46 protein-coding genes are annotated in these 44,853 nt (G+C 64.6%); 25 read left to right on the forward strand and 21 right to left on the reverse strand.

Going from position 1 to position 44,853, the window contains the following annotated elements:
• Nucleotides 1–25: 25 nt before the first annotated feature.
• Nucleotides 26–904: a MipA/OmpV family protein gene (locus K2W81_RS01885; RefSeq protein WP_294100787.1), complete on the reverse strand. Its 879-nt coding sequence runs from the start codon at nt 902–904 to the stop codon at nt 26–28.
• 123 nt (nt 905–1,027) lie between these two features.
• Between K2W81_RS01885 and ileS the strand changes: the two genes are divergently transcribed.
• From ileS to K2W81_RS01900, 3 genes are read left to right on the forward strand one after another with little or no spacing between them, the layout of a single operon-like run.
• Nucleotides 1,028–4,027: an isoleucine--tRNA ligase gene (ileS, locus tag K2W81_RS01890; RefSeq protein ID WP_294100788.1), complete on the forward strand. Its 3,000-nt coding sequence runs from the start codon at nt 1,028–1,030 to the stop codon at nt 4,025–4,027.
• Nucleotides 4,024–4,566, forward strand: a complete 543-nt coding sequence (gene lspA / locus K2W81_RS01895; protein WP_294100789.1) for a signal peptidase II — start codon at nt 4,024–4,026, stop codon at nt 4,564–4,566. Before ileS ends, lspA begins: the two co-directional genes overlap by 4 nt.
• Nucleotides 4,559–4,975, forward strand: coding sequence for a DUF3035 domain-containing protein (locus tag K2W81_RS01900; protein ID WP_294100790.1), 417 nt, complete (start codon nt 4,559–4,561; stop codon nt 4,973–4,975). Before lspA ends, K2W81_RS01900 begins: the two co-directional genes overlap by 8 nt.
• A gap of 49 nt (nt 4,976–5,024) precedes the next feature.
• On the opposite strand, the gene K2W81_RS01905 is transcribed toward K2W81_RS01900, so the two are convergent.
• The 3 genes from K2W81_RS01905 to sseA form a co-directional block, all read right to left on the reverse strand.
• Nucleotides 5,025–5,849, reverse strand: a complete 825-nt coding sequence (locus K2W81_RS01905) for a TorF family putative porin (protein WP_294100792.1) — start codon at nt 5,847–5,849, stop codon at nt 5,025–5,027.
• Between the two features lie 165 nt (nt 5,850–6,014).
• Nucleotides 6,015–7,268, reverse strand: a complete 1,254-nt coding sequence (gene metC, locus K2W81_RS01910) for a cystathionine beta-lyase (protein ID WP_294100794.1) — start codon at nt 7,266–7,268, stop codon at nt 6,015–6,017.
• Nucleotides 7,223–8,059, reverse strand: a complete 837-nt coding sequence (sseA, locus tag K2W81_RS01915; protein WP_294100796.1) for a 3-mercaptopyruvate sulfurtransferase — start codon at nt 8,057–8,059, stop codon at nt 7,223–7,225. The genes metC and sseA overlap by 46 nt, the downstream gene beginning before the upstream one ends.
• Before the next feature lie 120 nt (nt 8,060–8,179).
• Here sseA and queF point away from each other — a divergent pair, with 120 nt between their 5' ends.
• The 4 genes from queF (at nt 8,180) to K2W81_RS01935 (ending at nt 12,996) form a co-directional block, all read left to right on the forward strand.
• Nucleotides 8,180–8,626, forward strand: a complete 447-nt coding sequence (queF, locus tag K2W81_RS01920) for a preQ(1) synthase (protein WP_294100871.1) — start codon at nt 8,180–8,182, stop codon at nt 8,624–8,626.
• 149 nt (nt 8,627–8,775) lie between these two features.
• Nucleotides 8,776–11,049, forward strand: a complete 2,274-nt coding sequence (locus K2W81_RS01925; RefSeq protein ID WP_294100797.1) for a glycosyltransferase family 4 protein — start codon at nt 8,776–8,778, stop codon at nt 11,047–11,049.
• A gap of 51 nt (nt 11,050–11,100) precedes the next feature.
• A complete protein-coding gene (locus tag K2W81_RS01930; RefSeq protein ID WP_294100799.1) occupies nt 11,101–12,384 on the forward strand; it encodes a glycoside hydrolase family 130 protein in 1,284 nt (427 codons plus the stop codon).
• Between the two features lie 75 nt (nt 12,385–12,459).
• Complete coding sequence (locus K2W81_RS01935; RefSeq protein ID WP_294100800.1) at nt 12,460–12,996, forward strand: glycine zipper 2TM domain-containing protein; 537 nt, start codon at nt 12,460–12,462, stop codon at nt 12,994–12,996.
• 108 nt (nt 12,997–13,104) lie between these two features.
• Here the strand turns inward: K2W81_RS01935 and K2W81_RS01940 are convergent, their stop codons facing one another.
• The 5 genes from K2W81_RS01940 to K2W81_RS01960 all read right to left on the reverse strand — a co-directional run bounded on the left by K2W81_RS01940 (nt 13,105) and on the right by K2W81_RS01960 (nt 18,589).
• Nucleotides 13,105–14,733, reverse strand: a complete 1,629-nt coding sequence (locus tag K2W81_RS01940; RefSeq protein WP_294100801.1) for a helicase HerA-like domain-containing protein — start codon at nt 14,731–14,733, stop codon at nt 13,105–13,107.
• A 42-nt stretch (nt 14,734–14,775) separates the two neighbouring features.
• Nucleotides 14,776–14,916, reverse strand: coding sequence for a hypothetical protein (locus K2W81_RS01945; RefSeq protein ID WP_294100802.1), 141 nt, complete (start codon nt 14,914–14,916; stop codon nt 14,776–14,778).
• 90 nt (nt 14,917–15,006) lie between these two features.
• The gene (locus tag K2W81_RS01950) at nt 15,007–16,551 is read right to left on the reverse strand and encodes a Do family serine endopeptidase (RefSeq protein ID WP_294100804.1); all 1,545 of its coding nucleotides are present in this window, start codon (nt 16,549–16,551) and stop codon (nt 15,007–15,009) included.
• Nucleotides 16,552–16,640: 89 nt separating this feature from the next.
• Nucleotides 16,641–17,516: a protease modulator HflC gene (locus K2W81_RS01955; protein WP_294100806.1), complete on the reverse strand. Its 876-nt coding sequence runs from the start codon at nt 17,514–17,516 to the stop codon at nt 16,641–16,643.
• A complete protein-coding gene (locus K2W81_RS01960) occupies nt 17,516–18,589 on the reverse strand; it encodes a protease modulator HflK (RefSeq protein ID WP_294100808.1) in 1,074 nt (357 codons plus the stop codon). The genes K2W81_RS01955 and K2W81_RS01960 overlap by 1 nt, the downstream gene beginning before the upstream one ends.
• Before the next feature lie 114 nt (nt 18,590–18,703).
• Here K2W81_RS01960 and K2W81_RS01965 point away from each other — a divergent pair, with 114 nt between their 5' ends.
• The 3 genes from K2W81_RS01965 to K2W81_RS01975 are packed head-to-tail and all read left to right on the forward strand — an operon-like array spanning nt 18,704 to nt 20,585.
• Nucleotides 18,704–19,663: an Mrp/NBP35 family ATP-binding protein gene (locus K2W81_RS01965; RefSeq protein ID WP_294100810.1), complete on the forward strand. Its 960-nt coding sequence runs from the start codon at nt 18,704–18,706 to the stop codon at nt 19,661–19,663.
• A 12-nt stretch (nt 19,664–19,675) separates the two neighbouring features.
• Nucleotides 19,676–20,104, forward strand: coding sequence for a CoA-binding protein (locus K2W81_RS01970; RefSeq protein WP_294100811.1), 429 nt, complete (start codon nt 19,676–19,678; stop codon nt 20,102–20,104).
• Between the two features lie 40 nt (nt 20,105–20,144).
• Complete coding sequence (locus K2W81_RS01975; protein ID WP_294100813.1) at nt 20,145–20,585, forward strand: hypothetical protein; 441 nt, start codon at nt 20,145–20,147, stop codon at nt 20,583–20,585.
• Between the two features lie 115 nt (nt 20,586–20,700).
• Here the strand turns inward: K2W81_RS01975 and hemW are convergent, their stop codons facing one another.
• Nucleotides 20,701–21,846: a radical SAM family heme chaperone HemW gene (gene hemW / locus K2W81_RS01980; protein ID WP_294100815.1), complete on the reverse strand. Its 1,146-nt coding sequence runs from the start codon at nt 21,844–21,846 to the stop codon at nt 20,701–20,703.
• 24 nt (nt 21,847–21,870) lie between these two features.
• Here hemW and K2W81_RS01985 point away from each other — a divergent pair, with 24 nt between their 5' ends.
• Nucleotides 21,871–22,428 (forward strand): CAP domain-containing protein, encoded by a 558-nt coding sequence (locus K2W81_RS01985; protein ID WP_294100817.1) that lies wholly within the window; start codon nt 21,871–21,873, stop codon nt 22,426–22,428.
• Between the two features lie 9 nt (nt 22,429–22,437).
• Here K2W81_RS01985 and K2W81_RS01990 read toward each other — a convergent pair whose 3' ends face one another.
• Nucleotides 22,438–23,253 (reverse strand): hypothetical protein, encoded by an 816-nt coding sequence (locus K2W81_RS01990; RefSeq protein WP_294100819.1) that lies wholly within the window; start codon nt 23,251–23,253, stop codon nt 22,438–22,440.
• A gap of 88 nt (nt 23,254–23,341) precedes the next feature.
• On the opposite strand from K2W81_RS01990, the gene K2W81_RS01995 reads away from it, so the two are divergent.
• The gene (locus K2W81_RS01995; RefSeq protein ID WP_294100821.1) at nt 23,342–23,587 is read left to right on the forward strand and encodes a hypothetical protein; all 246 of its coding nucleotides are present in this window, start codon (nt 23,342–23,344) and stop codon (nt 23,585–23,587) included.
• A 44-nt stretch (nt 23,588–23,631) separates the two neighbouring features.
• On the opposite strand, the gene rdgB is transcribed toward K2W81_RS01995, so the two are convergent.
• Nucleotides 23,632–24,264, reverse strand: coding sequence for an RdgB/HAM1 family non-canonical purine NTP pyrophosphatase (rdgB, locus tag K2W81_RS02000; protein ID WP_294100822.1), 633 nt, complete (start codon nt 24,262–24,264; stop codon nt 23,632–23,634).
• A complete protein-coding gene (gene rph, locus K2W81_RS02005) occupies nt 24,261–24,974 on the reverse strand; it encodes a ribonuclease PH (RefSeq protein WP_294100825.1) in 714 nt (237 codons plus the stop codon). The genes rdgB and rph overlap by 4 nt, the downstream gene beginning before the upstream one ends.
• A 95-nt stretch (nt 24,975–25,069) precedes the next feature.
• Between rph and hrcA the strand changes: the two genes are divergently transcribed.
• The 4 genes from hrcA (at nt 25,070) to K2W81_RS02025 (ending at nt 28,183) form a co-directional block, all read left to right on the forward strand.
• Nucleotides 25,070–26,110: a heat-inducible transcriptional repressor HrcA gene (gene hrcA, locus K2W81_RS02010; RefSeq protein WP_294100827.1), complete on the forward strand. Its 1,041-nt coding sequence runs from the start codon at nt 25,070–25,072 to the stop codon at nt 26,108–26,110.
• 16 nt (nt 26,111–26,126) lie between these two features.
• Nucleotides 26,127–26,675: a nucleotide exchange factor GrpE gene (gene grpE, locus K2W81_RS02015; protein ID WP_294100829.1), complete on the forward strand. Its 549-nt coding sequence runs from the start codon at nt 26,127–26,129 to the stop codon at nt 26,673–26,675.
• 119 nt (nt 26,676–26,794) lie between these two features.
• A complete protein-coding gene (locus tag K2W81_RS02020; protein ID WP_294100830.1) occupies nt 26,795–26,941 on the forward strand; it encodes a hypothetical protein in 147 nt (48 codons plus the stop codon).
• An 18-nt stretch (nt 26,942–26,959) separates the two neighbouring features.
• A complete protein-coding gene (locus K2W81_RS02025; RefSeq protein WP_294100833.1) occupies nt 26,960–28,183 on the forward strand; it encodes a threonine synthase in 1,224 nt (407 codons plus the stop codon).
• Between the two features lie 123 nt (nt 28,184–28,306).
• On the opposite strand, the gene K2W81_RS02030 is transcribed toward K2W81_RS02025, so the two are convergent.
• The 3 genes from K2W81_RS02030 to K2W81_RS02040 form a co-directional block, all read right to left on the reverse strand.
• Entirely contained in the window at nt 28,307–29,989 is a 1,683-nt protein-coding gene (locus tag K2W81_RS02030) for a long-chain fatty acid--CoA ligase (protein WP_294100835.1), read from the reverse strand.
• 42 nt (nt 29,990–30,031) lie between these two features.
• Nucleotides 30,032–30,226 (reverse strand): hypothetical protein, encoded by a 195-nt coding sequence (locus tag K2W81_RS02035; protein ID WP_294100837.1) that lies wholly within the window; start codon nt 30,224–30,226, stop codon nt 30,032–30,034.
• Between the two features lie 72 nt (nt 30,227–30,298).
• Nucleotides 30,299–31,975, reverse strand: coding sequence for a diguanylate cyclase (locus K2W81_RS02040; protein ID WP_294100839.1), 1,677 nt, complete (start codon nt 31,973–31,975; stop codon nt 30,299–30,301).
• Between the two features lie 483 nt (nt 31,976–32,458).
• On the opposite strand from K2W81_RS02040, the gene K2W81_RS02045 reads away from it, so the two are divergent.
• Both K2W81_RS02045 and K2W81_RS02050 read left to right on the forward strand, forming a co-directional pair.
• The gene (locus K2W81_RS02045) at nt 32,459–33,232 is read left to right on the forward strand and encodes a hypothetical protein (RefSeq protein WP_294100841.1); all 774 of its coding nucleotides are present in this window, start codon (nt 32,459–32,461) and stop codon (nt 33,230–33,232) included.
• Between the two features lie 24 nt (nt 33,233–33,256).
• Nucleotides 33,257–33,463: a hypothetical protein gene (locus tag K2W81_RS02050; protein WP_294100842.1), complete on the forward strand. Its 207-nt coding sequence runs from the start codon at nt 33,257–33,259 to the stop codon at nt 33,461–33,463.
• A 39-nt stretch (nt 33,464–33,502) separates the two neighbouring features.
• Here K2W81_RS02050 and clpA read toward each other — a convergent pair whose 3' ends face one another.
• Together clpA and K2W81_RS02060 are read right to left on the reverse strand one after the other, a co-directional pair.
• Nucleotides 33,503–35,815 carry an ATP-dependent Clp protease ATP-binding subunit ClpA gene (gene clpA / locus K2W81_RS02055; protein WP_294100843.1) on the reverse strand — a complete coding sequence of 771 codons (2,313 nt, stop codon included), beginning with the start codon at nt 35,813–35,815 and terminating at the stop codon, nt 33,503–33,505.
• A 123-nt stretch (nt 35,816–35,938) separates the two neighbouring features.
• Nucleotides 35,939–36,139, reverse strand: coding sequence for a DUF1192 domain-containing protein (locus K2W81_RS02060; protein ID WP_294100845.1), 201 nt, complete (start codon nt 36,137–36,139; stop codon nt 35,939–35,941).
• Nucleotides 36,140–36,300: 161 nt separating this feature from the next.
• Here K2W81_RS02060 and K2W81_RS02065 point away from each other — a divergent pair, with 161 nt between their 5' ends.
• From K2W81_RS02065 to K2W81_RS02075, 3 genes are all read left to right on the forward strand, one after another.
• A complete protein-coding gene (locus K2W81_RS02065; protein WP_294100846.1) occupies nt 36,301–37,302 on the forward strand; it encodes an NAD(P)H-quinone oxidoreductase in 1,002 nt (333 codons plus the stop codon).
• A 97-nt stretch (nt 37,303–37,399) separates the two neighbouring features.
• Nucleotides 37,400–38,029: a YqiJ family protein gene (locus K2W81_RS02070; RefSeq protein WP_294100847.1), complete on the forward strand. Its 630-nt coding sequence runs from the start codon at nt 37,400–37,402 to the stop codon at nt 38,027–38,029.
• A gap of 6 nt (nt 38,030–38,035) precedes the next feature.
• Entirely contained in the window at nt 38,036–39,718 is a 1,683-nt protein-coding gene (locus K2W81_RS02075) for a flotillin domain-containing protein (protein WP_294100849.1), read from the forward strand.
• 124 nt (nt 39,719–39,842) lie between these two features.
• Here the strand turns inward: K2W81_RS02075 and K2W81_RS02080 are convergent, their stop codons facing one another.
• A complete protein-coding gene (locus K2W81_RS02080) occupies nt 39,843–40,271 on the reverse strand; it encodes an RES family NAD+ phosphorylase (RefSeq protein ID WP_294100852.1) in 429 nt (142 codons plus the stop codon).
• Nucleotides 40,272–40,276: 5 nt separating this feature from the next.
• The gene (locus K2W81_RS02085; RefSeq protein ID WP_294100854.1) at nt 40,277–40,684 is read right to left on the reverse strand and encodes an antitoxin Xre/MbcA/ParS toxin-binding domain-containing protein; all 408 of its coding nucleotides are present in this window, start codon (nt 40,682–40,684) and stop codon (nt 40,277–40,279) included.
• Between the two features lie 46 nt (nt 40,685–40,730).
• Between K2W81_RS02085 and K2W81_RS02090 the strand changes: the two genes are divergently transcribed.
• The 4 genes from K2W81_RS02090 (at nt 40,731) to K2W81_RS02105 (ending at nt 44,202) form a co-directional block, all read left to right on the forward strand.
• A complete protein-coding gene (locus tag K2W81_RS02090; protein WP_294100855.1) occupies nt 40,731–41,351 on the forward strand; it encodes a glutathione S-transferase family protein in 621 nt (206 codons plus the stop codon).
• Between the two features lie 90 nt (nt 41,352–41,441).
• A complete protein-coding gene (locus K2W81_RS02095) occupies nt 41,442–42,338 on the forward strand; it encodes a UDP-2,3-diacylglucosamine diphosphatase (RefSeq protein WP_294100856.1) in 897 nt (298 codons plus the stop codon).
• Nucleotides 42,338–43,378 (forward strand): glycosyltransferase family 1 protein, encoded by a 1,041-nt coding sequence (locus K2W81_RS02100; RefSeq protein WP_294100857.1) that lies wholly within the window; start codon nt 42,338–42,340, stop codon nt 43,376–43,378. The genes K2W81_RS02095 and K2W81_RS02100 overlap by 1 nt, the downstream gene beginning before the upstream one ends.
• On the forward strand, nt 43,375–44,202 hold the full coding sequence (locus K2W81_RS02105; protein WP_294100859.1) for a metallophosphoesterase: 828 nt from the start codon (nt 43,375–43,377) through the stop codon (nt 44,200–44,202). The genes K2W81_RS02100 and K2W81_RS02105 overlap by 4 nt, the downstream gene beginning before the upstream one ends.
• A 53-nt stretch (nt 44,203–44,255) precedes the next feature.
• Here K2W81_RS02105 and K2W81_RS02110 read toward each other — a convergent pair whose 3' ends face one another.
• On the reverse strand, nt 44,256–44,681 hold the full coding sequence (locus tag K2W81_RS02110; protein WP_294100861.1) for a hypothetical protein: 426 nt from the start codon (nt 44,679–44,681) through the stop codon (nt 44,256–44,258).
• Between the last annotated feature and the right edge of the window lie 172 nt (nt 44,682–44,853).

The following is a 44,853-nucleotide window of genomic DNA, read 5'->3' on the forward strand; positions in this document are numbered from 1 at the left end:
CTTCTTCTTCTGACCCCCGCGCGCCTCAGTTGAAGCGGAAGCGATAGCTCAGCGCAGCGCCGATCGACACCTGGTTGCGGCTGCCGAAGCGGCTGGTGGTGATTGGTGAACTCGCGGCCTGATCGATCAACCGGCTGTAGCTCGCAAAGACGGTGCCGTTCCATTTGCCGCCCAGCCGCCGCGACACGAAGCCCGATACGCCGACATCGTTCAGCCCCGCGCCCGGTTGATAGACCCGCAGTCCGCTGGTCAGCGCAGCGGCAGGCGTGACGCCATAATAATTGCGGAAATAGGTCGCGTCGGCGAAGCGGATGCGCCCGCCATAGCCGAGCGTCCATTTGCCCTTCAGCGCGATCTTGCGCAGCGACAGATCGGCGAGCGTGCCGTTGTGGCCGCTCACTGCCTTGCGCACTTCGAGCTGGAGCGTGGTGAAGAGCGACGGCTGGTAGGCCACGAAGCCGCCTGCTTCGACCGTGAAGTTGATCCGCCGCAGCCCCGGAAACACCGCGATGTCGCGCGTCGTGCGGCCGAATTCGGGGCGCAGGATCGGCCCTGCCCGCAGATGCCGCGTGTTGATCAGATTATAGCCGATGCCCTGCTGCACCGAGGCGAAGAATTGATTCTTGTAGCGGATGTCGAGCTGCGGAATCGGCAGGATGCGCAAGCCCTTGCTGCCCGGAAATTCGGGGACGGCAAGCAGGCCGGGGCCGAAATCAATCTGCCAGCCGGGCGGATAGGGGCCGAAGCTGAGCGGCGCGGGTTTGCGCGGCGGCTGGGGTGGCGGCGGCGCGGGCTGGTCCTGCGCCTCGATTGTCGCTTCGGCGATCACGGTTGCGGGCGGCGCCTCCTCGACCGGTGCCGGTGCGCCAAGGGCCAGTGCCGCCAAAATCAGTCCACCCGTCATATCGTCCCCGCTTGTTGGATCTTGCCACCCCCTACATTGCTTTTCCCCAATCTCAAGCCGGATGACGCACCGCAACGCGATAGGCGTGACGAACGCTTTGCGACGCGGTAAGGCCTGCCCCCCATGAGCGACACACAGACTACGCCGAAGGACTGGCGCGACACCGTCTTCCTGCCGAAGACCGATTTTCCGATGAAGGCGGGCCTCCCCCAGAAGGAGCCCGGCATTCTGGCGACGTGGCAGGAAGCCAAGCTCTACGATCGCCTGCGCGATGCCCGCCGCGGCCGCGAGAAGTTCATTTTCCACGACGGCCCGCCCTATGCCAATGGCGACATGCACATCGGCCATGCGCTCAACCATATCCTGAAGGACATGGTGGTCCGCACGCAGACCCTGCTCGGCAAGGATGCGCCCTATGTGCCCGGCTGGGATTGTCACGGCCTGCCGATCGAATGGAAGGTCGAGGAGGAATATCGCAAGCGCAAGCGCAACAAGGACGAAGTCGACCCCGACGAGTTCCGCGCCGAATGTCGGGCCTATGCGCAGAAATGGGTCGACATCCAGCGCGAGCAGCTAAAGCGGCTCGGCATCAATGCCGATTGGGATCACCCCTATCTGACGATGGATTTCCAGGCCGAAGCGACGATCGTATCGGAACTGATGAAATTCGCCGAGAGCGACCAGCTCTATCGCGGGGCCAAGCCGGTGATGTGGTCGCCGGTCGAAAAGACCGCGCTGGCGGAGGCCGAGATCGAATATGAGGATATCACGTCGACGCAGATCGACGTGGCGTTCGAGATTGTCGAGGCGCCCAACGCACCCGAACTGGTCGGCGCGCATGCGGTGATCTGGACGACGACGCCGTGGACGATCCCGGTGAACCAGGCTTTGGCTTACGGGCCGGAGATTTGGTATAATACCATCGTGTTGCAAAAAGCGACTTGGGACGGTCAACCTTATAGTCTTCCCCGAGCACAAGTCACCGATGGGCTGGGAATCAAAGTCGTCATTGCTGAGGACTTAGCGCTCGCCTTTCGGGATCGAATTGATCCCCGAAGGAATGGCGGTAGAGGGTATGTGGCTGGCCAATACGGAACTCGATTCCAAGGCTCCGACCTCGTTGGTGCCACCGCCCGGCACCCGATGCATGAACTCGGCGGGTTCTTCGCGAACCCCCGCCCCTTCCTGCCCGGCTATTTCGTCACCACCGACGCGGGCACCGGGCTCGTTCACATGGCGCCCGACCACGGCGAGGACGATTTCGCGCTGTGCAAGGTTTATGGCATCGACCCCGTGTTCGTCGTTGGTGCCGATGGCCGGTATCGCGAAAATTGGCCGTGGCTCGGTGGCGAGCCGCTGTCGGTCATCAACAACAAGCTCAACGCGCCCGACGGGCCGATCTGTAATGCACTTCGCGAGGCGAATGCTCTCCTTTCCGCGCGCAACGATGAGAGCACGAGGCACAGCTATCCGCATTCGTGGCGGTCGAAGGCCAAGGTGATCTATCGCTGCACGCCGCAGTGGTTTGTGTCGATGGATAAACTTCTGAGCGGTGGGGAGGAGGCCCGTGTCTCGACTTCGCTCGACACTAACGGTGTGGAAAACATTGCCACCCAACCCCCGTTCGTCCCGAGCAACGTCGAGGGACAGGCCCCAAGCGATACGCTGCGCCACCGCGCCATGACCGCCATCGCCAACACCAAATTCATCCCCGAAAAGGGCCGCAACCGGCTCGGGTCGATGGTCGAGGGGCGGCCCGATTGGGTGTTGTCGCGCCAGCGCGCCTGGGGCGTGCCGATCACCTTGTTCGTCGATCGCAAGACCGGCAAATATCTCTGCGACGCGTCCGTCAACGCGCGGATCATCGCGGCGGTGCGCGAAGGCGGCGTTGATGCGTGGTCGGAGCGCAATGCATTCTTCTTCTTGAATGGCTTTGAAGAGAACGACGATCCAAGCTTCATGAGGGCGCTTCATACAGACAATCTCAGGAAGATTGACGATTATGAGCGCGTCACCGACATTCTCGACGTGTGGTTCGACAGCGGCTGCACCCATGCCTTCGTGCTCGAATCCGGCCGCTGGCCCGACCTGCAATGGCCCGCCGACCTCTATCTCGAAGGCAGCGACCAGCATCGCGGCTGGTTCCAGTCATCGCTGCTCGAGTCGTGCGGCACGCGCGGGCGGGCGCCCTACAAGACCGTGCTGACGCACGGCTTCACGATGGACCAAAAGGGCATGAAAATGTCCAAGTCGCTCGGCAACACGATCAATCCGCTCGATCTGATGCGCGATTATGGCGCCGACATCCTGCGGCTGTGGGCGTTGTCGGTCGATTTCACCGAGGATCACCGCATCGGCGACGAAATCCTGAAAGGGGTCGCCGACCAGTATCGCAAGCTGCGCAACAGCTTCCGCTATCTGCTCGGCGCGCTGGAGGGTTTTGACGAGGCCGAGCGGGTGGCGGTGGCGGAAATGCCCGAGCTGGAGCGCTACATGCTCCATCTGCTGGCGGAGCTCGACGCCAAGCTGCGTACGGCGGTGAGCGACTTTGACTTCAACAGCTACACGCGGCTGCTGAGCGATTTCGCCAACAATGATCTGTCGGCCTTCTACTTCGATATCCGCAAGGATTCGCTTTATTGCGATGCGCCGGGGAGCCTCAAGCGCCGCGCGTGCCGCACCGTGTTCGACACGATGTTCCACGCGCTGGTGCGTTATGCGGCGCCGGTGCTGGTCTTTACGGCGGAAGAAGTATGGCAGACGCGCTATCCCGACAGCGAGAGCGTGCATCTGCTCGAGTGGCCGGTGCTTGAAGTGGCGCAAGCCGACGCGACGGTGTGGGCCGAAGTCCGCGCACTGCGCACGCAGGTGAACGAGGCGATCGAGCCGTTGCGCCGCGACAAATTGGTGCGCACCAGCATGGACGCCGAAGTCACCGTGCCCGCGCTGCCGCTGCCCGCCGATCTGCTCGCCGAGCTGTTCATCGTGGCGAGCGTCACGCAAGGGACCGCGGTCATTGTCACGCCGACCGCCTTCCACAAATGCGGCCGCTGCTGGCGGTTGCTGCCCGAAGTCGTTGAGGATGGCGATCTCTGCAACCGCTGCACTGAGGTGGTGGCATGAAGCTCCCCGGCATTGGCTTGGCGACGGCGGGTGCCGCGTTCGGCCTCGATCAGCTCCTCAAATGGATCATGACCGGGCCGATGCAGCTCAACACGCTGGCCGCGCCCGTCGTCGATTTGCTGCCGATTTTCCGCGTGCGCTTCGTCGCCAATGACGGCGTGTCGCTCGGGCTGCTGCGGGCAGGCTCTGACGAAACGCGCTGGGCGCTGGTGGCGATGACGGGCGCGATTGCGATTGGCGTGCTGGTGTGGCTGTGGCGCGAGCCCAAGCGTTGGGATCAGGCCGCGCTTGGTCTCGTGCTCGGCGGGGCGCTCGGCAATATCCTCGACCGGGTGCGACTGGGCTATGTCGTCGACTTCGCCGATCTGCACTTCGGCGACTGGAGCCCGTTTTTGGTCTTCAATCTGGGGGACGCGGCGATTACGGTGGGGGTACTCATCCTGCTGGCGCGCGCGCTGTTAATGCGCGACAAGGCGCCGGTGGGAGCACCGCAGGCGACTGCGGTGGAAAATGGATCGGTGGAGAATGACAATGCGTAAATTTGTGCCGGTCGCGGTGATGGTCGGCCTGTCGGTCGCGCTCGCCGGTTGCGGCGGTGGCAGCGGGCTGAAGCGCGCCAAGCCCGATGAATATGCCGTCGCGCGCCAGGCGCCGCTCGTCATTCCGCCCGATTATGCGCTGGTGCCACCGCGCCCCGGTGCCGCGCGCCCGCAGGAAAACAACCCGAGCACGCTCGCGCTTGAAGCGCTGTTCGGTGGCGCGGCCGCGCGGAGCGTGGGCGAGCAGGCCGTGCTTAACAATGCCGGCGGCGACACGATTGCGCCGGGTGTGCGCTCCGAAGTCGGCGATCCCGAAACCAATGTCGTCGACAAGGGCGCGACGACGCGCGACATCGTCGCCGCCCCCGAAGGCGACGGCCAGAACGCAACGACGAAGACGCCGAAGTAAGGTTATCCCGGAGGCGGGCCGCACCGGCTGGTGCAGCCCGCCTGCGCGATTAAAAGGCTGCGGTCAGTCCGACCACCACGGTGCCGTTCGCGATCGAGCCACGATTGGCCTGCCCGCGCGTGAACTGCGGAAACAGATAGGCCGAGCCGCGCGTGGTGATGTCGGTGTCGATGTACGACACGTTGAACGTCAGGTTCTTGTAAGTGACATCGCTGCCGAGCGACCAGTCGAGGTACGTTCCCGTCGGCGCCACGCTGGTGCCGTTCGGCCCCAGACCGGGATTGCCCCAGCTATGGCCGATATGCGCCTTCAGCGTGAACGGTGTCTTGGGAATGCCGACGGCGGCGTCGCCCGCGGCATAGATATTGTCCTCGCGATCACCAACGCGGCTCTGCGGCGTGTTGGTGACGTTGCCCAGCGCGAGCTGCGGCGGCGCGTAATAGGCGCTACCGGTGAGGGACACCGGGCCGATCTGACCGGTGTATTTGCCGTAGAATTCGACATAATCGGTCAGCGTCGCGCCGCCCGGATAATTATACCAGGTCAGCCCGACATCGGCCGTGCCCGGCCCGAGCTTTCGCTTGTAGCCGCCGATCACGTCGAGTTCGAGGTTGGGACCGCCGAAGGTGCCCCAGCCAGCGAGGTTCGACGCGAACAGGCCGACATAAAGCCCGCTCTTGTGGCTGACGGTGAGCGTGGCCTGCAACGTCGGCTTGGTATCGGATTGCGAGACACCGCGCAGACGATAATCGCTGGCGAGCGTGACGCTGCCGTTGATCGTGACCGGCGGTGGTGGATCGGTTTCGTCGGCAAGCGCCGGCGTGGCGGTAGCGGCGAGCACAAGCACGCCGAGAGTGGAGAGAGTGAAGCGCATCGGATCCCCCGAAATTGAGATGACGATGTCCCCGCCTGCTAGAGCCGCAGCCACATCTGTCAGGGACAAGTCCCTCGCGTAGCTTGACGACCTTAACGAGAGACTGCCAATCGATGCTGCAATGCACAAGAAAAATCGGTCGCGGTGCCCGATTTGGGTAAGATGCTATGGTGTCAGGGCAACAGTTTGGCCCGCCCGAAAGCGCGCCAGTCCCGCGTCGAGATCGGCGATCAAGTCGTCGGGGTCTTCCAATCCGATCGACAAGCGCACCAGCGGTCCGGCGAAATCAGGCGTGGTCGCAGTGCGATAGCGCGCCGGATCGACCGGGATTGCGAGGCTTTCGAAGCCGCCCCAGCTATAGCCGAGGCCGAACAGTTCGAGCCCGTCGAGCAGCGCCGCGCGCGCGGCATCGCTGCCGCCGTTCAGCACGAAACCGAACAGCCCCGAGCTGCCCTTGAAGTCGCGGACGAAATGGTCGTGGCCGGGGCACGAGGGGAGCGCCGGGTGGAGCACCTGCGCGACTTCGGGGCGGGTACTCAGCCACTGGGCGATCTTCAGCGCGCTCGCCTGATGCTGTGCGAGGCGGATCGCCATTGTCCGTAGGCCCCGCGATCCGAGCCAGCACTCATCGGCGCTGGCAACCTGGCCGAGCTGAAAGCTGGTGTCGCGCAGCTTGGCGAAATGGCCGGGACCGGCGGTAACGCTGCCCAGCATCACATCCGAATGGCCTGCGACATATTTGGTGCAGGCGAGGATCGACAGATCAATGCCCTTTTCGATCGCCGGAAACAGCAAAGGCGTCGCCCAGGTATTGTCGAGCAAGGTCACGAGTCCGTGCGCCTTGGCGACGCCGACGATCGCGGGCACGTCCATCACCTCGAACGTCAGGCTGCCGGGGCTTTCGAGCAGGATCGCGCGCGTCGCCGGGCCGATGAGGTCGGCAATGCCTGCCCCGATCAATGGATCGTAAAAGCGCGTCGCGATGCCGAAGCGATTGAGCAGCCCGGTCGCCATGCTGCGCGTCGGATCATAGCTGCTGTCGGTGATCAGCACTTCGTCGCCGGGGACCAGCACTGATAGCAGAGCCGCCGCGATTGCCGCGACGCCCGAGCAATAAAGGAATGTTCCTTCGGCGCCCGGCTCAAGCTCGGTCAGCGCATCGGCCAGACTCCACTGCGTCGGGGTGCCGCGCCGCCCGTAGAAGAGGCGGTGGTGCGTGTTGGCGCCGGCCGCGCGCATCTCGGCGACCGACTCGTACAGGATCGTCGAGGCGCGCCAGACGGGGACGTTGACGATGCCCCGCGTCCATTCCTCGCGTCGCCCGGCGGTGACGACGCGCGTCTTGTCGCGCCGTCCCCCGTGCCCGCCTTCGCTCACGCGGCGCCCATGGCCTTTGGCGTGGTGCGGTCGGCGCCCCATTCGGACCAGCTGCCGTCATAAAGCGCGGCGTCATTGCCGAGCAGGTGGGCGGCGAACACCAGCACGCCCGCCGTGATCCCTGAACCGCAGGTCGCGACGACGGGCTTCGACAGGTCGATGCCGGCGGCATCGAAAGCCGCCTTCAGGTCGTCGGGCGATTTCCACGTGCCATCGGCGTTGAAAAGCGTGGCGTAGTGGAGGTTCTTCGAGCCGGGGATGTGCCCGGCGTGCGTCGCGGGGCGCGGATCGGGCTCTTCGCCGGTGAAGCGCGCGGCGCTGCGGGCGTCGACGACTTGCTCGGCGGCCGAATCGAGATTGGCCTTCATCTGATCGAGCGTGCGCACGCCCTTGTCATCGGCCCAGACGGTGAAGTGGCGGTGGCGCAGCGATTCCTTGCCGGTCGCCAGCGCGCGCCCTTCGGCCTTCCACTTGGCGATGCCGCCGTCGAGAATCGCGACGTCATGCGCGCCAAAGGTCCGCAGCATCCACCACGCCCGCGCCGAGGTGTGCAGCGGCGAATCGTCGTACAGCACAATGCGGCTGCCATCGCCGAGGCCGAGCGACTGCATGCGACTCGCGAATTTTTCCGGGCTGGGGAGCATCGAGGGGAGCGGGTTCGACAGATCGGCAATCTCGCCCAAATCCATGAACACCGCGCCCGGGATGTGGCCGGCCTCATATTCCGCTGCGGCATCCCGGCTCGCATCGCTGAAATAGCTGGCATCGACCACACGCAGGTCGGTTGCGGTAAGTTCGTTCGCCAGCCATTCGGTCGTCACCAACGCGTCCATTGCCATCTCCTGATATCGTTACGCTTTCCCTAGCCGCGCCGCGCGGCGCCGTCGAGCATATCGCGCAAGCGTGCGCCATCGCCGCTTCACTTTGGCGCGCGAGCGATTAAGTCGGTGGCCATGACACCCAAATACCTAGGCCAGACCAGCGCGCTGCCAACGTCGCCTGACGATGCCGTGCTCGATTACGTCCCCAATCCGCGGCTGGGGCAGCGCTATATGGTGCGCTTCGTCTCGCCCGAATTCACCTCACTGTGCCCGGTGACCGCGCAGCCCGATTTCGCGCATCTGGTAATCGACTATGTCCCCGATGCGACGATCGTCGAATCGAAATCGCTCAAGCTGTTCCTCGGGTCGTTCCGCAACCATCAGGCGTTTCACGAGGATTGCACCGTCGGCATCGGCGTGCGGCTGTTTGACGAAATGAAGCCGCTCTGGCTGCGGATCGGCGGCTATTGGTATCCGCGCGGCGGCATCCCCATCGACGTCTTCTGGCAAAGCGGTCCGCCGCCCGAAGGGGTGTGGGTGCCTGCGCAGGACGTGCCGGGCTATCGCGGACGCGGTTGACCGCGCTTTCCGCGCGCATTGTAACAAAAGGCTTTGACTTGCACGCGTTGCAGTGCAGCATGGTCGCAACCATATTCCTGTCTATCGGTTAGGAGTCCATCGTTCATCAGGACCGGTGCCCGCGCGCCGTTCCGCGAAAGGATCATTCTATGACGCCAGCCCCCCGGAGCGAGATTGCTGTCACGCATATCGCCCTCATCGGCAACTTCCTGCCACGCAAGTGCGGGCTGGCGACGTTCACCACCGATACCTACAATGCGCTGAGCGAGTCCTTCCCCGACCTTCGGGTCGATGTCTATGCGATGGATGATCATCCGGGGCGCTATGCCTATCCGCCGCAGGTAACGGGCGCGATCCCGCAGGATGATCTGGCTGCCTATCTCGCGACCGCGCGCGCGATCGAGAATTCGGGCGCGCAAGCGCTGTGGCTCCAGCATGAATATGGCATTTTCGGCGGGGCAGCGGGCGAGCATATCCTGACGTTGCTCGACCGGATCACGCTGCCGGTGATCGTCACGCTCCACACCATTCTCGAAAAGCCCAACGCCGATGAGCGGCGGGTGATGGAGGGCTTGCTGCGCCGCGCCGCGCGCGTTGTCGTCATGGCCGATCGTGGGCGCGAGATTCTGACGCGCGTCTATGGCGCCGCCAATCGCCAGATTCTGACGATCCCGCACGGCGTGCCCGACCGCACCTTTGCCGATACCGCGCTCTTCAAGCCGCGCTTCGGGTGGCAGGGCAAGCAGGTGATCTTCACCTTCGGGCTGCTCGCGCCCAACAAGGGCATTGAGACGATGATCGAGGCGATGCTCGCGATCGTCGCCGCGCATCCCAAGGCGCATTATATGGTGCTCGGCGCCACCCATCCGAATCTCGTTGCGCATGAGGGCGAAGCCTATCGCGACCGGTTGAAAGCCCTCGCGGTCGATCGCGGCGTTGCCGATCACGTCACTTTCATCGATTTCTTCGTCGAGCATGAGGAATTGATCGACTTCCTGCAGGCCGCCGACATCTATGCGACGCCTTACGTCAATCCGGCGCAGATCACCTCGGGCACGCTCTCGTACGCGGTAGGCGTCGGCAAGGCGGTGGTGTCGACACCTTATGTCCATGCGACCGAAATCCTCGCCGACGGGCACGGCATTCTGGTCGATTTTGCCGACAGCGCGGCGTTTGCCCGCGCCATCATTGCGCTGCTCGATTCGGACAGCGAGCGCGAAGCCCTGTCGGCGCGGGCCTATGCGCGCGGGCGGACGATGCTGTGGCCGTGCCTTGCGACCAAGGCCGTCGCCGTAATCGCGTCGATGCTCGATCAGGCGCCGCGTCGGCTCGCCAAGCCACCCGCTGCGCTGCCACTGCTCAAGGCCGATTTTGCGGCGGTTGAGCGCATGAGCGATGCGACCGGCATGCTCCAGCACGCAATCTACTCGGTGCCCGATCGTCGCCACGGCTATTGCATCGACGACAATGCCCGCGCGCTGATGCTGATCGCCAAGATAGACGATCTGCCCGAGGTGACCGTCGACAAATGGATGACGATCTACGCCGCGTTTGTGCAGCATGCGTGGAATCCGCACGCGCGCCGCTTCCGCAACTTCATGCGTTTCGACCGCGAATGGTGTGAGGATGTAGGGTCGGAGGATTCGAACGGCCGCACTTTGTGGGCCATCGGCACAGTGGTGCGCCATGCCAAGCTCCACAAGCATCGCGACTGGGCGATGGCGATGTTCGATTATACCGCGTCGCTGGCGCTCGACCTCGGCAGCCCGCGCGCACAGGCCTTTGCGATGCTCGGTGCGTGCGAAATCCTGGCCTGCGTGCCGGGGCATGCGCTGGCGATGAAAATCCTCGAACGCTTTTCGGCCGAGCATCTCGCGCTGCTCGCCGAGGCGCGCCGCCCCGAATGGGAGTGGTTCGAAATCGTGCTGGCCTATGATAATGCCCGGCTGCCCGAAGCGATGATCCGCGCGGGCGTGGCGCTGGGGCGCGCCGATCTGGTCGATACCGGTATCGCGACGCTCGACTGGATCATGGCGCAGCAGACCTCGCCCGAGGGTCGTTTTCGCGCGGTCGGCACCGAAAGCTTTGGCCGCGCCTATGAAGCGCCACTCCAGTTCGACCAGCAGCCGCTCGAAGCGCAGGCGACGGTCGAGGCTTGCGCGGCGGCGTTCGAGGCGACGGGCGACGCGCGCTGGATCGACGAAGCGATGCGTGCCTATCGCTGGTTCCTCGGCGCCAATGATCTCGATCTGGCGCTCACGTCGAGCAATGACGGCGGCTGTTTCGATGGGCTGACGCCCAATGGACTCAATCGCAATCAGGGTGCTGAGTCGATTCTGGCACTGCAATTGGCATCCTGCGCGATTTCGACGCTTTCAAAGCGGCGCGAATCCGTGGCAGGGGACAGCCGGGCAGTGGCTTGATCGAGATTAGGCGCCGCCCCAGAGTGACCTAAAGCGGGGCGGTAGTTGCCAGTGCTCGACATTTTCAATCATCCGTTGCGTCTTTATGCCGATCCGTCGCGGGTCGTGGTGCGGCCCTTCCACCTCGCCTGGCAATCGAACGGCGGCGCGCCGAGCCGGACCGAGCGGCTCGTGCGCGAAGTGCTTGAGATGAATCCCCATCAGGCGCACGCGCAGCTCGAGTTGGTGCTGAAGGATTTCGAGGCGCGCCACTGGATGACGCGGCGCGTTTTCATGACGCGCTATGATGACATTGCGGCTCAGCTCGGGCTCGATGGCGCCGCCATCGGCGACGAGAAGCGTCAGCTGATCGGCGCCTATTTCTGCCACGAATATAGCTATGCCGCCGCCGCGCTGATGAACCCCAGCGTCGTCCCGCATTTCGACCAGACCGGCATGCCCGAAGGATCGATGCGCATCCTGATGTCGATGCGCGCGGTGGGTGAGGGGCACATCAGCTCGGTTGCCTTTCGCGAAGGCATCATCACCGATCGCAACGAGCTGAAGCTCGCGCCCGAACCGCCCTTTGCGACGGCCACCGATGCGGCCGGCGCCGATGGCCGTGCGCTGCCGTCGGGCGCCGTGACGGTGTTCCGCCACCGCGATTCGACGCTGTCGGGCACCGTGATCTTCCCGATCACCACGGCGCAGTCGAAGGGGCTGGAGGATTTGCGGCTGGTCCACTTCACCCATGACGATGGCCGCGTCGAATGGGTGGGTACCTACACCGCCTATAATGGCTCGGCGATCCAGTCGGAGATGCTGCGCACCACCGATTTCCGCGCCTTCGATCTGGTGCCGATGACCGGATCGGCCGCGCGCAACAAGGGCATGGCGCTGTTCCCGCGCAAGGTCGGCGGCGAATATCTGATGATCGGGCGGCAGGACGGCGAAAATCTGTTCCTGATCCGCTCAGACAACATGACGCATTGGGATGAAGGCGCGATGCTGCTGACGCCCGAATATCCGTGGGAGCTGGTGCAGATCGGCAATTGCGGTGCGCCGATCGAGCTCGACGAAGGCTGGCTGTTGCTGACCCACGGCGTCGGCGCGATGCGCAAATATTCGATCGGTGCGGTGTTGCTCGACAAGGATGATCCGTCGAAAGTGCTCGGCCGCACGCGCGAACCGATCCTGGCGGCGGCCGATCAGGACCGCGAAGGCTATGTCCCCAATGTCGTTTATAGCTGCGGCGGCATCCGCCACGGCGACTGCATCTTCCTGCCCTATGGCGTGGCCGACAGTTCGATCGCCTTCGCGTTCGTGCCGATTTCGGCGTTGCTCGGTGCAATGTAGCACCGCAGCGGGTCGTTCAGGCAACGTTTAGGCGCCATCGGGTGTTGTGTCGCTATCGAAACAGGAGACCAATCGATGAAACGCATGACTTCGATGCTCGCGCTCGCCGCCGCCACGCTGGCGTTCGCGACCCCCGCGATGGCGCAGACCAGCCCGGAAGAGGCGCGCTATGCGCAGGCCCAGGCGCGTTTCCAGCAGGAACTGCGCGTGTTCCAGCAGGAATTTGATCGCTATCAGGCATGGCAATCGAGCCGCCCGCGCTTTGATGACCGGCGCTACGATGATCGCCGCGATCCCCGCTATGACCCGCGTGTCGATGACCGCGACGAGGGTGGCTATGATCCCTCACGCTATTATCGCAACGGGCCGAACTATAACGAGCGCGTGCTCTCGGCTGACGACCGCGTCTATCGCGGCAACGATGGCCGCTATTATTGCAAGCGCAACGACGGCACCACTGGCCTGATCATCGGCGCGGTCGGTGGCGGTATCTTGGGCAATGTGATCGACGGCGGCCGCTCGCGCGCGGTGGGCACACTGCTCGGCGGCGGGCTCGGCGCGATCCTGGGCAAGTCGATCGACCAGAACAGCCAGCAAATTCGCTGCCGGTGAGGAAGTAGATCCCCGACCGTTCGTGTCGAGCGCAGTCGAGACACCACGCGCATGGCTCGTGGCCTGTCCCTCGACGTTGCTCGGGACGAACGGGGTGGGAGGTGAAACCTACCCCTTGAACAGCCCCCCCAACACACCGCGTACGAGCTGACCAACCAGACCGCCGCTTGATGATCCGCGCCGTGACCCGGTGCCGAATACCGATTTGGCGACTTCATTGGCGACGGTGCGGGTGATCGTGGTCGTCGCGGTGCGCGTGGCGGCGGTCGCGATCTTGTTCCACGGTGAGGCAGCGGCGGCCTTGGCCTCTGCCTTTTCGGCGGCGATGCGCGCGCGTTCGGCTTCCTTGGCGGCGCGGGCGTCTTCCTTCGCCTGAAGCGCCGCCGTCTTGTCGGCCTCGCTCGCGGCCTTGGCTTCAGCAGCGGCAGCGGCGGCTTCCTGCGCCTTGGCGCCGAGCAATTCCTCGGCCGATTCCTTGTCGATCAGCGTGTCATATTTGTCACCGATCGCGTCGGTTGAAATCATCGTCGCGCGCTCGACCGGCGTCACCGGGCCGACGCGCGTCGCGGGCGGCTTGATCAGCGCGCGCTCGACCGGGGCGGGCGCGCCATCGGGCTGGAGCAGCGAGACGAGCGCTTCGCCGATCTTGAGCTCGGTGATCACGGTCGCGACATCGACATCGGCATTGGCGCGGAAGGTCGTCGCGGCGGCGCGCACGGCGGCCTGATCGCGCGGGGTGAAGGCGTTCAACTTGTGCTGGATGCGGTTGTTGAGCTGCCCCGCGACGGTATCGGGAATGTCGATCGGGTTCTGGGTGATGAAATAGACGCCGACGCCTTTTGAGCGGATCAGCCGCACGACCTGTTCGATCTTTTCGAGCAGCGCCTTGGGCACATCGTTGAACAGCAGATGCGCTTCGTCGAAGAAGAAGCAGAGCTTGGGCTGATCGGGATCGCCGACTTCGGGGAGATTTTCGAACAGCTCGCTCAGCAACCAGAGCAGGAAGGTGGAGTAAAGCTTGGGGCTCGCCATCAGCTTGTCGGCGGCGAGGATGTTGACGATGCCGCGGCCCTTGTCGTCGACGCCCATGAAATCCTTCAGATCGAGCGCGGGCTCGCCGAAGAAATGCTCGCCGCCCTGGCTCCGCAGCTGGAGCAGCGCGCGCTGGATCGTGCCGACCGATTGCTTGCTGACATTGCCGTAAGTGGTCGTCAGCTCGGCAGCCTGTTCGCCGCAATAGCTGAGCATCGCTTGCAGATCGTCGAGGTCGAGCAGCAGCAGCCCTTCCTTGTCGGCGACGTGGAATGCGATCGTCAGCACGCCTTCCTGGACTTCATTGAGGTCCATCAGCCGCGCGAGCAGCAACGGCCCCATTTCGGAAATGGTGGTGCGGATCGGGTGGCCCTGATCGCCGAACAAGTCCCAGAATTGCACCGGCGTGTCCTGATAGGCCCAGCCTTCGAAGCCGATTTCCTTGGCGCGCGCGTCGAAAATGCCGTGCAGCTTGGCGTTGGTCGGCGATCCCGCCATTGCGAGGCCCGACAAATCGCCCTTCACATCGGCGACGAAGCACGACACGCCAACGGCGGAGAAACCCTCGATCAGGCCCTGCACCGTGACCGTTTTGCCGGTGCCGGTCGCGCCCGCGATCAGCCCGTGGCGGTTGGCGCGCTTGAGTTCGAGCGCCTGTGGCTTGGCCCCGCCTTCGCCCGCGCCAATGAAGATCGTCCCCGCCATATTGCCTCCCGCTGACCGCCCCGATCGAGCGTCCGATTGAAATTAGACCCCGGCCCTCACCCCGTTTGCCCTGAGCTTGTCGAAGGGCTGCCCTTCTTCTGCCGGAACATCGCGAAAGAAGAACGGTGCTTCGACAAGCTCAGCACGAACGGGGTTAGGTTGTTCGACTATCTTGTCGGTCATCGCTATCGCGCGTTTTTGCCCCAAGCAGCAAGACACGAAAACGCCGCCCGGTCGCAGGACCGGACGGCGTTTCGAATCGATTGGCGCGGATTATTTGTTGAAGCGGATCGAGATGAACTGCCCCGGCTGGCGCGCACGCTGGACATAGAGCAGCACGGCCTCGCGCCCGGCTGCCTTCGCCTGACTGATGACGCGTGCCATGTCGGCGGTATTGGCCACCGGCGTACGGTTGACCGATACGATCAGGTCGCCGCGCTGGAGACCCTTTTGCGCGGCATCGCTCGACGGATCGGCCGAGACGATGACGACGCCGGTCGCGGTCGCGTCGAGCTGGAGCGCGCGGCGGATGTCGGCATTGAGTTCGGTGACGCTCAGGCCGAGCGTCGAACTCATCATCGCGTCATTCTGGCCCTTGCCGCCGCTTTCGGGCACGGCATTGTCGTCGCCACCGCCGTTGACCGAAGCGGCCAGCGCGTCCTCCGACGGGCGCGTGCCTGCGACGGCGTTGAGCGTTATGTTCTTGCCGTCGCGATTGACGTCAAGCTTGATCGCGCCGCCCGGCTTCACATTGGCGACGAGATAGCTGAGCGTCTGATCGACCGTCACGTCCTGGCCATTGACCCTCAAAACAATGTCGCCGGTCTTGACGCCGCCCTTGTCGGCGGGGCCGTCGGGTTCGACCCGGTTGATAATCTCGCCGCGCCCCTTGGGCAGGCCGAGCGCGGCGCCGTCATCCTCGCGCAGCGGCTGGATGCCGACGCCGAGATAGCCGCGCTGGACGCTGGCGCCCTTCATGAGGGTTTCGATGATCGGCTTGGCTTCTTCGGCAGGGATCGCGAAGCCGATGCCAATATTGCCGCCGCTCTGCGAGAAGATCTGCGAATTGATGCCGATCACATTGCCAGAAAGGTCGAACATCGGCCCGCCCGAATTGCCCTGGTTGATCGCGGCATCGGTCTGAATGAAGCGATCATAGGCGCCGCCAGCGCCGGTGGAGCGGTGCAGCGCCGAAATAATCCCCGCCGTCACGGTCGAGCCAATCCCGAACGGATTGCCGATCGCGATGATCCAGTCGCCGACGCGCGCCTTGGTCGAATCGCCGAACTTAACGAAGGGCAGGTTGGTCGCATCGATCTTGAGCAGTGCGAGATCGGACGCCGGGTCGCGGCCGATCAGCTTGGCCTTATATTCCTTGCGATCGGGCAAGATGACGGTGATCGAATCGACTGTCGCGCCCTTGGCGCCCGGCGCCACGACGTGGTTGTTGGTGACGACATAGCCGTCGGGCGAGATCAGGAACCCCGAGCCGAGCGACTGCGCCTGACGGGTCACCGGCGGGGCATTGGGTTCCTGCCCGCCGCCGCCGCCAAAGAAATCCTGGAACGGCGTACCCTGAAACGGATTGGCCTGCGGCTGAACCTTGATGCTCTGCTTGGTCGAGATGTTGACGACGGCGGGCTGGAGCCGCGCGACAAGGTCGGCAAAGCTCGCGGGTGCCCCGGCGCGCGGCGCGAGCGCGGCCATCGCTGTCGGTTCATTCTGCGCGGTCTGCGCACCGGCCGGCGGCTGCAGCGCCAGCGTCGCGGCGGCACCGCCGACTAGGAGAGCACCCGAAATGGCATAGGCGTAGCGCACGTTATGGTATTCCTCTCTGGTCGAACGACGGACTGTCGGGCGGCGTTATGCCCGGTCAGCCTGAACGGTAATTGAATATGAACCGATTGTCAGCGGGGCCGCCCCCGACCGGTGAACTGGCGCAGATAATCGTCATTGGGCGACAGGATGATCTGCGTCTCGCCCTGGTTCGGCCCGTCCTGCGCAAAGGTATATTTGTACGACTGCATCGCGCGGTAAAAATCGTAGAATTCCGGGTCCTTGTTGCCGGCATCGGCATAGATTTTGGACGCATTGGCGTCGGCCGTCGCGCGGATGATCTGCGCGGTCTTTTCGCCCTGCGCGCGAATCGTCGCGGCTTCCTGCTGGCGCGCGGTCTTCATCCGGTTGAGCGCGCTTTCGAGCGGGCTGCCTTCGGGCAAGTCGGCGTGGCGGATGCGGACATCGACGATTTGCGCACCATATTGGCGGGCGAGCTGCTGCAAGCCGGCCTGGATATTGTCCATCACCTTGCCGCGTTCAGGGCTGAGCAACGCAGCAAACTGGCGGCGGCCGAGTTCGTTGCGGACTGCGGTGCCGAGCAGCGGGCGGAGCTGATCGGCGACGCGTTCCTCGGTCGACGAGGTGCTGCCGGTCGAGACCACGGCCTTCAGCGGATCGACGATCCGGAAGCGCGCGAACGCATCGACTTCGAGCCGGAGCTGATCGGTCGACAGCACTTGCTGGTTGTTGAGATCGACATCGAGCACGCGCTTGTCGATCCACACGATCTTGTCGAAGAACGGGATTTTCACTGCCAGCCCCGAATCGGTCTGACCGAACGGCTGGTTGGGCTTCCACCGGTTGATCGTGCCGACCGGCTTTTCGAAGCGCAGGATCACGCCTTGTTCGGTTTCAGGCACAATGAACACGCTCGACGCGAGCAGGATCAGCGCGAGTAACGCCGCAATGCCAAAACCGATGGGGTTCCGCCAGACGCTGCCCATCACTGGCCTCCCGTCGACGGCGCGGGCGAGGCACTCGCTTGCGGTGCGGCCTCGGCGATGCGCGGCGGCGCGCCCTTCAGCGGCAGATAGGGGACCACGCCCCCGCTTTCGACGATCGTCTTGTTGTTCTTGGCGAGCACGGTTTCCATCGTTTCATAATACATGCGCCGACGCGTCACTTCGGGCGCGAGCTTATACTGGGCATAGGCGAGGTCGAACTGCTGGGCCTCGGCCTGCGCGCGCGCCATCACCTGCTGTTCATAGGTGCGCGCGACATTCTGGTCCGACTGCGCCTTTTGCTGGGCAGCGCTGACGAGCTTGAAGTCGTCGATTACGCTCGCGGGCGGATCGGCCTTGTTGATCGCGACCGACTGGATGCGCACGCCCGAGCGATATTCGTCGAGGATCTGCTGCATCAGCGCCTGCGCGCGCTGTTCGATGTCGACGCGCCCGCCGGTGATCGCCTGGTTCATGTTGACCGTCGCGATCACTGACCGCATCGCGCTTTCGGCGGTGGCGCGTACGGTGCCGCGCGCATCCTTGATCTGGTAGAGATAATCCTGCGGATCAACGATGTCCCAGCGCACCGCATAAGCGAGATCGACGATATTCTGGTCGCCGGTCAGCATCAGATTCTGCGCACTGCCGCCTTCGGGGAAATCCTCGGTCCGGATTTCCTGCACGTCGATTTTGGTCACGGTCGCGATCGGCGCGGGGAAGGTCGTGTTGAAGCCGGGTTCGAGTGTGCGCGAATAGCTGCCGAAGAAGGTCACCACGCCGCGCTGTTGCGGCGCGATGACGTGAAAGCTGGTGAAGACGATCCACAGCAGGACGATCAGCCCGGCGCCGATCAGCCACAGCGATCGCCCGCTCGCGCCGCCGGGCAGGCCGGGAAAGCCGCCACCACCCCCGCCGCCGGGGCCACCGGGGCCGCGCGCACGGCGCAGAAACTCGTCGAGCGCAGTTGGCCGCGCATTACGGGGCTTGCCGCCGGGGGGCGTGGCCCAGGGATTGCGCGGGCCATCGTCGTCATTGCCGCCGCTGCCCCAAGGGCTCTTGGGCTTGTCGTTCATCAGGAGCGGGAATTGGGGCCACCAGGCGGGACGGATCGTCATAACCCCCTTTATAAGAGGGCGCGGGCGGAAAAACAGTGGCAAGTGTATCAGGGATGCGTATCAGCCACGCGAATGAGTGCTGAACCTGGTCTGGATGCTGTAGTCGATGCCATTGCGCCCGGGCGCGCGAGCGTCCGTGTTGTCGCGGGGCAGGCGCGGATCATCCTCGATGTGAGCGGAATCGACTCCGCCGACCATGCCGAGCTTGAGGCGCGGGTGCACGCTGCCGCACTGGGCATTGAGGGAATCGAGTCGGTGCAGATCGCGCTGACCGCTTCGCGACCCAAGCGCATGCTGATCGCGGTGGCGAGCGGCAAGGGCGGGGTCGGCAAGTCGACCGTCTCGGCCAATCTGGCGATTGCGCTTCAGCGGCGCGGGCGGCGGGTTGGGGTGGTCGACGCCGATATCTATGGACCGTCGCAGCCGAAGTTACTGGGCGTCGAAGGCATCAAGCCGCAGGCGCGCGACAAGGTGCTGCAACCGGTACCGACGCCGCACGGTGTATCGCTGTTGTCGATGGGGCAGTTCGTCGCCCCCGATCAGGCGATTGCGTGGCGCGGGCTGAAGGCGGCCGGCGCGCTTGGCCAGCTTGTTGATGCGAATTGGGGCAATGCCGACACGCTCGTGCTCGATCTGCCGCCGGGAACGGGCGATATCCAGCTGACGATGATCCGTAGCCACCGTCCGGCGGGCGCGGTGATTGTGTCGACGCCGCAGGACCTCGCGCTGATCGACGCGCGGCGCGCGATCGATTTGTTTGTGCAAGCCAAGGTGCCGGTGATCGGCCTGATTGAGAATATGGCGGGCTATGTCTGCCCGTCGTGCGGCGCGGTGTCCGATCCGTTCGGGCGCGGCGGGGCGGAGGCAGCGGCGGCCGAGCTTGGCATTGCGTTTCTGGGGCGGATTCCGCTCGACATCGCGATCCGCACGGCGTCGGATGGCGGGATGCCGCCTGCCGCCGGGAACGGGCCCGAGGCGCTGGCGTTTCAGCAGATTGCGGGCAAAGTCGCCGACTGGATCGACGCCCGCTGACAGGAGCCTGCCATGCCGCTCACCACTGACGACGATATCCGCGCCTTGCTCGAGGGCGCGCGCACGATTGCGATGATCGGCGCGTCGGACCGGCCCGAGCGGCCGTCCTACGAAGTGATGGCAACGCTGCAGGCGCACGGCTACCGCGTGATCCCGGTCAATCCGCAGATCGCGGGCGAGCATATCCACGGCGAATATATCTTCCACGATCTCGCGCAGATCGGCGTGCCGATCGACATCGTCGACATTTTCCGCAATTCGGCGGCGGCAGGCGAGGCGGTCGATGCGGCAATCGCGGCGGGCGCGAAAGCGGTGTGGATGCAGCTTGGCGTCGTCAATGAGGCAGCGGCGGCCCGTGCCGAGGCGGTGGGGCTGAACGTGGTGATGGACCGTTGCCCGGTGATGGAGCTCAAGCGGCTGGGGATCGCGCCGATTGCCTGAATGCCCTTGATTCGCCGCGATTGTGCGCCACAAGCGCATTATGTCGATGTTGCTGATTGCGCTGCTGCAGGCAGCCCCCGCGCCGCCCGCCGATGCCGCGCCGCCGACGCGCTTCTCGATCCTGGTGCCGGTCGCCGATGAACCCTGCCGCCCGCGTGACAAGCAGGATGCGGACGTTGTCGTCTGCGGTAATGCGCTGCCGAGCCAGCGGCTGCCCTTTCCCAACGAGCCCGATCCGAGCCGAGGGCGCCCCTCCAACCCGGACCTGACCGGCGCGCGCGCGCTCGAATTGCAGAACACACCCTGCGCGGCGCGATCGGACGGGTGCGGCGGCGCGGGGATCCCGATTTTGGGGATGGCGCTCTTTGCGGGCAAGAAGCTCGTCGAGGCCATTGGCGACGCAACCAGGGCCAAGCCCGACAAGTCAAAGCGGGTCGCGATCCCGCTTGATGATCCGGTGGTACCGGCCAAGGCGCCGTAGCGTCATGCGCGAAGCCTGGGCTTCGCTTTCATTCCGTTCGTGCTGAGCTTGTCGAAGCACCGTCCTTCGACAAGCTCAGGGCAAGCGGAATTGGTGCGGGATGCGCAATGCCCCATCAATCGTCAGGCACCAATGCCGCGATGATCGCGTTGAGCACCAGCATCCCTGCTTCGGTCGCGCGCAGCCGGGGGCCGTCGCGCACGATCAGCCCCTCGGCAACCAGCGTTGCCGCCGCGCGCGCGTCGACCACAGTCTCCACCGCTTCCCCCGACAGTGCCGCGATCCGCGCCAGATCGACGCCTTCGCGCAAGCGCAGCCCCATCAGCAGCGCCTCCGCGCGGCGCGACGACGGCGACAGCGCCTCCTCAATCTCGATCCCGTGCCCGTTGCGTGCCACCGCGTTCAGCCAATTCTCGGGCTTTTTGTGGCGCATCGTCGCGATCCCGCCGCGCCGTCCATGTGCGCCGGGGCCGATGCCGGCATAATCGCGGTAGCGCCAATAGGTCAGGTTATGGCGGCTCTCGGCACCCGGTCGCGCGTGGTTCGACACTTCATAAGCGGGCAGCCCCGCCGCCGCCGCCATCGCGCGGGTCGCTTCGAACAGGCTCGCCGCTTCCTCGTCCCCCGGAATCGTCAGCCGCCCCGCCGCTGCTTCGGTCGCAAAGCGCGTGCCGGGTTCGATCGTGAGCTGGTAGAGCGAGAGATGCTCGGTGCCGAAGCCGATCGCGCGGGCGAGTTCGGCTTCCCACGCCGTGGGCGACTGGCCGGGACGGGCATAGATCAGGTCGAAGCTTACCCGCCCGAAATGCGCTTGCGCGGTGTCGAGCGCCGCCAGCCCCTCGGCAACATCATGCGCGCGGCCGAGGAATTGGAGCGCCGAATCGTCGAGCGCTTGCAGCCCCAGCGACACGCGGTTGACCCCCGCCGCCGCAAGATCGGCGAACCGTGCTGCCTCGACCGATGACGGGTTTGCCTCGAGCGTGATCTCGATGTCGCCATCAAAGCCCCACGCATCCGCCGCCGCCGCGATCAGCGCCGCCACGGTCGCGGGCGGCATCAGGCTGGGTGTGCCGCCGCCGAAGAAGATCGACCCTAGCCGCCGCCCCGGCAACAGCGCCGCTTCATGTGCGAGATCGGCGAGCAACGCGTCACGCCAAGCCGCCTGATCGACTGACGCCCGGACGTGGCTGTTGAAGTCGCAGTACGGACATTTGGAGACACAGAAGGGCCAGTGGATATAAAGGGCAAGCGGGGCGTCCATTGCGGGCGGCTATGGAGAAAGATGGTGGCGGTGAAAAGGATCGCGTGCGCAGCCGCACTGGCGCTGATCGGCTGCACCCAGCCCGGCCCTGCGCGCGTGACCGAGCCGGTCGCGACGCCGGTCGTGCAGTCGCGCGGGCCAGCGCTGCTGCGGGCGGCGATGCTGGCGGGGCACAATGCGGCGCGCGCCGATGTCGGGGTGCCGCCGCTGGTGTGGGACGACGCGCTTGCCGCCGATGCGCTGGCGTACGCACAGACGCTCGCACGCACGCGCCAGTTCCGCCATGCCGATCAGCCGCCGGGAGCGGTGCGGCAAGGCGAGAATCTCTTCACCGGCACGCGCGGCGCGTATAGCTACGGCGAGATGGTCGATCTTTGGGTGGCGGAGAAGAAGGATTTCGTGAACCGCCCGACTCCCAATTTCAGCCGCACGGGGCGCTTTGGCGATGTCGGTCATTATACCCAGATCGTCTGGCGCACGACGACGGCCTTTGGCTGCGCGCTCGCGAGCAACGGTAGCGACGATTATCTCGTGTGCCGCTACCGTCCTGCCGGGAATGTCTGGGGCCAGACGGCGTTCTGAGGTGCCGCCCTATCGCACCCCGTGGATCGTGCCCGTCACCGTATAGCCCGGCATTGCCCCGGCATCGGCGACCGTCGCGCCAAAGCTTGCGCCGACTTCGAGCGCTTGCGGCCCGAAGAAGCGGCCACTGATCGACCCGGTTGCGGTGCGGGTGCTGTTGAGGGTCGCGACGAAATTGTCGGTGGCGGCGTCAATCGGCGCTGAAGCCGAAAAGCTCCCCAGGTCAATCGTCCCGCCGCCGCCCGATATGGGCGTGCCGGTCAGCTGGAAGGTGATCGTCACGCGCCGCGCGGCGATGTCGACACTGACGGTGGCGGTGCTGGTGCGCAGCGCAAAGGCGCGTGATGTCGCCCCTTCACGCACATAGGCCGTTCCCGAGACGGTGGTGCGCGGGAAGCTGCCCGATGGCGATGCCGCCAGATCGGCCGCTAGCGTCGTAATGCCGATCGCGCATTGATAGTCGCGGATCGCGCCGCCAGCAGGCACTGACACCGACGCGAGCCGCGCATAATCGAGCCCGGTGCCGCCCGCGACGGGTTGCGTGATCGTGAAGCGTACCGGATCGCTGCCGATCGTCGTCGCATGCGCGACTTCAGCGGTGACATTGCTGAAATCGGCGGTGCGGCCGTCGAAGCTGAGCGTGATGCCGTCGCCGGTAACTCCCCAGACCTGCGGTGTCAGCACGAAGCGAAAGGCGAGACCCTGGCCATAGGGCGTGACCGCGCGGAGCGTCGGCGGCTGGCTGGTGAAGGCAAGGCTGGCGCAAGCGCTCGGCAGCGTGATGCCGGAGCCCAGTCGCGTCGAATAGATTTCCGTGAACCGCAAATAGCTCGCCGACGGTGTTGGCGTCGGCGTCGGCGTTGGGGTGGGCGTTGGGGTCGGAGTCGGCGTTGGAGTGGGAGTGGGAGTCGGCGTGGGCGTCGGCGTCGGACTCGGGGTCGGCGATGGTGTGGGCGCGGGAGCCGACACCACCGTCGTCGGTGGTGCGGATGTGGTGCTGCTCTGCGGCGAACAGCCACCGACAATCAGCGCCGACGCAAGCAATCTGGCCCGATACCGCATATTTTCCCCCTGCCCCGATGCTTCGATCATGTTGGGAATAGACGCCGCCATGCGCGCGACTCGACTTCCCAAAATTGCGAAACCCCAATCCACTTAGGCAGGATTTTTGTTGCGTCCGTGTGAAACAGCGCTGGGTAGCGGTTAGAAAGCCGCCTTCACCAGCGCCGCAAAGGCGCGCGCGCGGTGGTTGTTCGCCTGTTTTTCCTCAAACGGCATTTCGGCGAAAGTGCGCGTCTCGCCCAAAGGCACGAACATCGGATCATAGCCAAAGCCTGCGGCGCCACGCGGCGGCCAGATCAATGTGCCGTCGATGCGCCCTTCGAACCATTCGAGATGCCCATCAGGCCAGCCGAGCGCGAGCGTCGACACGAAGGTCGCCGCGCGGCTGACATCGGGGCCAAGCGCTTCGAGCTTTGTCTGTACCTTGGTCATCGCCAGCGTCCAGTCGCGGGTGCCGTCGGCGGTTTCGGCCCAATTGGCGGTGTAGACGCCGGGATCGCCGCCGAGTGCCTCGACGCACAACCCGCTATCGTCGGCGAGCGCGGGCAGGCCCGAGAGATCGGCGGCGTAGCGCGCTTTCAGCTCGGCATTGGCGACGAAGGTCGTGCCGGTTTCCTCGGGCTCGGGCAGGTCGAGTTCAGCCGCCGAGATCGTCTGCATGCCATAGGTGCTGAGCAGCGCGGTGATCTCGCGCACTTTCCCGGCATTGTGCGTCGCGATCACCAGCTTGCCGGGGGTGAGCTTGCGGATCGCCTGGGGCGGCAGTTCGGTCATGCGACGGCGCGGGCTTGCGCGGCGAAAATGTCGGTGCAGCCGATGCGCGCGAGGCGGAGCAGGCGGAGCAGGCCCTCCTCGTCATAGGTCGCGCCCTCGGCAGTTGCCTGCGCCTCGGCGATGTTGCCATTTTCGAGCAGCACGAAATTGGCGTCGGCGTCGGCGGTCGAATCCTCGTCATAGTCGAGGTCGAGCACCGGCGTGCCCTGCCAGATGCCGCAGCTGATCGCCGCGACTTTCTGCGTGAGCGGATCGGCGGTGAGCTTGCCGTCCTTGAGCAGGCCGTCGATCGCGAGCCGCAGCGCCACCCACGCGCCCGAGATCGAGGCGGTGCGGGTGCCACCATCGGCCTGGATCACATCGCAATCGAGCGTGATCTGGCGCTCGCCAAGCAATTTCAGGTCAGTGACCGCGCGCAAGGACCGTCCGATGAGGCGCTGGATTTCCTGGGTGCGGCCCGATTGCTTGCCCTTGGCCGCCTCGCGGTTGCCGCGGGTGTGGGTGGCGCGCGGGAGCATGCCATATTCGGCCGTCACCCAGCCTTCGCCCTTGCCGCGCAGGAACGGCGGCACCCGCTCTTCGACCGAAGCCGTAACCAGCACCTTGGTGTCGCCAAAGCCGATCAGCACCGATCCTTCGGCATGTTTGGTGAAGCGCGGTTCGATGCTGATCATCCGCATTTGATCGGGGGCGCGGCCGGAAGGGCGCATATCGGTGACTCCTGTGATGGGTTGGCGCTGCCTTAAAGGATCGGGTGCGGGGCGCAACGCTTGTCGCTCGCCAGCGCAGGCCCTAACTCTGCCCAATGAGCCCGCCGATCCTTGAGCTGAACGACCGCGCGCGCGATGTGTTTCGGATCGTCGTCGAAAGCTATCTCGACTCGGGTGCGCCGATCGGGTCGCGTACCATCTCGAAGCTCTCCGGCCTCAACCTGTCGCCCGCGTCGATCCGCAATGTGATGCAGGATTTGGAGGAACTCGGGCTGCTCGCCGCCCCGCATACCAGCGCCGGACGGATGCCGACCGATACCGGTTTGCGGTTGTTCGTCGACGGCATGATGCATGCGCTCGAACCCTCGGTCGAGGAGCGCACGGCCATCGAAGCGCGCCTCGCGCAGGCCGGGCCGGTCGAGGAAGCGATTGCCGCGACCACCGCAACGCTCTCAGGCCTGTCGGCGTGCGCGGGCCTCGTCTTCGTGCCCAAGCGCGAAGTCGTGGTGCGCCAGCTCGCCTTTGTGCCGCTATCGGCCCAGCAGGCGCTGGCGGTGCTGGTTGCGGAAGACGGATCGGTCGAGAACCGCGTGGTCGATCTGCCGCCCGGCACCAGTGCGTCGGCGCTGACCGAAGCCGCCAATTATGTCAGTGCGATGCTGAGCGGGCTGACGCTCGCCGAGGCGCGCGCGCGGCTCGACCGCGAGATTGCCGCCGAAAGGGCCGCGCTCGACGGGGCGGCGCGCGCGCTGATCGAAGCGGGGCTGGCTGTGTGGAGCGAGGACAGCGATCGCCGCCCGGTGCTGATCGTGCGCGGACAGGGTCGCTTGATCGACGCCGCGGCCGCCGCCGATCTCGACCGCGTGCGCGACTTGCTCGATGATCTTGAAGGCAAGCAGGAGATCGCCCATTTGCTCGATCGCGCGCGCGACGGCGATGCGACCCGGATCTTCATCGGCGCGGAGAATAATCTCTTCGCGCTGTCGGGATCTTCGGTGATCGCACGACCGTTTCACGGGCTCGACGGGCGTGTTGTGGGGGTGGTCGGCGTGATCGGGCCGACTCGGTTGAACTATGCGCGCATTGTGCCAATGGTGGATTTTACCGCTGCCACGCTCGCGCGCCTGATGCAGTAACACAGGACTGAAGACGATGATTGACGACGATAATCTGGCCACCGCCGAAACGGCTGGCAGCCCGTTCGCCGACCAGGACGGTGACGGGTCGAGCGCCGACGTTGCGCGTATCGCTGCGCTGGAGGCCGAATTGGCCGAAGCCAAGGCGTCGGTGCTCTATGCCGCTGCCGAAGCGCAGAATGTCCGCCGCCGCGCCGAAAAGGAAGCGGTCGACGCGCGCGCCTATGCCGTGACCAGCTTCGCGCGCGATCTGCTGTCGGTGGCCGATAATCTCGAACGCGGGCTGACGGCGATCCCTGCCGAGCTGCGCGCCGATGACAAGATGAAGGGCCTCGTCGCGGGCCTCGAAGCAACGGGGCGCGAGCTCGAAGCGGTGTTCCAGCGCCACGGCATCGCCAAGGTGAAGGCAATGGGCGAAAAGCTCGACCCCAATTGGCACCAGGCGATGATGGAACTGCCCAGCGATGCCGAACCCGGCACGATCGTGCAGGAAATGCAGGCGGGCTATGCGCTGAAGGACCGGCTGCTGCGCCCGGCACTGGTCGGCGTGGCGAAGGCGGGGTGAGGACAATGCCGCATCATGACGCACCGCGCAAAAGTGACGCAGCACGATTCGGTACTCATCTGCCGTGGGCCACGGCAACGATCACGCAAGAGGTTTTCTTGCGGCGACTTGCCCCGGGTATGCGCGTGATCCTCTCCGTCGCCGCCGGCAAGTTCCCGGGCAAGCGCGGCGCGGGTCAGGCTGAAGGCGAACCCAGCCCGGTCGAACCAAATCGTCCGCTCAATCTTTCCGGCGGTGCGGCGGCGGCACTGGAATTCGACGCTTAGTCGCGGCTAATGGCCGGTATGAACCCCAACCTCACCGAACCGCGCGTCTCCTATGTGACGCATCTCGAATGCTCGATGACGGGCGAGCGTTATGAGGCCGACCAGCTGCATGGCCTCAGCCGCGTCGGGCGGCCGCTGCTCGTGCGCTACGATCTCGCCGCGATCCGTGCGCAACTGCCGCGCGGGCTCGTTGAGGCGCGGCCGAGTGATTTGTGGCGCTGGCGCGAATTGCTGCCGGTCCGCGACGCCGCCAATATCGTCAGCCTGGGCGAGATCGAGACGCCACTGGTGCCGATCCCCGGCTCGGGCGGCGTGCGCGTCGTGGTGAAGGATGAGGGGCGGCTGCCGACCGGATCGTTCAAGGCGCGCGGGCTGGTGATGGCGGTGAGCATGGCCAAGGCACTCGGCGTCAAGAAAATCGCGATGCCGACCAATGGCAATGCCGGGGCGGCGCTCGCGGCCTATGCGACGCGGTGCGGCATTGAGACGGTGGTGCTCTGTCCCGACGACACGCCCGAGATCAATGTCCGCGAAATCGCGCTGCAGGGCGCGCGCGTCTACCGCGTCAACGGGCTGATCGACGATTGCGGCGCGATCGTGGGGAAGGGCGCGGCGGCAGGGCTGTGGTTCGACTGCTCGACGCTGAAAGAGCCGTACCGGATCGAGGGCAAGAAGACGATGGGGCTCGAACTGGCCGCGCAGTTCGGCTGGCAGTTGCCCGATGCGATCTTCTACCCCACCGGCGGCGGCACCGGGCTGATCGGCATGTGGAAAGCATTCGACGAGCTCGAAGCGCTCGGCTGGATCGGCCCCAAGCGCCCCAAGATGTTCGCGGTGCAGGCAAGCGGCTGTGCGCCGATCGTCAAGGCTTTCGACGACGGCGTCGAGCATGCCGAGCGCTGGGAAGGCGCACACACGATCGCGAGCGGCATCCGCGTGCCCCGCGCAGTCGGCGATTTCCTGATTTTGCGCGCGGTGCGCGAGTCGGGCGGGATTGCGATGGCGGTCGATGACGACGCGATCGAAGCGGCGGTGGTGCGCTGTGCGGCCGAGGATGGGTTGCTGTTGTGTCCCGAGGGTGGCGCGACGCTCGCGGCCTATCACGCGGCGCGCGATCGGGGGTTGGTGGGTGGCGACGACAAGGTGGTGCTGTTCAACTGCGCGACCGGGCTGAAATACCCGATGCACGATCAGTCTAAGACGCTCGACCGGCACAGCGAGATCGATCTGGCGGGGCTGTAGCCGATTTGCGTGAGATTATCGAACCCCTCCCCTTCAGGGGATTGGCAGGGGTGGGGGCTCAGTCGCCTGAGGCGCGGCCCCACCCCAACCCCTCCCCTGAAGGGGAGGGGCTTTGCGACGGTTCTACCCCAACACCTCCGCCACCAGATCCTTGCGGCTCAGCTTGCCGATCATCGTCTTGGGCATCGTCAGCCGCACCACCACGTCGTCGACTTGCTCATGCTTGCCGAGTTGGGGGTTGAGCCACGCGGTCAGCGCTTCGCCGGTCTCGGTCGCGCCGTCGTTGAGCGTCACATAAGCGCGGGGATGTTCGCCGCGATAGGTGTCGGGGATGCCGATCACCAGCGCCTCCTTCACCGCCGGGTGGCTGTAGAGCACGGCCTCGATCTGGCTCGGGAAGACCTTGAAGCCGCCGACCGCGATCATGTCTTTCAGCCGGTCGACGATCTTGACGAAGCCGTCGGCGTCTATTGTGCCAACATCGCCCGTGCGCAGCCAGCGTGTGCCCGCGGCATCGGTGACGAACACTTCCGCATCGGCTTCGGGCCGCTGCCAATAGCCCTTCATGATCTGCGGGCCAGCGACGATGATCTCGCCGGGTTCGCCCTCGGGCGCGGGCTTTGACGGGTCTTCCTTGTCCACCAGCGCGATCCGCGTGCCCGGGATCGGCTGGCCGATCGTGCCGGGTTTGCCTTCGGCCTCGTAAGGGTTGGCGGAGACGACGCCTGAACTTTCGGACAGGCCATAGCCCTCGATCAGGGTCGAGCCGGTGACCCGCTCGAAGCGGGTCTTGAGTTCGGGCGGTAAGGGGGCGCCGCCCGAAATGCAGACGCGCAAATGGCTGAAATCGGTCTTGGCGAGCGCGGGGTTGTCGAGCAGCGCCTGATACATGGTCGGCACGCCGGGCACCGCCGTCACTTTCGACCGGCCAATCGCGCCGAGCGCTTGCGCCGCATTGAAGCGCGGCAGCATGACGATGCAGCCGCCGCTCAACACCGTGCGGTTGAGCACGCAGGTATTGGCGAAGACGTGGAACAGCGGCAGCGCGCCGAGGATGCGGTCGGGCAGCCCCGGCTGCGGGTCGATCGCATTGACCTGGCGCGCATTGGCCGACAGATTCTGGTGCGTCAGCATCGCGCCCTTGGGCGTGCCGGTGGTGCCGCCGGTGTACTGGATCAGCGCCACGTCCTGCTCGGGGTCGATCGTCGCGGCGGTATGGCGACCGTCATTGGCGATCAGCTTCGAAAAAGCGATGATCCGCGCGTCATCGGGCTTGGGGGCAATGTCTTTGCGGCTGAACCAGCGGTAGAGCACCGACTTGGCCGAGGGCAGGGCACCCGCGACCGATCCGACCACCAGCCGTTCGAGCGCGCTGTCGTTCAGCACCTTGATCGCGGTCGGCAGCAGGGCGGTTGCCGAAATGGTAAACAGCAGCCGTGTCCCCGAATCCGCCACCTGATGCGCGAGCTCTGCGGGCGTGTAGAGCGGTGAGAAATTCACCACCGTCGCGCCGAGTTTCATGATGCCGTAATAAGCGGCGAGGTAATGCGGGACATTGGGCAGGAACAGCCCGATCCGGTCACCCGGCCGATAGCCGAGCGCCGCCAGTCCCGCCGCAACGCGGTTGGCGCCGTCGAGCGTTTCGGCATAGCTATACTGACGGCCGAGGAAATCGATCAGCGGGGCGGTGCCGTGCGTGGTTGCGGCACGATCGAAAAACTCGACCATCGACAGCGGCGGCAGTGCCACGTCCCAGCTACCGGGGTGGCGATAGGCGGCGCGCCAAGCGGCTTCGTGATCACTCATTCACAATCGTGTAAGCAAGCCCGCTAAGGCGTGCAAGACGGCTTAGCTGAAGCGCTTGCCGGTCCAGGTGATCAGCAGCGAGAATGCCATCACGCCCAGATCGATGGCGGCCGTGACCTGACGCGGCGCCGGATCGCCGACCTGATGCGTGATCACGCGGATATCGGCCGACGGATGGCGCACGGCGGTGACCGCCAGCAGCAGCAGCGCGATTACAGCAATGGCAGTCCGGCGCATGCGCATCCCACCCTCCCGAGCGGTTTAACCATAGCCGAACGGGGGGTGCGCCACAAGCCGAAGCCGACAGGCTCAGGCCGCCCGGGGTACGCCACCGCGCACGCGGTCGCGGCCATCGGCTTTGGCGGCGTAAAGCGCGCGGTCGGCGCCGCGGTACAGCGTTTTCCAGTCGCTTTCGGTGGCGAGCGGGCCGGTGAACGTGCCGATGCTCGCGGTGATGGCCATGTCAAACGGCATCCGCTCGACCCGCAGCCGCGCGAGCAGATCGTCAGGGTCGACCGCGCGCTTGGCGTCCATCACGACCGCAAATTCTTCACCGCCAATCCGCGCCACCAGCGCGCCATCGGGTGCAGCGGCACGCAGCCCGCGCGCGAACACGCGGAGCACTTCGTCGCCGCCGTCGTGGCCGATGGTCTCGTTGACCGCCTTGAAGTGATCGAGATCGATGACGAACAGGGTCTGGTCGCCCTCGCGCCCGATCGCCCCGTGCAGGAACGCGCGCCGATTGAGCAGCCCCGTCAGCGGATCGGCATCGGCGAGCGCGCGCGCGGCGAGTTCCTGAATCCGCGCCTCGTCGCGCTCGCGGCTCAGCAAGCGGATGCGATAGGTGATGCCGACCGACGACAGCAATGCCTCGGCAGCCATCGACAGCATCGTCGACTGGTCGACCCAGAAACTCCAGCCGATCAGCCCGAAGTTATTGGCGACGCGCAGCGCGGCAAAGGCAACCGGCGCGCCCCAGGCAAGCGCGAACACCCACAGATAATTGCTGCGCAACCGCCACGCGCGCCACAGGATGACGCCGACAAAGCCGATCAACGCCAGAAAGGCGATCGCGAACGCCTTGTCGAGCAGCAGCATCTGCCAGGGCGCCAGTGCCGCATAGCCAAAGGACGCGGCCAACACCGCCAACGACACAAGCGTCGCCGACCGGCCAACCGCGCCGGCAAACACCCGTTCTTCGAAAAAGCTGCGCGCGAAGCTGAGCGCGGCGGCGGCGGACAAGCCCAGCCCGATATAGTTGAGCCTTAGCCGGTCATTATTGTCGATGCCGGGAAAGGCCCACGCAATCGCCCCCGACGAGGTGAAGGTGAAGCCGAGCAGGATCACCACCATCAGCACATATTTCAGCTGAAAAAGATGCCGCATCGCCGTCCAGAGCGCGAGGTGGTGGATGATCAGCGCGAGGCACATGCCGGCAAAGGCGGCGTAGATCGCCGCAAGGTAGAGGTTCGACCAGCCGCTTTCGCGGATTGTCGCCAGCCTTGGACCGTTGACGATGCCCCGCAAATTCGCGGAGCCTTCAATCTTCCAGGCAACGCGCACCAGCGGCGCGGTGCGCGCGGGCAGGCGGTCCAGAAAGATTGCGCCGAGTTGCAGGTCGCGGCTCGCCGCGCGCCCGTCGCTGGTCCGCGCGACAATCTCGCCGTCAGCGTAGAGAGCATAAACGGTGCGGCGCGCTTGCCAGACGCTGCCTGAACGCAGCGCGACATCGCCTGTGCGGTTGACCCGCGAAGACAGCACCCAGAAATCCCCGCTGCCGAAATCGCGCTGCGGCGCGGTGCAATCGACTGGGACGCGCCCGGCGAACAAATCGTCCGCGCGCTGCCCCGGCTGGGCGCGGGCAATACAGATCGACACGGGATCGCCAATCATCCCGATATCGGCGCGCGCGGTTGCGGGTGCGCCGATCAGCATTACGCCCATGAGCAGCAGCGCAAGGCGCGGAAAGAGGCTGAACCATGGCATTGCCAACAAATAGCGGCAAGGACACCAAAATCCGGTAAACGATGTTTCAGCTCTTTTAGGTCCGTTCTGGAGCGGTTTGGTTGACTTGGCCGAAGGTTAGCAGTCTGTTTTCGTTACGCTCGCGATCGAGTCGGAATCGTCCATACGGTGACCTGATGAGGTGGTGATGCGGGGGCGACCGGGTGTTTTTCCGATAGCTGCGCTTGTATCGCTGGCCGGGTGTACGTCGATACCCACCAGCGGCGCGCGGGGTACCCATTATTATTTGGGGCTTGTCCGGGTTGTATTTCCGGATTCGACCGGGCCGCTGATCGCGGCTGACGTCAAGACACTGGGTCTGGGCGTCGATGGTAGCGTGTTTCTGGGCTGGCGCGACAGCAAGTTCGTGTTCGCCCGACCCGAAGACTGCCGCGTGGTGATCATCGTTCGCGACCATGCCGAAATGAAGAATGTCGAAACACTCGTAAAATCAATGGAGGGGGCATGCATTACCGGAACCGGCGCAAGATCATCCTTGGCGCCACAACCATCGCCGCCGCCGCGCTAAGCGGCTGCGCGACGCCGAAGCATACCAATTTGCTGATGTTCGGGACCAACACCGTCATTGGCTTGAAGGTCGGGGCAGACGCGACGCAGACACCGGCGATCCAACTCGCTTATTCGCGACAGGAACTGGTGCTGATGCCGCTGCTGGCGAATACCTCGGGGAAGGGGGCTGACCTTACTCCCTGCCCAGCTACGGAATCTGCGGCAGTGCCTGCGCCCGGCTGCAAGTTTGTCGGGGAGGATGGTGCTACAATCAAGGACTCCTATTCGGTCTTCGCGAGCTTCGGTGCGAAGGGCAATGCATCCAAAATGGGCGGCGATGCCAAGGCCGGTGGAGCGATCGCGCAGTATTTTGCTACCGGTCTCGCGGCACGCGAGCTTGCGAAACATGGATCGGCGCTGGTCGCAGCGAGCGAGAGCGCGACAGCGGAGGCAAATTCGTCATACTCTGCGGCGTTCGCAGCAGAAGTTGTCGAAAGCGCCGACAAGGGACGTGCGGCCTTTGCGTCCGCTGTGGAAAAGTTGGACGATCAAACATACAAGACAAAGCTTCAAAAGGCTGATGACGCTATCACTGCTGGTGGGAAATTTGTGCGCGCTTGCAGTGCCACAAATACCGCAGCTGCTTGCGCCGCAGTACTAAAGTCAGACGGTAATCTTAGAAATATTACCGGCGACCGATGGGACACCGCGGTCAAGGCTCTAAGTTAATAAGTTTTATTGTGGGAGATCGATATGGATTTTCGATTTTATGTCTTTATCAATGAAAATGATGCGAAAAAGCAAATGGTATTACTAGCCCGAGACAACTTTCACCCCGTTATGTCAATTACTACAGTAATGCCTGATATAATGTTTCCAAATGGCGCAAATCAAGGCAGTATTGCCAATGCTAATATCTCAACTGCGGCGAACTATTGGATAGTAAGAGCGAATAAATAGGCATGTGATCTGATTGGTTGTTAGTGATCTTCATCAAATCTAGGATTCAATCTTCTCCACCTTGCCCTTCTTCTTGGGCTTTTTCGGCGCGGCGGGGGTGATTTCGAACGCCAGCGCGTCGTCCTTCAGCTTCACCGTCACTTCGCCGCCATGGACGAGCTTGCCGAACAGCAGTTCTTCGGCGAGCGGCTGTTTGACCTTTTCCTGGATCAGCCGCCCCATCGGCCGTGCGCCATAGAGCTTGTCATAACCCTTGGTGGTCAGCCACGCCTTGGCATCCTCGTCGAGCTTGATGTGCACGCCGCGATCGGCGAGCTGGAGTTCGAGCTGGAGAATGAACTTCTCCACCACCCGCGCGACGACGTCGGTCGGCAGATAGCCGAACGGTACGATCGCATCCAATCGGTTGCGGAATTCGGGCGTGAACATCTTCTGCACCGCCTGCTCGTCCTCGCCCTCACGCGTCAGGTTGCCGAAGCCGACGGTCTCGCGCGCCATGTCGCTCGCGCCCGCATTGGTCGTCATGATCAGGATGACGTTGCGGAAGTCGACGCTCTTGCCGTGCTGGTCGGTCAGGCGGCCGTTATCCATCACCTGCAGCAAGATGTTGAACAGATCGGGGTGTGCCTTTTCGATCTCGTCGAGCAGCAGCACCGAATGCGGTTGCTGGTCGACGGCATCGGTGAGCAGCCCGCCCTGGTCGAAGCCGACATAGCCGGGAGGGGCACCGATCAAGCGGCTGACTGAATGCCGCTCCATATATTCGCTCATGTCGAAGCGCTGGAGCGGAATCCCCATGATCGACGCGAGCTGGCGCGCGACTTCGGTCTTGCCGACGCCGGTCGGGCCGGTGAACAGATAATTGCCGATCGGCTTGTCGGGATCGCGCAGGCCCGCACGACTGAGCTTGATCGCCGAGGCGAGCTTTTCGATCGCCGAATTCTGGCCGAACACCACGCGCTTGAGGTCGTTTTCGAGCGTGGCGAGCGCCTTGGTGTCGTCCTTCGACACCGATTTGGGCGGGATGCGCGCCATCGTCGCGATCACCGCTTCGATTTCCTTGGCGGTGATTGTCCGCTTGCGGCGGCTGGGCGGCACCAGCATCTGCATCGCGCCGACTTCGTCGATCACATCGATTGCCTTGTCGGGCAGCTTGCGATCGTTGATGTAGCGCGCGCTGAGTTCGACCGCCGACTTGATCGCGTCGGGGGTGTATTTGACATTATGATGGTCTTCGAACGCGGTGCGCAGTCCGGCGAGAATCTTGATCGTATCCTCGATCGTCGGTTCGTTGACGTCGATTTTCTGGAACCGCCGCAGCAGCGCGCGATCCTTTTCGAAATGGTTGCGGAATTCCTTGTAGGTGGTCGAGCCGATGCAGCGGATCGTGCCGCCCGACAGCGCGGGCTTCAAGAGGTTCGACGCGTCCATCGCGCCGCCGCTGGTCGCGCCTGCACCAATCACGGTGTGGATTTCGTCGATGAACAGGATCGCGTCGGGCAGCTTTTCGAGCTCGTTGACGACCGCCTTCAGCCGCTCTTCGAAATCGCCGCGATAGCGCGTGCCCGCGAGCAACGCGCCCATGTCGAGCGAGTAAATCACCGCGGGCTTGAGCACGTCGGGCACATCGCCTTCGATGATCTTGCGCGCGAGGCCTTCGGCAATCGCGGTTTTGCCGACGCCGGGATCGCCGACATAGAGCGGGTTGTTCTTGCTGCGACGGCACAGGATCTGCACCGTGCGGTCGACTTCGGCCGTGCGGCCGATCAGCGGATCGACCTTGCCGCGCTTGGCCTTTTCGTTGAGGTCGACGGTGAATTGCTTGAGCGCGCTTTCGCTCTTGCCCTTTTCCGCCTGTTTGGCGGGCTTTTCCTCTTCGGCGCCCTTGGGGGTCGAGGCTTCGGGCGGGGTGCCGCCCTTGCCGACGCCGTGGCTGATGAAGCTCACCGCGTCGAGGCGGCTCATATCCTGCTGCTGGAGGAAATAAACGGCATAGCTTTCGCGTTCGCTGAACAGCGCGACGAGCACATTGGCGCCGGTCACTTCATCACGGCCCGAGGACTGGACGTGGAGGATCGCGCGCTGGACAACGCGCTGGAACCCGCTCGTCGGCGACGGATCGGTCGCCTGCGCGACTTTCAGCGCTTCGAGCTCGGTGTCGAGATAATGGGCGACGGTGCGCTTCAGTTCGCCGAGGTCGACGCCGCACGCGGTCATCACTTTCGAGGCATGCTCGTCGTCGATCAGCGCAAGCAGCAGATGCTCGAGCGTCGCATATTCATGGCGCCGGGTGGACGCGGCTTCGAGGGCCTTGTGCAGCGTGGTCTCGAGAGCGGAGGCGAAGGACGGCATCAGATTACTCCTTGGGACCACGACCGATGCGTGGGCCAGTCATTCCTATGTCGGAAGGCTGTGGCCCGGCATCAAGCACTTGAAATCGAGTTTCCGCCGCGCGGACTCCAGACGGCCCGGCGCTCACCGCTTGAAAAGCTGATCGGCGACGGCGCGGTGGCTGACCGCGCGCGCCATATGGGTGCGCGTTCGGGCGATCTCCGCCTCCAGCGCGGCAATGCGGCCTTCGAGTTCGCGCACCGACAAGGGATCGAGGTCCTGCTTGCCCAGCAGCCCCACCGGATCGCCAGCCCGAGGCGGCGGTGCGATGTCGTCGGTATCCATTAACGCACATGGTCACGCGCGGGCAGAGTCGTGTCAATGGGGCGCGGCGCGATTTAGGCGTGAATTGAGCACCGACGTGCGCGACTTGCCGCACGGGTCACCGCAGAATTTCTGCTGACTTATGCGCACGCACCCGGCTAAGAAGCGGGTTGGGGGACCAGATGACGGCAATACCCGAAATGATGACCGCAATCGATCCGGTGACGCCGTGCGCGGCCGAGGCGCTGGTGCTGGTCGAGCGCCAGGTGCCGGTGCCCGGTGCAGGCGAAGTCCTGATCAAGGTTGCCGCTGCCGGGGTCAATCGCCCCGATGTGCTTCAGCGCAAGGGGCAATATCCGATGCCGCCGGGCGCGCCGTCGATCCTGGGGCTGGAGGTTGCGGGCACGATCGTGGCGCTGGGTGAGGGCGTCGAGGCCGATCTGCTCGGCCAGCCGGTGTGTGCGCTGCTCGGCGGCGGCGGCTATGCCGAGTTTGTCGCAGCACCCATCGGCCAGTGCCTGCCGGTGCCCGAGGCACTGACGATGATCGAAGCCGCCGCGATTCCCGAAACGCTGTTCACCGTGTGGACCAATTTGTTCGAGCGCGCCTATGCGGTCGAGGGCGATACCGTGCTCGTGCATGGCGGCACCAGCGGCATCGGCACGATGGCGATTGCGCTGGGGGCGCTGTTTGGTCTGACCGTCATTGTCACGGCAGGGTCGGACGATAAATGCGCCGCCGCGCTCAAGCTCGGCGCAGCGCATGCGATCAACTACCGGACCGAGGATTTTGTCGCGCGGGTGCGCGAGATCACCGGCGGGCAGGGGTGCCAGGCGGTGCTCGACATGGTCGGCGGCGATTATGTGCCGCGCAACCTCCAGTGCCTCGCCGATGACGGGCGCCATGTGTCGATCGCGGTGCAGGCCGGGCTGATGGCGACGATCCCGATCTTTGAGGTGATGCGTCGGCGGCTGACCTTGACCGGATCGACGCTGCGCCCGCGCGACGTGTCGTTCAAGACGATGGTCGCCGACGAACTCGCGCGTATGGTGTGGCCGCTCGTCGCCGAGGGCAGGCTGAAGCCGGTGATCGACATGACCTTCCCGCTCGCCGAAGCGGGCGCGGCGCATGCACGGATGGAAGGCGGCGATCATATCGGCAAGATCGTACTGACGCTGGACTAAACCCCGCGCGCGCCGCCGAAAATCGGCAGCGGCCATCCGATTTCGCTAGATGCGGGTCGCAACGCCCTGTAATAATCTCTGTGTCAGGAGAACTACCGTGTTTGCCTTGCTGGGCGCGCCGCAGAGCGTTGCCTTTGTCTCCGCACTCGTTCTGATGGTGTTGATCGGACTGGTGCAGTTGGTTGGCCTGGGTGGCGACTTTGGCGCCGATGCCCATGTCGATTCCGACGTCCATATCGATGGCGGTACTGATCTTCTGGGGTGGTTGGGCTTCGGCCGGGTGCCGCTGATGGCGCTGCTGGTGTTGTTCCTTGGGATCTTTGGCAGCACGGGGCTGATCGTCGAGCAACTTAGTCATGACATTTTCGGGGCGCTGTTGTCGCCGCTGTTCGCGGTACCGGGCGCATTGGCAACGAGTCTGCCGCTCACGGGGCTTGGCGCGCGGCTGCTCGCGCGCGTGCTGCCGCGCGACGAGACGACCGCCGTGTCGCTCGATTCGCTCGTCGGTGAATATGCCCGGATCGTCACCGGGCGCGCCGCAGCAGGATCGCCAGCGCGCGCACGGGTGGAAGATATCCACGGCCAAGCGCATTTTGTGATGGTCGAGCCCAATATGCCCGACCAGATTTTCGAGGAGGGCGAAGCGATCCTTCTCGTGCGACGCGAGGACAATCTGTTCCGCGCCATTTCCCGCGGTGATCATCGCTTGCCGCATATCGGAGTGTAAAATTCGATGAACGACCTCGTTCCGCAGGGCGGCTGGGTGCTGCCATATGTCGTTTTTCCAGGGATCGGCCTGGTTGCCCTGCTGATCATCGGCCTGATGCTCGCGCGGCTGTACAAGCGCGCGTCAAAGGAAGTCGGCTTTGTGCGCACCGGATTCGGCGGCGAAAAGGTCGTCATCAACGGCGGCGCGCTGGTGTTGCCGGTGTTTCATGAAACGATGCCGGTCAACCTCAACACCGTGCGGCTCGCCGTCGAGCGCAAGAACACCGATGCGCTGATCACCTTCGACCGGTTGCGGATCGACGTGAAGGCCGAATTCTACGTCCGGGTGAAGCCCGACGCGCAGTCGATCGCGACCGCTGCCCAGACGCTCGGCATGCGGACGATGCACCCCGATGCGCTGAAGGAGCTGGTCGAGGGCAAGTTCGTCGATGCGCTGCGTTCGGTCGCCGCCGGCATGACGATGGCGCAACTGCACGAACAGCGCAGCGAATTCGTGCAGAAGGTGCAGCAGGCCTCCTCGGTCGATCTGGCGATGAACGGGCTGGAACTGGAGAGCGTGTCGCTCACGGGGCTCGACCAGACCTCGATCGAGCATTTCAATGCCAACAACGCCTTTGACGCCGAAGGTCTGACGAAGCTGACCGAGCAGATCGAACTGCGCAAGAAAGCGCGCAACGATATTGAGCAGGACACGCGCGTGCAAATTGAGACCAAGAATCTGGAAGCCTCGCGCCAGAGCTTCCTGATCGGTCGCGACACCGAATTTGCGCGGCTCGAGCAGGAGCGTGAGATTGAGATGAAGCGCGCGGCGCAGGCGTCCGAAGTCGCGCGCGAGCAATCGCTGCGCCAGCAGGAGTCCGAGCAGGCAAGGATCGAAGCCAAGAAGCAGATCGACAGCCAGCAGATCGAGGCCGATCGCGCCGTGAAGGAAGCGCAGATCGCGCAGGCTCAGGCGCTCGAACTCGCGCGGCAGGAACAGCAGATCGCGGTCCAGAACAAGAGCCGCGAGGAAAGTCAGGCGCGGGCCGAAGCCGATGGCGCCCGCGCCAAGGCAGTGGCGGCCGAGGAGCAAGTCGGCACCGCGCGCGAAACCGAGATCGCCGAACGTCAGAAGCGGATCGAACTGATCGATGCCGCGCGCGAAGCCGAACGTGCCGCAATCGGGATCAAGGTCCAGGCAGAGGCGGAAATGCAGGCTGCTGCCAACCGGGCGGAGGCGATGCGGCTGGCCGCCGAGGGCGATGCTGAAGCCGTCAAGCTGAAGGCGGAGGCCGACCGCGTTCGCTTCGAGGTCGAAGCGGCGGGACAACGCGCGGTCAACGAAGCGGCGAATATCCTGTCGTCGGAAACCATGTCGCTCCAGGCCAAGCTCGCGCTGCTCAAAATCCTGCCTGAGGTGATCCGCGAGGCGGCCAAACCGATGGAAGCGATCGACAGCATCAAGATTGTCCAGGTCGAGGGGCTCAACGGGCAGGGCAATGGTGGCGGCCACGATGGCGGGGATCATAATCTCGCCAATTCAGCGGTGTCGGCGGCGCTACGCTACCGCGCGCAAGCGCCGCTGATCGACGGGCTGATGAAGGAATTGGGGCTCGACGGCGCGTCGCTCGATTCGCTGACCAAGGCGGTGTCGATGCCGCAGGCTGTCCTTCCGGCCGCGCCGCCCAAAGAAGGGGACGGCGAATGACCGCGACCGACATCCTTCACGAACATGCCGCGTCGGGAAACTGCTAAGCGATCTGCCTGACCGCCGCGCATGCGCGGATGGAAGGCGGCGATCATATCGGCAAGATCGTGCTGACGCTGGGCGGCTAGCGGAACAGCCTTTTGTCCCACGGCCATAGGCTTTTGGCGATGATGCTGATGCGGGCAGCATCGGGGTGTGCGGGGTTAATCAGCAGGTTGCGCCCATGCGGTGCGACGGCTGAAGGGACGCTGGCAAGGGCGGTCTGACCCCGGCTTAGCCAGTTCATCCCCCAACTGCGGCTTTCGCCCAGCGCCGGCGCAACATCGCCGCGCCAATGCGCGACCGCAATGTCATCGGGCGCTTCGATCCGCAGGAGTTGATAGGGTTGCGGCAAGGTGATCCGTCCGATGCGCACGAGCGATTCGAGGATCGCCAGCGCGCTGGCGTCGGCGGCATAGACGATTGGCTGGCCCATTTCGTGCCACCGCCCGTTCGCGAAAAGACCCCCTTGGCCGTCGAGCGAGGCGAAGTCAGAGATGCGCCACAGCAGCAAGCTGATCAGGCGAAGAAGCCGTGCCGCATCTGCAGCACATAGTCCTCGACCGCGCGCGCACCGACATCGGTCTTCATCAGATCGAGCGGTGCCTGATCGTCGAGTTGCGCCTTCGGTTCGCCAAGCCAGCGCATCGCCTCCGCCCGGTCGCCAAATATCTCGGTCGCCAGCCCGAGCACCGTTACCAGCCGCGCGAGGCGGTCGCTCTCGCGGGGGGAAAGCGGTGTCCCCTCCTTCAATCGCCGATCAAGTGTACGACGCGCGCCGACTGCGCGGGCGACATCGGCCAGCGTCATCGACCGATCGGCGACGAGATCGCGCAGTGCCGATACCGGCAGTCCCCTGGCGACCGCGCGCGCTCGATCGAGTGGCGAGGCCGATGCGAACTTGTCGAGCGAGAATGACGTTGCCATATGGCCAATATAGCCTAGCCAAATGGCCATCGCAAGGAGTGCCCCTGTGTCCCTGCCAATCCTCCACGAATATGCCCCATCCGGCAATTGCTACAAGATCCGGCTCACCGCCGCGCATCTCGGCACTCCGATCGAGCGGCGGGCCTATGACATTATTGCCGGCGAGACCCGCACGCCGGCATTCCTGCGCGATGTGAACGCCAATGGCCGCATCCCGGTGCTTCAGATCGGCGACCAATTTCTGCCCGAAAGCAATGCCGCGTGCGTCTATCTCGCGCATGGATCGACGTTGATCCCGACCGATCGGTTCGATCACGCCGACATGCTGCGCTGGATGTTCTGGGAGCAATACAACCACGAGCCCAATGTCGCGACCTTGCGCTTCTGGTTCGCGTTCGTCGGCGCGGACAATCTGACCGAGGCGCAAAAGGGTCAGGTGATGGCCAAGCAGGTCGCCGGCATGGCCGCACTCAAGCTGATGGACGACCAGCTTGCCCGCACGCCGTTCCTGGTCGGCGAGGCGCTGACGCTCGCCGATATTGCGCTCTATGCTTACACCCATGTTGCCGAGGAAGGCGGCGCCTTCTCGCTCGCGCCCTATCCCAATGTGCTGGCGTGGCTGGCGCGCGTCGCGGCGCTGCCGGGGCATGTCGCGATTACCGATTGAGGCGTTTTGGCGTTCAACCCACGATTCAAACTGTAACATAAACCCGCCATAGCGGTCCGATCAACTTGGTTCGGCGTGCAGGGAATGGGCATGAAGATCGCACAAGTCGTTGATGCAGGTCTGGGAGAATTGGCGGACTTCGCGCAGTCCAATCCGTCGATCCCCGAACGTCAGCACACCGAACGGCGCAAGTATCGCACGATCTGGATTTCGGACATCCACCTCGGCACGCGCGGCTGCAATGCCGACATGCTGATCGACTTCCTTGATCATGTCGACAGCGAGACGATGTATCTGGTCGGCGACATCATCGATGGCTGGCGGCTGAAGAAGAAATTCTACTGGCCCGCCGCGCATAACGACATCGTCTGGCGGCTGCTCAAGCGCGCCAAGCGCGGCACGCGGATGATCTACATCCCCGGCAATCACGACGAGATTTTCCGCCAGTTTTCCGGCCTTGATTTCGGCGGGGTCGCGATCCGGCGCAAGGCGATCCATGAAACCGCTGACGGGCGCCGGTTGCTGGTGCTGCACGGCGACGAATTTGACGCGATCACGCTCGCGCATAAGTGGCTCGCACATGTCGGCGATTTCGCTTATAACACGCTCATGGCCGCCAATGTCTGGGTCAACGGCGTTCGCCGCGCGTTCAACATGCCGTATTGGTCGCTGTCGAAGCATGCCAAGGCGCGCGTGAAGAACGCCGTGGAATTCATCTCCAATTATGAGGAGGTGGTGGCGCAGGCAGCGGGTGCGCGCGGGGTCGATGGGGTCGTGTGCGGCCATATCCACACCGCCGAGTTCCGCACGATCGGCGGCATTGAATATTATAACGACGGCGATTGGGTGGAAGGCTGCACCGCGCTCGTTGAACATTTTGACGGCCGGATGGAGATTTTGCACTGGGCCGACGAAATGGCGGTACGCGCGCTCGCCGAGCGCGAGCACGCCGCGCCCCTCTCCGATATGCCCGCACTGGCGGCATAGTGCGGATCGCGATCGTCACCGACGCTTGGAGCCCCCAAGTGAACGGCGTCGTCCGCACGCTGCAATCGGTGCGCGCCGAGCTTGAGCGGCAGGGGCATGAAGTGCTCGTGATTTCGCCTGAGCGCTTCTATTCGATGCCGTGCCCGACCTACCCCGAAATCCGGCTGGCTTTCGCGCGCACGGCGGCTGTCGGCAAGATGCTCGCCGATTTCCGCCCGAACGCGATCCACCTCGCGACCGAAGGGCCGGTGTGTCTGGCCGCGCGGCGTTGGTGCCTGGCGCGCGGTTTTCCGTTCACCACCGCCTATCACACGCAATTCCCCGATTATGTGTCGGCGCGCATCGGCATCGATCCGGGCTGGATCTGGCGCTACATCACCTGGTTCCACTGGCCCGCGCAGGCAGTGCTCGCCTCCACCCCGTCGATCGCGGACGCTTTGCGCCAGCATGGCCTAACCAAGATCAAGCATTGGGGGCGCGGCGTCGACCTGGCGACCTTCGGCCCCGATGTGACACCCGATCCGGCGATCCGCGCGCTGGCTGACAGCTGTGGCGGGCCGATCCAGCTGTACGTCGGCCGCGTCGCGATCGAGAAGAATATCGAGGCATTTCTCGAAAGCGCGCATCCCGGCGCCAAGGTGATCGTCGGCGATGGGCCCGCGCGCACCTCGCTTGAGGCGAAGTATCCTGAGGTCCATTTCCTCGGCCCCAAATTCGGGCATGATCTCGCCGCGGCCTATGCCGCCGCCGATGTCTTCGTCTTCCCCAGCAAGACCGACACCTTCGGGCTGGTGATGATCGAGGCGCTCGCATCGGGCGTGCCGGTGGCCGCCTTCCCGGTCACGGGGCCGATCGACGTGTTGAAGGACGGCGTCGGTGTGATGGACGCCGATCTGACCACCGCGATCGGCGCCGCGCTGAAGCTCGATCGCAAGGCCTGCGCCGATTACGGCAAGGGCTTCACCTGGGAAGCGAGCGCGCGGCAATTCCTCGAAGCGCTCGCACCCGTCGGGCTGGAGAGCGAGCGCCAGGCGGCGTGAGGATTTTCCTGCGGGTATGCGCCTGGCTGATGCTGGCGGCGGGATTGCTGACGGCATTCATGTACCGCGAGGCAACCGCCGATCCGATCGTGCGGCGGCTGAACCTCGCCGTTCCCCTCTGGCCGAGCGATGCGGCACCGCTGCGGATCGTGCTGATGAGCGATCTGCACGTCGCAGGCCCCGAGACTCCGCCGGAGCGGCTGGCGAGGGTGGTCGCGCAAGTCAACGCGCTTCGGCCCGATCTGGTGCTGATCGCCGGGGACTTCGTGACCGAGAAGCGCACGGCGACCACGCTCTATGGCGCCGATGCCGCGATTGCGCCGCTGGCCGGTTTGCGCCCGCGGCTCGGCACGGTGGCGGTGATGGGCAATCACGACCATTGGCTCGACAGCCGCGCGGTGCATGCCGCGCTGGCCAAGGCGCGCATTAGCGTGCTCGACAATCGCGCGATCCGGGTTGGGCCGCTGGCGATCGGCGGCGTCGATGATGCGTACACCCACCACGCGGATGTTCCACGCACTGTCGCCGCGCTGAAGCGACTGGGCGGCGTGCCGATCATGCTGAGCCACGGTCCCGACATCATGCCCGAAGTGCCAGCGTCAGTGCCGCTGGTGCTCGCCGGGCACACGCATTGCGGGCAGATCATGCTGCCGCTGTGGGGGCCGATCACGACCGCGTCGCGCTTTGGCTTGCGCTATCGCTGCGGGCTGGTGCGCGAGGATGGCAAGCTGCTGGTGGTGACGGCGGGGATCGGCGAGAGCATCCTGCCGTTTCGCCTCGGCGCGCCGCCCGATTTATGGGTGATCGAAATGCGGGGGCGCTGACCGGGGGCTTGCCCGTCAGTGACGTCATCCAGCGCTGAAATTGCACGCCAATCTCAGATGATCTTGCACTTCTTGAAACCGAAAGCGCGCGCCAAACCGGCGCCCTTCAACCCCTGAGCCAGACGATCGCTGACGAAGAAGGTGTCGTAGATCTGCGGATCAACCCAGATATCCGGGCCGACCAGCGCATCGGCATTCACCATCAGCATATTGTCTTGGATCAGATGGGTGCTTGGCATGGCGTGCCGCATGAAGCCCTTTGTGATGTGCGGCGTGGGGTCTCTTCCGCCACCCAGGTATGCCTTTTTCACATTGCCGAAGTTCAGGCAGAACCATTCGCCGTTGAAGGGGGTTCGGCGGTCCTTCTTCAGGACGCGCACCGGGTAAAAGCCGCCCTGTCCCATGTCGAATTGCCGCATCACATCGGCGACCGCCGTCGAGACAATCCAGGGACCATAGCCCATGAAGATGTGCGGCAACGGCCTGCTCTGATCCAGTCCAGTGATTCCCCAAATCTCGGTTGGAAAATTTTTCGCAGATAGCACTTCCCCGGCTTGATTGCGTCGACCGGTGTCTAGGCGGCGTGGACAAATTGGTTGACGCGAGACTCGGTGGTTGATTCAAGGCTTCCTTTTGGAGGCAAGCTTGAGC

Origin of the sequence: Sphingomonas sp. (assembly GCF_019749955.1) — a bacterium.
Classification (GTDB): Bacteria; Pseudomonadota; Alphaproteobacteria; order Sphingomonadales; family Sphingomonadaceae; genus Sphingomonas.

Excerpts from the sequence above, each read along its gene's own strand:
- K2W81_RS01885 (WP_294100787.1), bottom strand. The coding sequence starts at position 904 with ATGACGGGTGGACTGATTTTGGCGGCACTGGCCCTTGGCGCACCGGCA.
- ileS (WP_294100788.1), top strand. The coding sequence starts at position 1,028 with ATGAGCGACACACAGACTACGCCGAAGGACTGGCGCGACACCGTCTTC.
- lspA (WP_294100789.1), top strand. The coding sequence starts at position 4,024 with ATGAAGCTCCCCGGCATTGGCTTGGCGACGGCGGGTGCCGCGTTCGGC.
- K2W81_RS01900 (WP_294100790.1), top strand. The coding sequence starts at position 4,559 with ATGCGTAAATTTGTGCCGGTCGCGGTGATGGTCGGCCTGTCGGTCGCG.
- K2W81_RS01905 (WP_294100792.1), bottom strand. The coding sequence starts at position 5,849 with ATGCGCTTCACTCTCTCCACTCTCGGCGTGCTTGTGCTCGCCGCTACC.
- metC (WP_294100794.1), bottom strand. The coding sequence starts at position 7,268 with ATGGGGCGCCGACCGCACCACGCCAAAGGCCATGGGCGCCGCGTGAGC.
- sseA (WP_294100796.1), bottom strand. The coding sequence starts at position 8,059 with ATGGACGCGTTGGTGACGACCGAATGGCTGGCGAACGAACTTACCGCA.
- queF (WP_294100871.1), top strand. The coding sequence starts at position 8,180 with ATGACACCCAAATACCTAGGCCAGACCAGCGCGCTGCCAACGTCGCCT.
- K2W81_RS01925 (WP_294100797.1), top strand. The coding sequence starts at position 8,776 with ATGACGCCAGCCCCCCGGAGCGAGATTGCTGTCACGCATATCGCCCTC.
- K2W81_RS01935 (WP_294100800.1), top strand. The coding sequence starts at position 12,460 with ATGAAACGCATGACTTCGATGCTCGCGCTCGCCGCCGCCACGCTGGCG.
- K2W81_RS01940 (WP_294100801.1), bottom strand. The coding sequence starts at position 14,733 with ATGGCGGGGACGATCTTCATTGGCGCGGGCGAAGGCGGGGCCAAGCCA.
- K2W81_RS01945 (WP_294100802.1), bottom strand. The coding sequence starts at position 14,916 with ATGACCGACAAGATAGTCGAACAACCTAACCCCGTTCGTGCTGAGCTT.
- K2W81_RS01955 (WP_294100806.1), bottom strand. The coding sequence starts at position 17,516 with ATGGGCAGCGTCTGGCGGAACCCCATCGGTTTTGGCATTGCGGCGTTA.
- K2W81_RS01960 (WP_294100808.1), bottom strand. The coding sequence starts at position 18,589 with ATGAACGACAAGCCCAAGAGCCCTTGGGGCAGCGGCGGCAATGACGAC.
- K2W81_RS01965 (WP_294100810.1), top strand. The coding sequence starts at position 18,704 with ATGAGTGCTGAACCTGGTCTGGATGCTGTAGTCGATGCCATTGCGCCC.
- K2W81_RS01970 (WP_294100811.1), top strand. The coding sequence starts at position 19,676 with ATGCCGCTCACCACTGACGACGATATCCGCGCCTTGCTCGAGGGCGCG.
- K2W81_RS01975 (WP_294100813.1), top strand. The coding sequence starts at position 20,145 with ATGTCGATGTTGCTGATTGCGCTGCTGCAGGCAGCCCCCGCGCCGCCC.
- hemW (WP_294100815.1), bottom strand. The coding sequence starts at position 21,846 with ATGGACGCCCCGCTTGCCCTTTATATCCACTGGCCCTTCTGTGTCTCC.
- rdgB (WP_294100822.1), bottom strand. The coding sequence starts at position 24,264 with ATGACCGAACTGCCGCCCCAGGCGATCCGCAAGCTCACCCCCGGCAAG.
- rph (WP_294100825.1), bottom strand. The coding sequence starts at position 24,974 with ATGCGCCCTTCCGGCCGCGCCCCCGATCAAATGCGGATGATCAGCATC.
- hrcA (WP_294100827.1), top strand. The coding sequence starts at position 25,070 with ATGAGCCCGCCGATCCTTGAGCTGAACGACCGCGCGCGCGATGTGTTT.
- grpE (WP_294100829.1), top strand. The coding sequence starts at position 26,127 with ATGATTGACGACGATAATCTGGCCACCGCCGAAACGGCTGGCAGCCCG.
- K2W81_RS02020 (WP_294100830.1), top strand. The coding sequence starts at position 26,795 with ATGCGCGTGATCCTCTCCGTCGCCGCCGGCAAGTTCCCGGGCAAGCGC.
- K2W81_RS02025 (WP_294100833.1), top strand. The coding sequence starts at position 26,960 with ATGAACCCCAACCTCACCGAACCGCGCGTCTCCTATGTGACGCATCTC.
- K2W81_RS02030 (WP_294100835.1), bottom strand. The coding sequence starts at position 29,989 with ATGAGTGATCACGAAGCCGCTTGGCGCGCCGCCTATCGCCACCCCGGT.
- K2W81_RS02035 (WP_294100837.1), bottom strand. The coding sequence starts at position 30,226 with ATGCGCCGGACTGCCATTGCTGTAATCGCGCTGCTGCTGCTGGCGGTC.
- K2W81_RS02040 (WP_294100839.1), bottom strand. The coding sequence starts at position 31,975 with ATGCCATGGTTCAGCCTCTTTCCGCGCCTTGCGCTGCTGCTCATGGGC.
- K2W81_RS02045 (WP_294100841.1), top strand. The coding sequence starts at position 32,459 with ATGCATTACCGGAACCGGCGCAAGATCATCCTTGGCGCCACAACCATC.
- K2W81_RS02050 (WP_294100842.1), top strand. The coding sequence starts at position 33,257 with ATGGATTTTCGATTTTATGTCTTTATCAATGAAAATGATGCGAAAAAG.
- clpA (WP_294100843.1), bottom strand. The coding sequence starts at position 35,815 with ATGCCGTCCTTCGCCTCCGCTCTCGAGACCACGCTGCACAAGGCCCTC.
- K2W81_RS02060 (WP_294100845.1), bottom strand. The coding sequence starts at position 36,139 with ATGGATACCGACGACATCGCACCGCCGCCTCGGGCTGGCGATCCGGTG.
- K2W81_RS02065 (WP_294100846.1), top strand. The coding sequence starts at position 36,301 with ATGACGGCAATACCCGAAATGATGACCGCAATCGATCCGGTGACGCCG.
- K2W81_RS02075 (WP_294100849.1), top strand. The coding sequence starts at position 38,036 with ATGAACGACCTCGTTCCGCAGGGCGGCTGGGTGCTGCCATATGTCGTT.
- K2W81_RS02085 (WP_294100854.1), bottom strand. The coding sequence starts at position 40,684 with ATGGCAACGTCATTCTCGCTCGACAAGTTCGCATCGGCCTCGCCACTC.
- K2W81_RS02095 (WP_294100856.1), top strand. The coding sequence starts at position 41,442 with ATGAAGATCGCACAAGTCGTTGATGCAGGTCTGGGAGAATTGGCGGAC.